Consider the following 40,388-nt stretch of genomic DNA (forward strand, 5'->3'; position numbering starts at 1 on the left):
GCTCTCGCCGACCACGTCGTCCCGCGTCAGCTTGGAGCCGAGCAGCGCGTAGACCTGGTCGAAGTCGTCGAGCGAAACCTCGACCATCCGCCGCCAGATCGCCCGCGTCTCCGGATCGCCCGACTGCAGCAGGACGACCCGGGCCCGGGACAGGTCGGCGAAGGCGCCGTCGGCATCGAAGTGCTTCCGGCTCCGCTCGTACAGCAGCTGCAAACCCTCCAGATCAAGGGCTTCCGCGGCGAGGTCCTCACTCAGGAGTTGCTCGATCATCATGCCGTACTGCGTGCCCCAGTCGCCGACATGGTTCTGCCGGACCAGGTCGTAGCCGACGTACTGCAGGACGTTGCAGAGCGCGTCGCCGATGACCGTCGACCGGAGGTGGCCGACGTGCATCTGCTTCGCGACGTTCGGCTGCGAGTAGTCGACGACCACCCGCTGGTTCCTTGGCGTGAAGGCTTGCGGCTGGTTGACCGCGGCGGCGAGCGTCGACTGGTTCAGCGTCAGGTTGATGAAGCCGGGCCCAGCGATGGAAGGCGTTTCGCACAGGTCCGCGACGTCGAGCGCCTCGACCAGGCGTACGGCGACCGCCCGCGGCGGTTGACCGAGGGCGTTGCCGAGCCGCAGCGCGAGGTTGCTCTGGTAGTGGCCGAACTCGGGCTTGGTCGCCGACCGCAGCTCAGGGTCGAGGTCGCCGTACGACGAGCCGAAGGCAGCCGCGGCGGCGGTGGACAGTCTGGTGGCCAGGACAGGCAGAACAGCGGACATCACAGGTCCTTTGAAGTAGACGCACTGGAACGACGGATGAGGTGTTCACACAGTGCGTCGTCGTCGCAGGCTGAGGCGCAGGCGCAGGGCGCTCGCGGACTCCAGGCTGATCGACATGTCAGCCATTATGCACGAAAGTGCGCCGAGGGTGCCGGGCTGCGCTCCGCGAGCGGCGTGATCGGCGGCACGTCGGTCTCGCCGAGGAACACCCGCCGTACGACGCGCTCGGCCGCGCGGCCGTCGTCGAACTCGCAGAACTTCTCCCGGTAGAGATGCCGGTGCTTGGCGGCCTCCGGCGAGGCGAACGCGCCGGACCGCAGGCCGGCCAGCAGCTCCTCGGGCGACCGCGCGACCAGGCCGGGCGGGAACTCGGTGATGTCGAAGTAGGTGCCGCGGCGGCCGTCGTAGAAGGTCTGGTCCTCGACCAGCAGCACGATCGGCCGGTCCAGGTTCGCGTAGTCGAAGGTGATGGAGGAGTAGTCCGAGATGAGCACGTCGGCCGCCAGCATCAGGTCTTCGACGCGCGGGTGCCGGGACACGTCGATCACCTTGCCCGAGTGCACCTCGGGCGTCGCCGACAGCGAGTAGTGCGTCCGCACCAGCACCCGGCCGTGGTCGCCGACCGAGGAGGCCAGCCGGTCCAGGTCGAGGTGGATGCCGGTCCCGCCCAGATCGACCAGGCCGGTCGGCAGCCGCACCGAGTCGACCCCGTCCCGGAACGTCGGCGCGTACAGCACCACCAGGTGCGAGTCGTCGAAGCCGAACCCGGCCCGGATCGCGCGGACCTCGTCCAGGCTCGCGTTGAGCAGCCGGTCGTTCCGAGGGAAGCCGTACTCGAGCTCCTCGAAGTACGCCGGGTAGGTCCGCTCCCAGATCTCCGAGGAGTACCGGTTCGCCGAGAGGTTGAAGTCCCAGCGGTCGGTCTGCCGCATCAGCTCGTCGAGGTCGAGGTCCCGGCCGGCCTCCGGGAAGTGCCGCAGGTCGGTCCCCATCGTCTTGAGCGGTGTCCCGTGCTGGGTCTGCAGGTGGATCTGCCCCTCCCGCTTCTCCAGCTCCTTCGGCCAATTCATGTTGCTGATGAAGTACGTCGCCTTGTCGAGCAGCTTCTGGTACGCCGGTGAGCCCGCGACGACGTACTCGACTCCCTCCGGGACGACGTGCAGGTGGTCGGCGTCGACCACCCAGACCCCGCGCAGCTGCGGCGCCAGCTCGGCCGCCTTCTCGTAGATCGCCCGCGGGTTGCAGGCGTACTGCTTGAACCAGTAGGAGCAGTACGCGGCCAGGTTCGGGTCGAGCTTGCCGCGGTGCCGGAGCTTGCCGACCGCCTTGCGCGGGTTCTGGACCTGCAGCATCTTGGCGCTCAGCTTGAGCGTGGAGTACGTCGCGTAGTCGTCGTGGATGAGCATCCAGCGCTTGAACCCGCGGCCCGTGCGGTCGGTGTTGTAGCCCTCCGGCTTCCAGCGCTTGGCGAAGGCGTGCGCCGCGTGGAAGAAGTCGGCCCGGTCGTCCGGCGCGACCCGCTCCGGCTTCGCCAGGACGGCGAGGATGTGGTCCAGGGACCGGTCGAACGCGAACCGCCGCCAGCCGGCCAGCTCCGGGTCGGACTGGATGAACGCGTGCACCCGGTCGTACTGGTCGAAGATGTCCCACTGCCGGCGGCCGCCGGTGGCGTGGATGTTGCCGCCGGTGCGGTGCTGCCGGTAGTGAACGACCACCCGGTCCAGGGTGGCGATCCGCTCGGCGGTCAGCATGGTCGAGTAGGTCCAGGGCGCGTCCTCGTAGAACCCGGCCGTGAACGCGAAGCCGTGCCGGGTCAGGAAGTCCCGCCGGCAGGCCTTGTTCCAGACCACCTCGAGGAAGGTCAGGAAGATCGGCCGCTCGGCCGCGGTGAACACCCCGGCGCCGTGGCCGGCGAAGGCGTCGTGCCGCTGGTTGCGGACCACCCGGCCGTCCCAGAAGATCCGCTCGTAGTCGAACAGCAGGATGTCCGGCCGGTCGGTCGCGTCGATCCGGGTCGCGATCGCCTCCAGCGAGCCCGGCAGGTACAGGTCGTCGGCGTCCAGGAACAGCACGTAGTCCCCGCGGCACTCCTTCAGCCCGGCGTTCCGGGCCAGGCCCAGACCGACGTTCTCGTCCAGGTGCAGCACCCGGACCCGCGGATCGGCCGCGGCGTACTCGTCCAGGATCCGGCCGGAGCCGTCCAGATCGGCGTCATCCACCCCGATGATCTCGAAGTCGGTGAACGACTGACCGAGCACCGAGTCCAGGCACGACCGCAACCACGCCCGGGAGGCGTGACAGGGGACCACGATGCTGAACTTGGGGACGGTGCCGAGCGCCATGCCACGTCATCCTAGGGTGCAGCTATGAGTGCTGATGTGTTCGAGCCACTAGGCGGTCTCGAGGGGGTCGGGTCGGCGGCGCGGGCGGCCCGCGACGCGGTCGACGTACTGCTCCGGGACCGTGGTCTGCGCAAGGTCGGCTCGGACGTCACCGCCGAGGCGCTGCTCCGCGGCGCGCACGCCTCGGCCGCCCTGGCCGGCAGCCCGGCGACCCTCGACGAGGTACGGCGAGGAGCCGCGGACGGACTGGCGACCGGCGCGGTCCGGATCACCGGCGAGCTGATGCGGCTCGCGCCCCGGACGGACACCGCCCCGGTGCAGGTCTGGACCAGACTGCACCAGTTGGCCGCGGCCGATCTGGGGCCGGAAGACCAGTTGGGTCATCTCCGGACCAGTCGCGAACCGGTGCCGGACGACATCCCGGGCCTGCCGCCGGCCCCGGGCGCGGACGAGATGTGGGAGCGGCTGAGCGCCCTGGCCCAGAACCTGACCCGCCCGACCAAGGCGCCCGGTCTCGTGGTCGCGGCGGTCGTCCATGCCGAGCTCGCCATCCTGCGCCCCTTCCCGACCGCCAACGGACTGGTTGCCCGGGCGGCCGAACGCTGCATGTTGGTTGCCCGAGGCATCGACCCCGTCGCGGTCACGGTGCCCGAGGCCGGTCACTATGAGTTGGCAGGCACCTATTCGTCGGGCCTCGGCGACTACGCAGCGCGAGGGCTGACCGGAGTTCGTGACTGGTTGCTGCGGTCCTGTGAAGTGGTGTCACTCGGTGCCGAGCGCTCGCCGCTGGCGGGCTGACCCGGGACGTGCGAACGGCGTTCTCTGATGAGAACGCCGTCGCTGGCACGTCATCCTGGTTACCATGCGTGCACCTGTCTGCCGCCACAGGACTTGGCCTGGGTCGCGCTGCCCGGTTGGGATGGGCTGGTCGCCGCGTGGGTGCCTGGGTTCCGTGCAATCTCTACCGGACCCGAAGGTCCTTTGTGCTTCCTTTGTACTCCTGAAAACCCTTTCTGTGAAGGGCTTACGTGACCTTCATGGAGTTGAGAACAATGAAGCATCCTTCAGCTTCCGGTCCCGGCGCCGGCTCAGCTTTCGGGCCGTCGGGTACGCCGCCGCGAGGCTAGGAAGAACGCCCACGCCGCCAGTCCGGCGACCGCCGCGGTGGCCAGGGCAGGTCGCCGTACGTCGCGAAAACGGTTCCGCTCGGCGAGCCCGACCGGCTCGTTGAAGTCGAGCACCGGCCAGCCGCGGGCGACCGCGATCCGGCGCAGGCCCTTGTCCGGGTTGACCGCGAACGGGTGACCGACCGCAGCCAGCATCGGCTCGTCGGTCACGGAGTCGGAGTACGCGTAGCAACTCGCCAGGTCGTAATCCTCGGCCTCGGCGAGCGCCAACATCGCGGTCGCCTTGTGCGGACCGTAGGCGTAGTCCTCGATCTCGCCGGTGTACTTGCCGTCAGCAACTACCATCCGGGTCGCGATCACCTTGTCGGCGCCGAGCATCGCGCCGATCGGCTCGACCACCTCGGCCCCGGACGACGACACGATCACCACGTCCCGGCCGGCCGCGTGGTGCTGGTCGATGAGCTCGACCGCCTCCTCGTGGATCATCGGCGTGACGATGTGGTGCAGGGTGTCGGCGACGATCGCCTTGACCGTCTCCACGTCCCAGCCGGTGCACATCGCGGACAGGTACTCGCGCATCCGCTCCATCTGGTCGTGGTCGGCGCCACCGAGCAGGTACACGAACTGGGCGTAGGCGCTGCGCAGGACGGTCCGGCGGTTGATCAGGCCGCCGGCGTAGAACGGCCGCGAGAAGGCCAGCGTGCTGGATCGGGCGATTATGGTCTTGTCCAGATCGAAGAAGGCGGCCGATCGGCCCGTCCCGGGGTGCGCCATGGGGTCGAGCATAGGCATCGGGGCGAAACGCCGAGGGACCCGGGCTTTTGTGTGGGCCGGTCTCCCGTTAGACTGTTTGACAGTGTGACAGTGACACTGGCCGGAAACGCCTGATCGGGCGGTTTCAGCGCCTGGGTGACGCAGTCTCAGTTGCAACCGAACTGAGATGTGTGGAACTCGGTCTTGGGGGGTACATACCCCCTGACAGTGGCAGACTGTCGCCTCCTGAACGGCCCCCGGCTCCTCCCCCCGAGCCCGTGGCCGAAGACGGCCCCCGGTCACCCCCCCGCCGGGGGCCGTCGCCTTTCCTCCTCCGGTTCGCGGATGTAAAAGCTTCCTCAGTTTTCTGCCTGTGGGAGCGCTTTCACTTTATGCAGGCTCTTGACAATGTAGTTACGCAGTCACAGTTTGTAAGTCATGAAAACGCGTGCACTCCGCCCCCAGGCCGCGATCATCCCCGCCCTGATCACGCTTCTCGCCGCCCTCACGGGCCTGCTTCTGGTCCCCGCGACCGGATCCGCCGCCACCAATCTCGTCACGAACGGCACCTTCGAAACCGGAGATCTGTCCGGCTGGACCTGTGCCGCCGGCGCCGCCACGACCTCGGCCCGCACCGGCAGTTACGCGCTCCAGGGCAGCCCGACGTCGTCCGACAACGCCCGCTGCAGCCAGTCGATTCCGGTCAAGTCCAGTACGACGTACACCTTGTCCGCCTGGGTCAAGGGCTCGAACGTCTACCTGGGCTTCGAGGGAGGTACGTCGACCTGGAGCACGAGCACCACGTGGAACCAACTGACGACCACCTTCACCACTGGTGCCTCCACGACCCGGGTGACGATCTACCTGCACGGTTGGTACGGACTGCCGCCGTACCAGGCTGACGACGTCGTGCTCGACGGTCCGGGCGGTACGCCGGACCCGACCACGCCACCGACCACTCCGCCCACCACGCCGCCGACCACTCCGCCGCCGTCTGATGGGACCTTGCCGAAGCACGTCCTGACCGGCTACTGGCAGAACTTCAACAACGGTGCCACCGTCCAGCGCATCAGTGACGTCCACGCGGCGTACGACCTGATCGCGGTGGCGTTCGCCGACGCCGTACCGTCCCAACCGGGTGCCATCACCTTCAACCTGGACTCGGCCGGGCTGGGTGGCTACACGGTGGCCCAGTTCAAGGCCGACATCGCCGCCAAGCAGGCGGCCGGGAAGCGGGTCATCCTGTCGGTCGGCGGCCAGAACGGCACCATCTCGGTCGGCAGCGCCGAGGCCGCGACCAACTTCGCCAACAGCGCGCTGACGGTGCTGCGCGAGTACGGCTTCGACGGGATCGACATCGACCTGGAGAACGGGGTCAACGCGCAGTACATGGGCCAGGCGCTGCGCAGCCTGCGCAACTCGTTCGGCAGCGGGCTGATCATCGCGATGGCGCCGCAGACGATCGACATGCAGAGCACGTCGTTCGAGTACTTCAAGCTGGCGCTGGCGATCAAGGACATCCTGACCGTGGTCAACGTGCAGTACTACAACTCCGGCTCGATGAACGGCTGCGACGGGCAGGTGTACTCGCAGGGCACGGTCGACTTCATCACCGCACAGGCCTGCATCATGCTGCAGAACGGACTGCGGCCCGACCAGGTCGGTCTCGGCCTGCCGGCCTCGTCCCGTGCGGCCGGCAGCGGCTACGTCTCGCCGCAGATCGTCAACAACGCCCTGGACTGCCTGACCCGGGGCACGAACTGCGGCAACTTCAAGCCGAGCACCACATGGCCGTCGCTGCGCGGTGCGATGACCTGGTCGACCAACTGGGACGCGCTGAACGGCAACGCGTTCGCGAACCAGGTCGGCGCCCACGTGCACGCGCTGCCCTGACATGCACAGTTACCGACCGGCTCCGGTGCTGGAAGCGCTTGGTGTCTGCTCGCAGGACGAGCAGCTCTACCGGGCGCTTCTGGCCCGACCGGAGTCCACGACTGTCGCCCTTGCACGTGACACCGGTTGGCCTGCGACGCGCGTCGGCAGGCACCTGCGGTCACTGCTGTCACTCGGCCTGGCGTCTCGTACTCCGGGGCGGCCTGCTCGCTACGTCCCGGCCGTGCCGGAGGCCGCGGTCGAGCTCTTGGCACTCCGGAAGCAGGCAGCCATCGTCGAGGCCCGGCTGGGTGCCTCGGTGCTCACTGCGGAGTTCCGTGCTCGGCATGGCGCGTTCACGGTGATCCGCGGATCCGAGGCGATCGCTCAACGGTTCTACCAGGCGCAGGCGTGTGCGCAGGACGAGGTGCTCGTCCTCAACCGGCCTGCGTACGTCGTCACGCCCGTTCGCGGCGTCTCGTGCCGGGTGATCTACGACATGGCGTCGGTGTCGGAGCCCACCGATCTGGCGGCTGCCCGGTCGGTGGGTTGCCGGATCCTGCGCGACGTACCGCTCGAGTTGGTTCTGGTGGATCGCCGTACTGGGCTGCTGCCGACCAGTCCGGAGGTGGTCGTCGAAGTGGGGCCGTCCAGCCTGCTTGATGGACTGCTGCGGTTGTTCGAGCTGCTGTGGCAGCAGGCGAGCCCGCTTGCACCTTCGGCCTCGGAGGGGCCGCTGAGGGGTGAGGACCAGCAGCTGCTGGCGCTCGCCGCGGCGGGGTTGACGGACCAGGCGATCGCTCGGCGGCTCGGGGTGGCGCAGCGGACGGTCGAGCGCCGGATGCAGCGGATCCTCAAGGCGCTGGACGCGACCACCCGCTTCCAGGCCGGCCTCCGCGCCGGCCAACGCGGCCTCCTCGCCTAGTCGGTGACGTCTGCTACTACTGCCTTCAATGATTTGACCAGGTCGTCGGCATTGACGGTGATGCCGACGCCGTGGTCGCCGCCGCCGAGGGAGATCGTGCCGGTGATGCGCTCGTCGGCGATCACCGGCCAGGCGTGCGTGCTGCCGAGCGGAGTGATGGTGCCGCGGACGTACCCGGTCACGTCGAACGCAGTGTCCTTGTCCGGCATCGAGATCCGGTTGACCCCGAGCAGCGTGCGCAGCTTCGGCCACGCGATCTCCCGATCGCCGGGGACCAGTACGAAGCGGTAGTCGTCGTCGGACAGCCGGACCACGATCGTCTTGATCAGGCTGGCCGGCTCGATGCCCCGCGCCGCCGCGGCCTCCTCGAGCGAGTTGACCCGCCCGTGCCTGGTCACCTCGTAGCTCAGGCCCAACTGGTCGGCTGCCTCGATCGCTCTGGTCACCTGGCTAGTTTCGCACCTTGCTGGGAACGGCCTTGAGGAGTACGGCCAGCAGGAGAGTGATGAGGAAGAGCACACACGCCTCCAGCGCCACCCCACTCCAGCCCCCGTGCGTCCACGCAGCCCCGGCCAACCCGCCGAACACCGACGAGCCGAGATAGAACGAGAACAGGTAGAGGCTGGCCGCCTGCCCGGTCCCACCGCCACCTGCGTGTGCCCGGGCGGCCACCCAACCGCTGGCCACACCATGTACGGCGAAGAAGCCGGCCGTCATCAGTGCGAGCCCGACCACAATCAGCGGCAGCGGCGCAGCAAGGGTGACGGCCACTCCGGCCAGCGTGACAAGACAGCCCGCCGGGACAACCGCCCGCCGCCCGTACCGGTCAGCAAGCCACCCTGCCGTAGCCGAACCAGCCGACCCGAGCAGATAGACGGTGAACACCAGCCCAGCCGCTCCCGCGCTCAGGTCGTACGGCGCTCCGGACAGCCGGAACACGGCTCCGTTGTACACAGCGACGAACGCGCCGACCGCGGTGGCAGCGATCCCGTAGAGCGCCAGCAAGGCCGGGTCCCGCAGTACGCGGCCGGTCTGGGTCAGCAACTGCCGCGGGCTGGCCGGGGCCGGCTGGAAGTTCTGGGAGGCGGGCAGCAGCAGCCAGACCACGGCGGCGCACAGGACACCGACGACTGCGATGCCGCCGGCCGCGAATCGCCAGCCGCCGAGGTCGGCGAGCCCACCTGCGACGAGGCGGCCGGCCATGCCGCCAACCGCCGTACCCGCGATGTAGAGGCCGCTGGCGCGGGCGTGGCTGTCTTGGTGCACCTCCTCGCGGAGGTATGCCATGGCGACAGCGGGCAGACCGGCCATCGCGATGCCTTGGAGGCCGCGGAGGGCGAGCAGCGCGTGCCAGGTCGGCGCTACTGCACACAGCAGGGCAATGACGGAGGTGGCGGCGACCGACCAGCGCATCAGAGTGGTGCGTCCGATCACCTCGGAGGCGGGACCTGCGATCAGCAGCGCGATGCCGAGTCCGAGCGTGGCCAGCGACACCGTGAACGCGCTCTGGCTCGGCGAGACCTTGAACGCATCGACGAGCTCGGGGAGCAGCGGCTGGGTGCTGTAGAGCAGTGCGAACGTCGCCAGGCCCGCCGCGAACAGGGCGATGGACAGCCGGCGGTAGCCGGCCTCGCCTGGCCGGTAGCCGGGCTGCGCGGCGACGGAAGTGTGCATGCCTTCGACCGTGCCACGCATTGTGCGATACGTAAAATGTCGATCTCAGCAGTAATCGATACGCTTCTCGTATGCATGTCGAAGACCTGCGCTCGTTCATCGTCCTCGCCGAGACCGAGCATCTGACCGAAGCGGCCGCCGTACTGGGGACGAGCCAGCCCAACCTGTCCCGCTCGCTTCGTCGCGTCGAGAGCGCGTTCGGAGTGCAACTCTTCGAGCGCGAGCACCGAGGCTTGCGGCTGAACCCGTACGGGCGCGTCGTCCTGGAGGCTGCCCGCGCCGGTACGGCGGCTGTCGACAGTGCACGTCAGCGCATCGACGCGCTGCTCGACCCGGAGTCGGGGACAGTGCGGCTCGGGTTCCTGCACTCGGTCGCGACCAGCCTGGTGCCGGACCTGCTGAAGGCGTTCCGCTCGCAGGCGCCGAGCGTCCGGTTCGCGCTGCGGCAGGAGCCGGCGCATGACATCGTCCAGGACCTGGAGAGTGGGGAGGCGGAGATCGGCATCATCGCGCCGCGGCCGGATCCGGAGCTGTTCGGGTGGCACCTGCTCGAGCAGCAGCGGCTGTGCCTGCATGTCCCGCCCGGTCATCCGCTGGCGTCGCGGCGGCGGGTGGAGTTGGCTGCGGCCGCTGACGAGCAGTTCGTCGGGCTGCGGCCTGGGTTCGGGTTCCGGCGGATCAGTGAGGAGCTGTGCCGCGCGGCTGGGTTCACGCCGCGGCTGGCGTTCGAGGCGACCGACCTCGCGACCATCGACAGTCTGGTCGGTGCCGGGCTCGGGGTGGCGGTGTTGCCGTCCGGTGCGGTGCGCGGGAACGAGAGTGGGGCGGTGTCGATCCCGCTCGCCGGGGTGCGGGCGCGGCGGGAGATCGGGATGGCGTGGCGGTTGCGGGCGCAGCTCACGCCGGCTGCCGAGCGGTTCCGCGACTTCGTCCGGTCGCAACCGGTGCGGTCGGCCTGAGTCTGACCGTGACTTTCGTAGCGTTGGTCCAATTTTCCCGGTGTCGACTTGCAGTGAGAGGGCTTTCCACCGCACAGTTTCCTCCGTGAGGAAGCGTCTCAGTTCGATCCGCCCGAGCCGGCGCCTGCTGTTCGCAGCCGGCACGGCTGCCGCTGCGTCGACGGTTGCGTCGGCTGCAACGGCCTCGGCCGGCGAGCTCGGCTCCACCGGCGCGTACGGGTCGGGAGTGCTGGGCGCTTGGGAGCGGCAGGCGCGCGCGATCTCGGCCGAGTCGCAGATCCGCAAGGCGCGGGAGACCGACGGCGTCTTCATGTTCGGCGACAGCATCGGCGTCCAGGACGGACCGTCGCTGGCCAAGCAGCTGACCGCGCACGGCATTCACATCGCCGTGCACAACTGGGCCGGCCGCCCGGTCACGCCCGCCGTCGACGCCCTCGACACCTGGGCCCAGGACTACGGCCTGCCGCACCGCATCCTGATGTCGGTCGGCTCCAACGACATCTTCACCCCGCCCGCGGTGGCCGCCCAGGTCGAGCGGACCATGCAGATCGTCGGCGCCGAGCGGACGGTCTTCTGGGTCAACATCCAGGCCGCCCGGACCGGGCACGGTCCCGGCGTCCAAGTCTCCGACCAGCGGAACAGCGCCTGGATCAACCTCCAGCTCGCCGAGGCGCAGCGCCGCCACGAGAACCTCCGCGTGATCCGCTGGGCCGAGCACCTGGCCGCCAAGCCCAACCGCCTCGCCAAGTACCTCCGCGACGGCCTGCACCCGTCGATCCCGCTGGGCCAGAACGCCCGCAACACCCTCATCGTCGAGGCTCTGAAGTCCGGCTGAGTACGGCGACGCGCGGGTTGCTGCCCGCACGTCGCCGTACCGCTGTCAGAACCCGGCCGTGATCCGGGTGAACTCCCACTCGGGCTGCGAGATGCCGGAGCAGTTCGAGACCACGCCGCCACCCGGGCACGGGCGGTCGCGGTTGACCGACCAGAACGCCAGCCGGCCGAGCCCGTTCGACTTGGCCCAGTTGGTGATGTTCTGCCAGGTCGCCGTGGTGGTCATCTCCTGCTGGTCGGACAGACCGTTCATGCCGGAGATGCCCTGGTGCGCGTAGGCCTGCGCGGTGGTCCAGCCGAAGGTCGCCTTCAGCTTGTTGTTCAGGCCGACGGACGCGTTGATGGTGTCCTGCTGGATGTTCGAGCTGCCGAAGTCGAACGGCATCAGCGTGTAGATGTCGATGTTCGCGCCGAGAGCCGCGGACCGCTCGATCAGCCGGTTGCCCCAGTAGTTCGGGCCGCTGGTCGTCGTACCGAAGGTGAGGATCGTCTGGATCCCCGGGTTGTTCTGCTTGACGATCTTGAGCGCGTTCAGGATGCGGTCCTGGACGACCTCGTTCTCGAACTCGTCGCTGTTCTCGATGTCGACGTCGATCGCCTTCAGGTTGTAGGCGTTGATCACCTGCTGGTACGCGCCGGCGAGCGCCTCCGGCGTACTGCAGTTCGGGCCGAGCTTGTTGCCGCTCCAGCCGCCGATCGACGGCACGATGTCGCCGCCGGCGGCGCGGATCTGTGCGATCGCGTTGGCGTCCGCACTGCCCTGCAGCGGCCTGCTGCCGTCCCATGCCGGGTTGCAGCCACCGGACGACAGGATGAACGCCATGGTGAACCACCTGATGCCGGTCGCGTTCATGACGGTCGCCGGGTTCGGCGGGTCACCCCAGCCCATGTAGAGGTACGGCGCCGCCCGCCGGGTGCCGGGGTTGCCGCCACCGGTGGTCGTCGTCACCGAGATGCTGCTGCTCTTCGGCCCTTCACCCGCGCTGTTGGACGCACTGACCTGGTAGCTGTACGTCGTGTTCGCGGTCAGCCCGGAGTCCGTGTACGACGTACCGGTCGGGGAGCCGACCTTCGTGCCGTTGCGGTACACGCTGTAGCTCGTTGCACCGCTTGCCGCGGACCAACTGAGGCTGACCGACGACGAGGTCGCCGTACCGGACAGACCTGTCGGTGCGCCCGGTGGGGTGCCGCCACCGCCGCCAGTGCAGGAGCCGCCGTTCAGCCGGCAGGCTGTGAGCCCTGGGAAGTTGCCTGGGCTGCCGTTGAAGCCGAAGGTGACGCTGGCGCCCGGTGCGAGCGGTCCGGCCCAGCTCGGCGGCGTGAACGTGTGTGTCTGGCCGCTGCTGCTCCTGGTAGCGTCCCACGAGCTACTGATGGTGTAGCCGGACGGGAAGTCGAGCGCGACCGACCAGGTGCTCACCGAGCTCGTGGTGCCGTTGGTGACAGTCACCTTGCCCTCGAACCCGCTGCCCCAGTCGGACACCTTGGTGAAGGCTGCGGTGACACCGGCCGCGTTCGCAGCCGGCGCGATCAGAAGTGCCAGTACTACTGCAATGACAGCCGCTAGAGCCATCGAGATGCGTTTCATGATTGCTCCGATCAGTGGGCGGTACGTGATCAGACTCGGCCCCAGAGTGCGGGGACGTTCAGTGGCTCCCAGCCGGTCAGGGAGGTGTGCCCCTGGATGCACTTGTAGGTGAGGCCGTTGTAGCTCACCAGCGCACCGGTCGCGTACGTCGTGTTCGGCGCCCACGGGGTGGCCGTCGGAGGCGTCGAGGTCGGCGTCGGGGTGGGAGTCGGCGTCGGTGTCGGCGTGGGAGTGGGGGTCGGTGTCGGAGTGGGCGTCGGAGTGGGCGTCGGCGTCGGGTTCGGGCCGCTGCAGCCTGGGGTCTCCGCGTTGACTGCGTTCACCACGTGGTTGAAGAGGGTGACGTTCGGGTCGAGTGCCTCGAGGGAGTACATCATCGCGCCGGCCAGGCCGTTGCAGTGCTGGTAGTCCGCCTTGGCCTTGATCGACTGGGCGTTGTCACCGGTCCAGAAGGTGCCGTTGCGGTAGAACCACGACGCCTTGGTGGTCTCGTCGAAGTACGTCGCCGACGGATCGTCCACGAACCCGACGAGCTCCTTGTAGAAGGAGACACCGGGCACATTGCCGCTCATCGCGTGCCCGTCGGCCGGTCCGGTGGCGGGCTGGTACTTGCCGTTCGCCGTACTCGGAACGCCCTTCCAGCCCCTGTAGTAGAAGGGATATCCGATCGTCAGCTTGTTCGCCGGGAAGCCGCCGGGGATGCCGTACGCCGGGTCGCCGGTGGTCCACGCCTTGATCGCGCCGTCGATCGAGTACTTGGCCGAGCCGGGCGGGATCGGTGTGCTCGGGTCGTCCGGGGCCTGGTAGAGCGGGTCCTGGAAGTTCGTCGGCCCGGTGGCGTCCCAGCCGCCGTGCATGTCGTACGTCATCACGTTGTTGTAGTCGAGGTACTGGCCGATCTTGTCGGTCTCGATCGTGGCGATCTTGTCCTGGCCGGCCGGGGTGGCGGCGGTCAGGTAGTAGCGCTTGCCGGTCTGGCCGCCGTACGCGTTCAGCTGGGACCGGAACTCGGCCAGCAGCAGGGTGAAGTTCTGCTTGTCGGCGGGACTCCAGTGGTTGCCGACGTGGCCGTTCGGCGAGCCCGGGTACTCCCAGTCGAGGTCGATGCCGTCGAAGATGCCGGAGGCCGTGCCGGGACCGCCGAAGCCGTCGATTACCGGGAGGTCGCCCTTGAGGAACATGTTCACGCAGGAGCTGACGAACGTCTTGCGCTTGGCGTCGGTGGAGGCGGCGTCGGAGAAGTACTTCGAGTACGTCCAGCCGCCGATCGAGATCAGGATCTTCAGGTTCGGGAACTGCGCCTTGAGCTTCTTCAGTTGGTTGAAGTTGCCCTGGATCGGCTGGTTCCAGACGTCGCCGACCCCGTCGACGCTGATGTCCGCGCCGTACGACTTGCCGTAGTCGGCGAACGCGTCGCCGGCGCCGTCACCCGCGTTCGGGTTGTTCTCGTCCTGCGAGGCAGCCTTGTTCGCCATGAAGCAGGTGTGGTCGGTCGGGTGGATGTTCGCGAACGCGTAGTTCAGGAAGTCCAGCTTGCCGGCCGCGCCGGTAGTGATCAGGTTCTTCGGGTAGAACGCGTTGGCGTAGATCCCCCACTGGGTGAAGTACGCCGTCTTCACCCCACCGCTCGTGGCGGCCGGGGCCTGGGCCGTCTCGGGGCTGGCGAGGGAGACGCCGGCGGCGGTGATCAGGGCGGTGGCGGCGACGGTTGCGGTGGCGGCGAGCATGCGTAGTCGACTCATGGGCGGTCCTCCGGAGCTGGGACGGAAGCGGTCCGGTGAAATTTAGTTAAAGACGCTTCGAAAGGAACCGTAACCGTTCCCGGCGGGTTGGTCGCGGGCTGGCGATGGCGGATTCCCGCTGCTGACGGAAACCCGACAGGCCTTTGTCCACAGGGATTCAGTGCGTTGGCCGGAGGATGCCGCGACGACGGCATCTTCTAGGCATGGACACTTCTTCGACTTCAGTGCTCTTGGCAACTACTGACGACCTGCTGCTCGACGACCTGCTCCGGCTGGCCGCGGCGGCCTCGATCACCCCACTGGTCGAGCACGACCTGCTCGGCCTCCGCCGCAGCTGGCACGCCGGCTCCCTGGTCGTGGTCGGCCACGACCTGGCCGAGCCACTCGCCCGAACCCAACCGGTACGGCGATCCGGCGTCGTCGTCGCCGGGTTCGCCGGCGGTGACGACGTGTACCGGTGTGCCTTCGACATCGGCGCGGAGTCGGTGTTCCGGTTACCCACGGACGAGTCCGCCTTGGGCGACAAGTTGGCCGATGCCTTGGATGGCGAGGTCCGGACTGCGTTGACGCTCGCGTTCGTGGGCGGCTGCGGGGGAGCGGGAGCGACCACGCTCGCCTCGGCGGTGGCCGTGTTCGGGAACCGGCGTGGGTATCGCACGATGCTGATCGACGGCGATCCACTCGGCGGCGGCATCGAGTTGGCGCTGGGGATCGAGCAGGATGTCGGCGATCGCTGGCCGAAGTTGCTCAACGCGTCCGGCCGGGTAAGTGCTGCTGCGCTGCGGTCCGCCTTGCCGTCGGTGAACGGGCTGGCGGTGTTGTCGTGGGATCGGTCCGATGTGACCGTCCTGCCGCCGGAGACGATGAGTTCGGTGCTGAGCGCGGCCCAACGCAGCAGCGATCTGGTCGTCGTCGACCTGCCTCGGCGGGCGGATCCGGCGGTGGAGGAAGGTTTCGTCCGCGCCGGCGCGACGCTGCTCGTCGTACCGTGCGATGTCAGGTCGGTCGCCGCGGCGCATCGGTTGGTCGGTCCGCTGCGCGACGTCGCCGGTGATCTTCGGGTGGTGGCGCGGGATCCGCGGGTGAACGGGCTGTCTGCTGCTGACGTCGCGGCGCACCTATCATTGCCATTGGCAACGAGAGTTGGTTACGAGCGGGATCTGCCGGCGGCGATGGATCAGGGGCGGTTCGATCCGCGTCCGCGTGGGCCTCTCGGTCGTGCGGCGTCGGAGCTCCTGGATCTGTTCGGCCTCTACTCAGCGGCGGCGGCATGAGTGCCTCCGCCGTACTCATCGATCGTGTCCGGGCGACCTTGGCCGTCACCGGTGCGGAGCCGACACCTGCTCGCGTCGCTGCTGCTCTCCGGGCGGATGGCGGCGTCTACGGCGACGCGATCGTGCTCGCCGTGGTCGCGGCACTCCGCCGGGAGGCGTTGGGTGCGGGCCCGCTCGACAGCCTGCTGTCCGAGCCGGGTATCACCGACATCCTGGTGAACGGTCCCGACGAGGTGTACGTCGACCGTGGTTCCGGCCTCGAACGCGTGCTGGTCCGCACCGGCGACGAGCCTGCTATCCGCCGTCTCGCCACCCGGTTGGCCGCGGCCGCAGGTCGCCGACTCGACGACGCCACGCCGTACGTCGACGTGCGCCTCTCCGACGGCACCCGCTTCCACGCCGTACTTGCGCCGGTCGCCGCGCCAGGCACCTGTCTGTCGTTGCGCGTCCCGTCCAGGAAGGTCTTCACGCTCGACGACTTGGTCGCTGCAGGTGCGCTGCCGCCGGCCGGTGCGACGATCCTGCGTGACTTGGTCGATGCGCGATTGGCCTTCCTGATCAGCGGTGGCACGGGTACTGGGAAGACCACGCTGCTGAATTCCCTGCTGTCCTTGGTGGATCCCTCGGAACGGCTCGTCCTCGTCGAGGACGCCGGAGAGCTGCGCCCGAACCATCCCCACGTCGTCCGCCTCGAGGCACGACCACCGAACGTAGAGGGAAGCGGCGAGATCTCTCTCCGAGACCTGGTCCGCCAGGCCCTCCGCATGCGCCCCGATCGCCTCGTGGTCGGTGAGGTTCGCGGACCCGAGGTCGTCGACCTGCTGACCGCCTTGAACACCGGCCACGAAGGCGGCTGCGGCACCGTCCACGCCAACTCGGCCACCGACGTCCCGGCCCGTCTGGAAGCCTTGGGCGCCCTAGCCGGCCTCACCCGAGAAGCCGTCCACAGCCAGGTCGCCTCCGCCCTCCACGCCGTCATCCACCTGACCCGCCCCGCCGACGGCCCCCGCCGAATCGCCGAGATCCAAGTCTTCGACCGCCTCCCGACCGGCCAAGTAGTCACCCGCCCAGCCGTCACCTTCCACCACCCCAACAACACCCTCACCCTCCACCCGCCCGCCCATCGCTTCACCAACCCCCACCCCGCCGCCGCATGACTCCCGCCCTGCTCTCCAGCCTCCTGGTCCTCCTCACCCTCCACCTACTTCTCCCCGCCCGCCATCGAGCCCTCCACCGCCTGACCCCTCATCCACCCCAAGGCGCCTCCGCGGTCCCTCCGCCTGCCGCAGCCACCCCAACACCCGCGGCCGCCCGGCGACGCTTCCCCCGACTCGCCGTCGCCCGCTCGCAGCAACGTCGCGTGTGGCTCCTCGCGCCACCAGCCGCACTCACCAGCTTGATCTTTGGCATGCAGTTCCTGGTGTCCGTCGCCGCCCTGGCCGCCATCACCTGGCTCGTCCACAACCAACGAACCCAACACCGCCAACGCACAACCACCGCCGCCCGCCGCGCCAACATCATCGAAGCCCTCGACGTACTCGCCGCCGACCTCACCGCCGGCCGCCCACCCATCGAGGCATTGGAAGGCGCCGCAACCATCTGCCCCGACTTCCAAGTCGCCCACGCCGCCGCCAAACTCGGCGGAGACATCCCCGGCGCCCTCGAGCTCGCCGCAGAATCCCCCGGCGCCGAAGGCCTCCGCGCCCTCGCAGCCTCTTGGCGAGTCGCCGACGAATCCGGCGCCGCCTTCGCCACCCTCACCGACCGCCTCGCCCAATCCCTCCGGGCCGACGAGTCCATCCACCGCCAAACCGCCGCCAGCCTCGCCGGTGCTCGTTCCACCGCCCGCATCCTGGCCCTGCTCCCCATCTTCGGCATTGCCCTCGGCTACTCCCTGGGCGCCAACCCCCTCACCTTCCTCACCACAACCCCCACCGGCTGGCTTTGCCTAACCGTCGGCCTAGCCCTGACGACCGCCGGCCTCCACTGGACCACCCACCTAGCCAAACTCCCAGCCACCTAGCGAGCCCTGACCCCATGAGCACTGTCCTGGCAGCCACAGCCGCAGCACTCGCGTCGTACCTCTTGCTGCCCGCCCAACCATCCCTCCGCCGTCTCACCCACCGACCCCGCCGCCCCCGACCCCGCCCGCCCCGCCGACACCAACTAGCAGCCACCCTCGCCGCTCTCGGCCTCCTCTTCCTCTTCGGCATGCCGTGGTCCATCCCGCTCGCCGCCGCGGCCGTCTACCTCATCCCCAAGGCGCTAGCCCGCCTTGAACCAGCCGCCACCAAGCAACGAACCGCACAACTCACCCGAGATCTCCCCCTGGCCGTAGATCTCCTAGCCGCCTGCCTCCGCGCCGGCCGCCCACCCCAACAAGCCCTCACCACAGTCGCCGCCGCCATCCGCGGCCCCCTGGCCGACCTCTTCACCAAGGTCGCCCATCACCTGTCCCTAGGCGCCGACCCAATCGACGCCTGGTCCCACCTGCGCGCCGAACCAGCTTGCGCCCCCTTCGCACGAGCCATCGACCGTTCCCTCCGCTCGGGCGCCCCGCTCTCCAAGACCCTCGAACACCTGGCCGACGACACCCGTCAGGCCCACCACCACGCCGCCGACCAAGCGGCCCGCGCCATCGAGTCCCGAACTGCCCTGCCCCTAGGCCTCTGCTTCCTCCCAGCCTTCATCCTCCTGTCCATCGTCCCTACCATCGCCGACGCCCTGATCCCGTACCTAACCCGCCAATAGGAGCCACAGGCAACAAGTTGTCCCCAACCCAGAATCTCCTTGAAAAAAAGGCCTCCAACAACGGCACCTTGTCAGCAACAGATCCGGACACCCGGACACGAACCCTGGAGGCACCAATGCAAACCGCCGAGCCGACCCCCACCTCCACCCACCCCGCCCACAAAGCCCTCCGCCTTCCCACCAAGCGCCGATCCCTCCGCCGCTCGGAACGCGGAGCAGCCACCGCCGAGTACGCCGTCAGCGTCGTAGCAGTCTGCGGCCTAGGCGGAATCCTCGTAGCCCTCCTCAAGTCCGACGCCATGCTGAACGCCCTCAAAGCCCTCATCAACTACGCCCTCCAACTAGCCGGCGTAGAAGGCGTCCAGCTCTAACCGGACCGGGGTCGGTCGCACCCCCCTCCCCGCGACCGACCCCACCCCAACCACACCAGGGCATAACCCCCGCCGTACCAATCCCCGAACGGCGACCACAACCACAGCGCGCGCCGCAGTACGACGCGACAGCGGCCCGACGGATCCGGGCCACCCGCAAGACTCCGCGACGGATCTCCAACCAGGGCGGAGACAACCTCCCAACCCAAGGGCCGCCGCGCCACCAGCCCAAGCGCTCCCACCCCACCAATCCAAGCGCCGCCACGACACCACTCCAGCGCTCGCCGCGTCGGCCAACGCAAGGGGACCCCAGATGCCACGCCGGAACCCGCAGCACCTGACGACAACCAGCCACCCAGCTCGCACCCCCGCCAAGCAACAGAGCAACCGCACTCACAGGCATGTCGAGCGCCACCAGGCCCGGCGGTGTGGTGAGCGTGGTGCGGTGACCGCGGAGGTGGCCATTACGCTGCCCGTCCTGCTTACGATGCTCGTCCTGGGCATCTGGCTGATCGGCACCGTCGTGCTCAACATCCAGTGCACCGACGCCGCGCGGGACGTAGCCCGCGCAGTAGCCCGCGGCGAATCCCCCGAATCAGCTCAAGAGCTGGGCCGCCGCACAGGCCCCAAGAACGCAACGATCACCATCACTCGAACCCCCACAGATATCCACGTCAAAGTCACCGCCACTCCCAACCGCTCCGGCCCCCTCCTAGCCCCGTTCCCCACAACGCAGATAACAGCCGAAGCCACCCTCCAGGCCGAACCTTCCACCGAGAGCCCACCCCAATGACGACACACCCCAATCCCCAGCGACGCGTGAAGTCAGAGCGTGGCAGCGGCAGTCTCCTAACGCTCTTCGCCTGCCTGATCCTCGCAACGGCCGTCGCCATGGCGATCCTCTGGACATCCATCTCCACAGCCCGTCACCAACTAGCAGCCGCCGCCGACCTAACCGCCCTAAGCGCCGCCCACTCCCTAACCTCCGGCACCGCCGACCCCTGCACCACAGCCCACCGAATAGCCGCCACCCACCATGTAAACCTCACTGCCTGTCACGTAACCGCCGACACCGTCACCATCCGCGTGACCAAGCAACTAACCCTCCCAGCCCTCGGCACCCCCACCCTCACCACCCAAGCCCAAGCCGGCCCCGCCTAACCCAACCCCTGACCTCGCCACCCGTCGACGTACGCCGACCTCGCCACCCGTCGACGTACGCCGACCTCACCACCCGCCGACGTACGCCTACCTCGCGACCCGCCCATATACGTGCGCGTCGCCGCCTGTCGATGTACGCCCGCGTCGCCACCCGCCGGCGTACGCCCGCGTCGCCGCCTGCCGATGTGCGCCCGCCTCGCCGCCTGTCGATGTACGCGCGCCTTGCCACCTCGCCGACGTACGCCCGCCTCGCCCCTAGCGAGACGTGCGACCGCCTCACTGCGGCCCATCGCGCATTGCACCTCGACATCAGCTGGCTCGGCTTGGTGTGCCTGCGGCTTTCGTTGGCGTGCGCTGTGCTCGCCGTGACCGTGTTCGTGCAGGCCTGTCGAGCGTTGATCACGTGGTCCCGACCAGACGTCAGCGTGTGCGGGCGCGTTGTCTCGGGCCGTACGAAACTCGCGGCGGCTGTCGGGTCGTGAGGATGGGGTCTGGGCGGTCGCGATCTGGTCGCAATCTGGTAGAGATGGGGCGTTGATCTGGACGTGGTGTGTCGGCTGACTCCATGATCTGGAACCGAAGTCCTGCCCATCCTCCCGGACGCACTTCCCCGGCGCCCGGACGGTTACCCCGGAGGCTCGTTTGCCCGAACGCATCCGGCTGTTGCTGGTCGACGACCAGATCCTCAGTCGAGGCGTGCTCAGAAGCGGACTGGAGCGCGAGCGCGACCTGGAGATCGTTGCCGAGCTCAACCGTTCGGACGACGTGGTGGGCGCCGCGAAACGGCACCGGGCGAACGTCGCGCTGCTCGACGCGGCGGGGCCGGGGAAGGACAGCATCAAGGTGACCACGACGCTGCGTACGTCGATGCCGGAGTGCCGGGTCGTGATGCTGACGACGTACGGGCGGCCGATTCACTTCCGGCGCGGGCTCGAGGCAGGTGCGAAGGGGATCGCGTTGAAGGGGAGCCCGGCGCCGCAGTTGGCGGATGCGGTACGGCGTGTGCACCTCGGACTCCGCGTGGTCGACGCCAATCTGGCGGCCGAGAACCTCAGGTACTCCGAGACGCCGCTCAATGACGACGAGACGGACACCCTGCGGGCGGCGCGCGACGGTGGGTCGGTCGCGTTGATGGCGCGCAAACTCGAGGTGTCCGAGCGGGTCGTTCGTACCCGGCTCTGGTCCGCGATCGGCAAGACCGGCGCCCGCACCCGCTCCGACGCCATCCACATAGCCGAACGCAACGGCTGGCTCCTCGACTGAGAACATCCCCCCGACGCCTGGATTCCCGCCCCTCGGGTTCCAGGTTCTGCCATGTACGCGAGGCACCCGGCGAGCGAGCCGGTGTCGGACAACCGCAGCCGGGTCAGGTCGTCCGACTCGGACGCGGGTGCTGTCGCGGTGCACGACCCCGCACGCTGTCTGGTTAGGCGTTGCTGGATGAGACGTTGTTGCCGGGAGCGCGACGGGATCAGACGTCAGTGAGAGCCCGGGCCGTTTCTGGTGGCGTGCCCACCGACTCGACGGGCACGGAAGCCGCGCTCTTCGCAGTCAACTGGGCAGCTTGGATGCGATCGAAGCGGAACCACCTGATCGCGTCCCGGGTTTGGCAGTGCGCCACGAGGTACCACTGTGCTTCGGTATGAGCGATCAACACTGGGTCGACCTTGCGGATCGTGTGCTTTCCGTGATGGTCCTGGTACTGCAGCACCAGCACGCGGCGTTCCTGAAGCGCCCGCTCAATCGAGCGCCTGACCCGGGCATTCCCCGGGCTACCGGTGAGGTCGGTCCAGACGCGGTCGGTGAGAGCACTCGCGCGATCCCGCGTGGGGCGATCCACGACGCTCAGGATTTTGGTCAGGACCGCACGGGCGTGCTGCTCGAATGGTTGCCCACGGTGAGAAGCGACTGCGGCTGCAAGTCCGAGGATCTCTGCCTCGGTGAAGTTGACCGGCGGCAGGGTCGCTTGTGGGTCGACCACGTATCCACCGCCGGGTCCGGGGCGCGCCCAGAGGGGGAATCCGCCGTGCTGCAGGGTGGTGATGTCCCGCTTGATCGTGCGGATGCTGACCTCGAAGGTTCGCGCCAGTTGCTCGGCCGTTCGTCCTGCCTTGCCCGCCCTTCGAAGTTCCTCGCGAATGGCGTAGAGCCGGTCGGTGCGGTTCACCACAAAATGGTGACATACCGGTGACATGGCGGGGAGCAACGATTCGGACGTGACCATTCCACGAGACCCGATCTTGTTCATCAGTGGCGCAGGCCTTCCAGCTTGGGTGTGGGACGAAGTGCGCGACTTACTCGACGTCGGGACGACGGTCGCCCCTCGACCCGCGGAGGGCACGTCGGCAACGCTCCTTCGCTATGCCGAAGCGGCTATCGCGGCGGCACCGCGAGGAATCTTCGCAGTGGTCGCCCATTCCGTCGGAGGCGTCGTTGGCGCAGAAGTGGCCCGGCTTGTTCCCGACCGCGTCAGTGGGTTCTTGGCCGTGACAGCGGCCATCCCGGAGGCAGGACAGTCGTTCACCTCGGCGATGCCCCTCCCCAACCGATGGGTGCTTGCGGCAGCCATGCGCCTCGTCGGCACGCGGCCGCCCGACAAGGTGATCCGTCGGGGTCTTGGTGACGAACTGCCGGATGACGTCGTCGAACGCGTGGTGGCTGAGTTCAGGACCGAGTCGCGGGGCCTGTACCTGGACAAGGCAGCGGCGCCTTCATGGCCTGCCCGACGGGGTTACGTCGCGACGACCCGGGATCGCGAACTACCTCTGTCCCTGCAGGAACGGTTCGCACGACGACTTGACGCGAACTGGGAGGACAAGATCGATGCGGGGCACCTCCCGATGGTCCAGAACCCAAAGGCGCTGGCGGACTCCATTCACCGGTTCCTCGCGGCATGAGTACGTCTCTCGAGCCGCTCGTCGGTCCCCGGAACCCGCGGCGCGTCGACGGCTTCGGATGACTCCGACCGGGCGTGCTGGACAGCGGGTTGCTCGATGACCCACGCCAGCGCGCCCTCGGTGTCGAGGGGCGCCGACGAGTGGTTTACAACTATCACCGGCCGCGCAGAACCGCTGGCAGCACCCCTCCTGCATTGCCCTGCCGAGCGGCGCCAGCGACGTGCTGGCCTCATGCGCTAGGTGTCGAGTTGGTCTAGGAGCCAGCGGGGGCCGGTGGGGGTGGCGCCGGTGGTTTCGATGCGGTGGCGGAGGCCGCGGTCGGCGGTTACGACGGTGACCTCGGGATTGGCGTCGTGGGAGGCCGACTCGGTGGTGATCGCGACGATGGTGTCGTCGCCGGAGCCGTCGGCGAGGACTACGCGAAGGGTGCCGACGTCGGGGGCGTCGGGGCCCGAGACGGCTGCGCGGGCGGCGCCTTCGAGGATGACGATGATGTCGGTGGTGTCTTGAAGGCGTGCCTGGAGAGCGGCGAGCTTCACGAGGAGGCGGCGGGCGGCTCCGGCGCGGTCGCGCCACCAGCCGTCCGGGCGGGAGCCGACCACGTTGGCCGCGTCCACCACGATCACCTGGCGCCGTTGATCGGTCATGCCGTCAGTCTGTCAGCAAGTCATTCGGCCTGGTCGTCACCGGCGGCATCATCGCAAGGCACAGCGCTGAGCACGCGAGGCGGGCAGGCGAGGCGGGCAGGCTAGGCGGGCAGGCGAGGCGGGCATGCGGGATGGGGGTCAGGCGCAGAGGGAGATGATGCGGCCTTCGTGGGTGACCAGGTAGTGCGGGCCTGGAACCGCCGGGAGGGATTCGTGGGATGTGCGGACTGGACGGCGGGTGCCGTCGGGGGAGATGAGGACGGTGTTGGGGGCGTCCAGGGCGATGAAGGAGTCTTCGACGCGCAGGAGGATGGGGGCGGTGTAGGAGGCGGAGATCGCGGTGCGGCCGGCGGCGAGGCCGGCTAGGACGGCTTGGGGGAGTTCGTCGGGGCCGGAGGCGGCGGCGTCGACGGCGATCCAGGTGGTGGGGGTGCCGGGCAACGAGATGGAGGTCAGGTCGTGCCAGTCGCTGCCGCCGATCGGCGTCGTACTGGTCAGGCCCCAGGCTTGCCACCAGGCGATCGGGCCGCCCCAGGTGCGGTCGAGCCAGGTCGAGTGCCAGACCTCGGCGAGCGGTGGGTGGTCCGGGAGCGGTTGACGCCAGGAGCAGTCACCGCCGAGCGGATGGTTGATCGACAACAGTCCACCGCGCGCGGCCACCTCGGACACCCAGGTAGAAGCCGGACGGCGGAAGTCGATCACCCCGATGTCGCCGAACGCGTTCGCATGCCCGGACTCGGTCGTCACCTCCTGCCCGGGAATCAACCCGATCCCGAACTGCTTCCCGACCACCGGCAGTTCGAGGTGGTGCGAGACCGTGTTGTGGTCAGTCACCGCCAGCACGTCCAACCCGGCCGCAATCCCGAGCGCCGCGAGATTGGCGACCGGCGTAGACCCGTCGGAGTGCAGCGAGTGCGCGTGGAAGTCACCAGCGACCCACTTCATCCCAGGGGCCGCAGGCAACGTACGGCGAGGAGGCCGAGCCGGTACGGCGACAGCAGCAGAAGCCTCGGCGTACGCCGCCAAACCAGGCACCACGTCGACCGGACCCGTGACCGCCTCGACGATGAGCTCGGCCCCGTCGACCGGCAACCGATGCAGCCCGATGACCACCCACCACGTCCCCGGCTCGAGGTCACCCGCGAGATAACCCGGGGTCGCCGCGGTCGGAGTGATCGCAAACGTACGGCGTGCGCCGCCAGACCACCCGCGCCAGCCGGCAGCACCCTCGCACCCAAGGTCGATCACGGCTCCCTCGACCTCGGGCACCGTCAACGTAACCAGCAGACCAGGGCACCCGGCCGGAACGTCGACCGGCAGCGAGTGCCAGACCGACTCCGCACGATCGTCGAGCGTCCAACGGCGCCGGTACGACGTGACCGCCATCAGCCGACCGCAGCCGGCTGACGCGCCAGCAGGTCGCCCGACTCCCGGTCGTACAGCAGCACCCGTGAAGCGGGGGCCGTAATGACAACTGTGGCGCCAGGCTCGGGCTCCGCCTCTTCCGGCACGGTCACACCGATCAGCGTGCCGTCACAGTCGACGCTGACCAGGGACTGGGTGCCGAGGTTCTCCGCAACGACGACCTGGCCGCGCAAAGACGGACCGGTCACATCGCCATGAGCCAGAGTCAGGTACTCAGGCCGGATGCCGACGGTCACCTCGGCACCCGTCGGTGTCGAATACGTAGTCGCAGGCAACGATCCACCGGCCACCGAGACCACGCCGACCTCGTCCGACGAGAGGTTCGATCCAACCGTTCCCGGGAGGAGGTTCATCGGAGTGGACCCGATGAAGTTGGCCACGAAGGTGTTGGCCGGGCGGGCGAACACCTCGCGCGGAGACCCGAGTTGGCGCAGCTTGCCGGACTCCATGACGGCGATGCGGTCGGCCAGGGCCAGCGCCTCGGCCTGGTCGTGTGTGACGAAGACCGTCGTGATGCCGAGGTCGCGCTGCAGCTTCTTCAGGAACGTGCGCGCCTCCAACCGCAGCCGAGCGTCCAGGTTGGACAACGGCTCGTCCAGCAGCAGCACCTTGCCTTCGGAGGCGATCGCACGGGCCAATGCGACCCGCTGCTGCTGACCACCTGACAACTGGCCCGGCTTGCGTTCCAGGAGGCCGTGCAGCGACAGCTCACCAGCGGTCCGCTCGGCTGTCGCCGTACGAGTCGACAGGGGAACCCGCCGTACCTTCAACGGGTAGGTGATGTTCTCGGACACGTTCATGTGCGGGAACAGGGCGTAGTCCTGGAAGACCATCGCCACGCCGCGCTTGCCCGGCTCGGTGCGGGTCACGTCTGCGGCGTCGATCCGGACCTTGCCCTCGGTCGCCTGTTCCAGGCCCGCGATCGTCCGCAGCAGCGTGGTCTTGCCGCAGCCGGACGGGCCGAGCAGGGCGAAGAACTCGCCGTCCGCCACGTGCAGGTCCAGCCCGTCGACGGCGCGCACGCCGTTCGGGTAGACGGTCGCGAGGCCTTCGATGTCGATGCCCGCCATCAGCTCTTGATCCCTCCATGGAAGCGGAACCCGTACCGCGAGTTCACCAGCAGGTACAGCACGACGACCGGGATCGAGAACAGCAGCGAGAACACCGGCAGCACCTGCAGGTTCACACTGCCGCCCTCGTCGGTGAGGGTCTGCATCAGCACCGCCCCGGGCTGTAGGTCGATCGACCGGATGAGCAGGAAGGGCACCAGGAAGTTGCCCCACGAGTTGACGAACGCCCAGACCATGATGGTGGCCAGGCCCGGCCGCGCCACCGGGAGTACGACGTCGCGCAGGATCTGGCCCGTGGACGCGCCGAACACCCGAGCCGACTCCTCGTAGGACCGCGGCACCGCGTCCACGAAGTCCTTCAGGATGAAGATTGCCGCTGGCAAGAGCCCGCTGGTCATCACCAGCGCGACGCCGAACCGCGAGTCGATCAGCCCGAGCTGGTAGATCATCACGAAGATCGGCACCATCGCAGCCGTCCCGGTGACGACCGACGACAGCAGCAGCAACCCGTACAGCAGCGCGTCCCGGCCGGGAACCCGGACCCGCGACAGCGCGTAGCTGGCCAGCGCGGCGAACGCGGTCACTGCCACCGCGGTGGTCACGCAGATGACGAGCGAGTTCACCATCGAGTGCATCGCGTACGGGTGCTCGAGGGTCTTGCGGAGGTTGTCCAGCGTCCAGTCCGGCCAGCTCACCCCCAGACCGGGCGTAGCGTCGAACGGCGCCGACGCGATCCACAGCATGGGTACGGCGAAGAACAGCATGATCGCGCAGATCAGCACGTAGAAGCCGATCCGCCGTACCACGTAGGCCGGACTCATGAGCGCCTCCGAAGCAGCCGCAGGTAGATCAGCGAGACCAGCAGGTTCGCGATCAGCAGCAGGAACGAGATGGCCGAGGAGTAGCCGAGCTCACCGCCCTGCAGCGCCACGTTGTAGATGTAGACCGGCACCGTCTCGGACTCGTGGTTCGGCCCGCCCTTGGTGAGCAGGAACGGCGAGAAGTCGTTCGCCGTCCACAGCGAGATCAGCAGCGTGTTGGTGAGCACGTGACCCCGGATGTGCGGGAACACCACGTCGCGCAGCGTCTGCCATCCCGAGGCCCCGACCATCCGGGCCGACTCGAGCTGTGACGGCGGCACGGCCTGCAGCGCGGACGAGTAGAGCATCATCGAGAACGCCGTACCGCGCCAGGTGTTGAAGACCACCAGGCACGCCATCGGGTAGTCGATCAGCCAGGCCGTCCCCGGTGTGCCGAGCAGGCTGTTCAGCGTGCCGCCGTCGCGGTCGAAGAACGCGACCCACAGGTACGCGACCACCGTCGAGGGCAGGATCCAGGCCAATAGCACCAGCGCTTCGACAGTACGGCGTACGACGGGACGCGTACGGCGCATCACCCAGGCCAGCGTGAAGCCCAGGATGTTCTGGCCGATGATCGCGGAGCCGAGCACGAACAGCATCGTCAGCCACAACGCATTGTGGAAGAGCGCGTCGTTCAGCGCCTTGGTGTAGTTGGACAGGCCGACGATCGACGGCGACACCGCCTCGACGCCGGTCAGCCGGTAGTTGGTGATGCCGATGTAGATCGTCCAGAACGCCGGGAAGACCAGGAACGCGCCGATCAGCAGCAGTGCCGGTGCGACGAAGCCGAACGCCCGCCCGACACCGAGTCCGGCGACGTCCGCCGCCGGACTCCGTAGCCGTGTGCTCATCAGTTGCCGGCGACCTTGTCCTTGCTGCCGGCCGCCGCCTCGACCGCTTTCTGGTAGCCCCGCGCGGCGGCGTCGGTGGTCTTGCCGCCGACCACGTCCGCGGTGGCCTGCTGCAAGGCGGCCGAGATCTTCGGGTACTCCGCCAGGCCAGGCCGGTACTGCGTGATCGGCAGCACCTTGGTGGACACGAAGTTCAGCATCGGGTCGCCGGCGAGCACCTCGTTGTTGACGTCGGTGCGCTGGGTGATCTTCGCCGCGCCGTTCAGGGACTCCTTCACCATCTCCGCGGAGTTCATGAACTGGAGCAGCTCCCACGCCTGCTGCGGGAACTTGGTGTTCGGGTTGATCACGGTCGCGCCGCCACCGGACATCGAGACGAAGTCCTGGCCGTCGACGCCGCCGCCCGGGCGGGCGGCCGGGATCAGCGCGTAGCCGACGGCGGTGTCGCGGTCGGCCATCTTGGCCACGCCCTCCTTGGGCTCGACCACGCTGCGCCAGAAGTAGTCGCCCTCCAGCAGGATGCCGATCTTGTTCGCGGCGAACTGGGCGAACGACTTGTCCCGGCCCTTGGCCTCGCGCTGCAGCACCGGGTCGCCGAGACCGGTCGAGTAGATCTGGTGGTAGAAGTCGAGCACCTGGCGCAGCTTCGGGGTGTCGCCCAGCCACTTGCCGTCGGGGTAGATGGTCGTGCCGGTGCCGACCAGCAGCGGCAGCACGCCCTGCATGGTGGTCGCCTCGCCCATCGCCGTACCGGCGTTGATCTGGATCGGGGTGACGCCGGACAGCTTCTTCAGCGCCTGGCCGGCCGAGATGATGTCGTCCCACGACTTCGGCTGCCAGTCGGCGGGCAGGCCGGCCTGCTGGAACAGCTTCTTGTTGAAGTACAGCACCCGGCCGTCGGTCCCGCCGGGGACGCCGTACCGCTTGCCGTCGAAGCTGCCGAGCTGCTGGACCGCCTCCGGGATCTGCTTCCAGCCGTCCCAGTCGTCCACCTTGGCGGTGTCGCCGACGGTGTCGGTGAGCGGCTTGATGTAGCCGGCCTGGGCGAACTCACCGACCCAGATGCCGTCGATCTGAATCAGGTCCGGGCCGGACTTGTTCGACAGGTCCAGCGACAGCTTCTGCTTGTAGACCTCGTCGTCGGAGCCGTCGCCCTGGAACTTGACCGTGACATCGACACCCTTGCCCTTCTGCTCGGCGACGAACTTCGGGATCAGGACGTCCTCGATGAAGGTCGCGCCGGCACTGCTCTTGCCGCCCTTGACCGCGTTCGAGCCGATGGTCAGCTCGACCTTCTTGGCGTCGGCGTTGCGGCTGGTGTCCTGGTCGCCGCCGGTGTCGGACGAGCCGAGACAGCCGGTCAGCAGCGCGAGCGCGGCAGCGCCGAGGACTGCGGTGCTGGTCAACCGCGTGAGTGATCGCATCAGGGGTCTCCTTGCGAGGGTCGGTGCAGCGAGTGCCGGTCAAACATTGGCACTCGCGAGCGACTATGTGAAGACTTTTTCCGAACCCGGGGTAAACGTTGTCAGATGCTGCGAGCAACCATGTCAAGTCCGGATCCCGCCCGGCGCATTGCGGACCAGTTAAAGCATCCTCAAGGTTCTGTGGCAGCTGGTAGTTGATTAGATACATACTGTGACAGCAGGAGGTACGGTCTTGCCGATCGGTTCAGTGGATCGGAGGTGAAAGACATGCTGTTGCACGGACTGGCTTGCCTTCTCGACGACCTGCTCTGGCACTGCCACCACCACTGCTGGTGGTGACCGGCCCGGCCGCCTGGTGACGGCCGCGGACGACAGGGGAGGACGGTGATCCCGACGCGAGGCTCCCGCTGACGCGCAAGCAGCGGGGATCCGCAGCGCCGGACCCCGAGCACCGGTTCCGAACCGACGAGATCACCAGACCCACAACTGAAGGAGTGTCGATCACACCGAAGGAGTGAGAAAACAGCCGGCCCCGACATCGTCGGGGCCGGCTGTCCTCTGTGTGGCTGAGGATCCTCCTCGGATCAGCGCTGAGCCAGCTGCATCATCTGCTTCGGCAGCTCGGTCATCTGCGCCGGGATCGCCGTCTTCGGGCGAACCAGCTCGAGCAGGCTGGATGCGGCGTTCGCGATCGGCAACGGCAGGGCCAGGCCCAGAGCCGCGAGCAGCGCGTTCACGAGTGCCAGGACCGCACCCAGGATGTCCAGGCCCGGGAGCGGCAGCGCGCTCCAGCCCTGGACCGGTGTGCCGGACGCGGCCATGCTGCCGGTCGGCTGTGCCTGCTTGGCCTTCCCCTTGCCCAGCAGAGAGGTGAGGGCGAGACCGCTGGCGGCGTTCACGAACGTGCCCGCGCTCTCGTCGTAGCTCCACTTCTGCCCGTCGCCGTCACGGCACGGCAGGACCAGCAGTGGCGCCGAGGCCGGAACCTTGGCCAGGTCCGCACCGGTGTCCAGGCAGGCGCCGGTCTTGGCAAGGGCGCCACCGACGCTCCTGCTCATCGCGACCTGCAGCTGGCCGGACTCGGTGTAGATCCACTCCTGGGTCTTGCCCTCCTTGCCCGGCGCGCAGGCCATCATGACCGCCATCGGGACCTTGGCGGCCGCGACGAAGGTCAGGCAGTAGCGCGTGTCGGAACGAGTGGCGATCTGCTTGGAGACGCCTACCTCGACGCCCGGAGGCGCCGACTCGCGCGGCGAGACGTTCGCGGCCTCCGCCGGGAGGGCGGTCGCCAGAGCGACGCTGACGGCAAGCACCGTCACGCCGGTACGGCTCAACAGCTTACGGATGATCAAGACAACCTCCAGAGGTCGTGCCATCGCAGCTCGCGTCAGGTCGTCGGGACCCCGACCGCGGTGAGCCGGACCCGGCCCCGGGAACCGCGACGACACCCCTTGCGCGAAGGGCGAGGTGCGGGTCGATCCCCCGTGAGGAGGCGGTGCGGCCCGGAAGGCGACAGTGACTCAACGCGACGTTGACGCCACAACCAGTAAGGCACAGGAGGCTGACGCGTGGTTACGGCCAGACCCGGGAACTTGATGCCATTGGCAACTAACTGCCAAGTCGAAGTCGTTGCGCAGGGCATCGAAACCTGGCTGGAGGTTCGTCGTGCGGCAGCCGTGCTTCGATCGAGATCTTACGGCAATCTGTGGATATCCGGGGGACTCAGGGCATCGTTTGAGGCCGTTGGCAACAGAGTTGTCAGTGCGGTTGTTTGGACTGATCCGGATCCACGGTGGTGGGCTCTTCGGCAGTCGGCGCCTCGTCGCGGTCGGTGGTGAGTTCCGGCCGGGTGTCCGCGCTGCTGTCACTCTCGGTGACCTGGGCGCGGAGGTCACGCATCTCCTTGCGCCGGCGGTAGCCGCGACCGAGTCCCTTCTTCGTCAGCCACAGCCCGAAGATCAGGGTCGCGCCGGCCAAACCGCCGAGCACGAACACGGTGGCCACCGAGACACCGAAGTCGACGCCGAAGACCTCCATCGTGGTGGAGGCGCCGGACGTCACCAGGACGCCCAGGGCGAACAGGACGGCGAGGACGATCAGGACGATTCCGAGGACGGCCATGGCGAGCTGCCTCTCCGCCAGCCGGGCTGGCTGTTCAGGCCTCACTGCTGAGTAGTGCGGTGAGCAGCGCTACCGCGCCGCTCTTGTCGAGTGGGTTGTTCTGGTTCCCACACTTCGGCGACTGTACGCAGGACGGACACCCATCCGTGCATTCACAGTGTGCAATCGCCTCACGTGTCGCGGTCAACCACTCGCGCGCCGCGGCGTAGCCGTGTTCCGCGAATCCGGCTCCGCCCGGGTGGCCGTCGTACACGAAGACGGTGAGGCGGCCGGTGTCCGCGTGCCGGGCGGTGGAGACGCCGCCGATGTCCCAGCGGTCGCAGGTGGCGAACAGCGGCAGCAGGCCGATCGACGCGTGCTCGACCGCGTGCGCCGCGCCCGGTACGTCGTCCAGCCCGAGAGCGGCCACCGTGGTGTCGGGCATGGTCCACCAGACCGCCTTGGTCCGCAGGGTCCGCTCGGGGAGGTCGAGGGGCTGCTCGTCGAGTACGTCGCCGGTCGCGATCAGCTTGCGTTGGAACGACACGACCTGGCTGGTCACCTGGACCCAGCCGCGCGACAGCTCCGCCGTACCCCAGGAGCAGGTCTCCTCGGTCGCCAGGATGCTGATCTCCGTCACGTCCCGGGCGAAGGTGGTGTAGTCGGGGGCGGCCGGCTCCACGACGGCGGCGTACCCCTCCAGGTCGAGCGTCTTGACCAGGTAAGACTCCCCGGCGTGCACGTAGACCGCGCCCTCGTGGACCGACGCGTGCGCCGAGCCGCCGTCGACAGTGCCGAGCAGGCGGCCGGTCTGGTCTTCCACGATCTGCACTGTCTTGCCGCCCGCCGAGCGGATGTCGATCGCGTCCACCGCCCGCTCCCGCCGGGTCCAGAACCAGCCGTGCGGCCGCTCCCGGAGCAGGCCTTGCCGGACGAGCTGCTGGATGACCGATGGTGTCGTACTGCCGAAGATCTCGTAGTCGGCGGCGGTCAGCGGGAGCTCTTGGGCGGCGGCGCAGAGCTGAGGGCCGAGCACGTACGGGTTCTCCGGGTTGAAGACCGTTGCCTCGACGGGCCGCCCGAAGATCGCGGCCGGGTGCCGCACGAGGTAGGTGTCGAGCGGGTCGTCGCGTGCGATCAGCAAAGCCAGCGCGTCCCCACCGGCACGTCCAGCGCGTCCGGCCTGCTGCCAGAGGGACGCCCGAGTGCCCGGCCAGCCGGACAGCAGCACGGCGTCCAGGCCGGCGATGTCGATGCCGAGCTCGAGCGCGTTCGTCGCCGCGACTCCGGTGAGCTCACCGCTCTGCAGCATGCCCTCGAGCCGGCGGCGCTCCTCCGGCAGATAGCCGGCCCGGTACGCCGACACCTGGTCGGTCAGCCCGGGATCGACGTCGGCGAGGTTCTCCCGGGCGGTCATCGCGACCTGCTCGGCGCCGCGCCTTGACCTGACAAAGGCCACTGTCCGGACGCCGGTGACAACGAGATCAGTCAGCAGGTCGGCCACCTCGGCTGTGGCGGAGCGGCGTACCGGTGCGCCGTTCTCGCCGCGCAAGGTGGTCATTGGCGGCTCCCACAGCCCGAAGGCGACGCCGCCGCGGGGTGAGCCGTCGTCCACGACCTCCACCATCGGCAGGCCGGTCAGCCGCTCACCGGACACCGCAGGCTCGGCCACGGTCGCTGATGCGCAGACGAAGATCGGGTGAGCGCCGTACTGCGCGCAGACTCGGCGCAACCGCCGCAGGACACCGGCCACGTGCGCACCGAAGACACCGCGGTAGTGGTGACACTCGTCGACCACGACGTACTGCAGGCAGCCCAGGAAGCGGGCCCAGCGTTGGTGGTTCGGCAGGACCGAGCGATGCAGCATGTCCGGGTTGCTCAGTACATAGGTCGCGTGGTCACGGGCCCAGTCGCGCTCGGTGCGCTCGGAGTCGCCGTCCAGCGTCGTCGCCCGCAGGCCGGGCACCGTGTACGACGAGACCGCCCGGAGCTGGTCATGCGCGAGCGCCTTGGTGGGGGACAGATACAGCACGGAGGCCGTACGGCGATTTGGTGAGGCGGCCTGCGCGATGCTCAACGTGGCGAAGGCGGGCAGCAGGTAGCCGAGCGACTTGCCCGACGCCGTCCCCGTCGCGACCACCACATGCTTGCCTGCGTACGCCGCTTCCGCCGTCGCGACCTGGTGAGTCCAAGGCGCCGTGATGCCGGCGTCCGCGAGCTGGCTGAGCACCTCCGGCGGCGCCCAGCGCGGCCAGTCGCAGGTCTGCCCGAGGCGAGGCGGCACGGACTCGACATGGGTCAGCCGGTCGTCGCGGCCCAGGGCGAGGCGCTTCAGCACAGTCGTCGCCTCACCACCCACACGCATGACTCTGAGCTTAGTTACGCCCTCGGACAGTGCTGATCCGGTCCGGCCCATCTTGTGCAGATGCGGATGCACGCGGCATTTTGGGCACTGAGATCGACTTCAGGTGTAACGAGATGAAAGAGTTTTCGGGAACGGTCCTACTCACGGTCCGTACATGGTTGAATGCAGCAGTTCACGGGATCGGAGGCCGAAGTGGATCTGTCGCTCAACACCCGCGCCGAGGGCGGGCGTACCGTCATCGAGGTGGCGGGGGAGATCGACGTCTACACCGCACCGAAGCTCCGCGAGAAGATCGCCGCCCTCGTCGACGAAGGTGTCCACCACCTGGTGATCGACCTGGAACGTGTGGAGTTCCTGGACTCCACGGGTCTCGGCGTCCTCGTCGGCGGACTGAAACGGGTGCGCACCCACGACGGATCCCTGTCCCTGGTCTGCACCCAGGAACGGCTGCTCAAGATCTTCCGGATCACCGGCCTGACGAAGGTCTTCGACATCCACCCGGACGTCGCCTCGGCGATCTGAAGCATGCGAAAAGGTATCCACAGAACTACGAAGAGTGACTGGGGCGGTGGGGAGGGGTAGCAACGGTATGGCGGTTCTTGCCTGACATCGCGGGTATGGCGTAGACCACCCTGTCGTCAGGTCTGGTCGGATACCCGTTAGAGTGACCCACCGCGCCAGTCATTGGCGCTGTGTCGTATTTTCCCAACCCTTCGGTTGCGGCAAACGGGGGCCGTCAAGCCCGGAAGGGTTGCCTACAAGGAGGACGGATGTCCGCGCTGCTTGCACAAGCGGTGGATCTTTCGTCGAGCAACACCACACTGGTGATCGTCGTCGGAGTGATCGCGATCCTCGCGGTCGCCATTGCGATGGTCTTCCGGGGCCAGGTGCTTGCCGCGAACGATGGCACCGAGAACATGAAGACGATCGCTGCTGCGGTCCAGGAAGGCGCCTCTGCCTACCTGAACCGGCAGTTCCGGACGTTGTCGATCTTCGCCGTGGTGGCGTTCCTGCTGCTGTTCCTGCTGCCCGCGCACAGTGACGGCGACAACGAGACCACGCTGAAGATCTTCCGGTCCGTCTTCTTCCTGGTCGGTGCGGGCTTCTCCGCCCTGATCGGCTACCTGGGCATGTGGCTCGCGACGCGCGCCAACGTCCGGGTCGCCGCGGCGGCCCGGGACGAGGGCCGCGACCCCGCCATGCGGGTCGCGTTCCGCACCGGTGGAACGGTCGGGATGGCGACGGTGGGCTTCGGCCTGTTCGGCGCCGCACTCGTCGTCCTGCTGTTCAAGGGTGACGCCCCGACCGTGCTCGAGGGCTTCGGCTTCGGCGCCGCCATGCTCGCCATGTTCATGCGTGTCGGCGGCGGTATCTTCACCAAGGCCGCCGACGTCGGCGCCGACCTGGTCGGCAAGGTCGAGCAGAACATCCCCGAGGACGACCCGCGCAACGCGGCCACCATCGCCGACAACGTCGGTGACAACGTGGGTGACTGCGCCGGTATGGCGGCAGACCTGTTCGAGTCGTACGCCGTGATGCTGGTGGCATCGCTGATCCTGGGCAAGGCCGCCTTCGGCGAGCAGGGCCTGATCTTCCCGCTGATCGTGCCGGCCATCGGTGCGATCACCGCGGTCATCGGCGTCTTCCTGACCCGCCCGCGCACCGGCGAGAACGGCCTGCGGACGATCAACCGGGCGTTCTACCTGTCCGCGATCATCTCCGCGGTGCTCTGCACCGTGGCGGCATTCGTCTACCTGCCGAGCAACTTCGGGGACCTGACCGGCGCGACCGAGGCGATCGCCGCCCACGACGGCGACCCGCGCCTGATCGCCACCGTCTCGGTGCTCATCGGCATCGTGCTGGCCGCGATCATCCTGGCCCTGACCGGCTACTTCACCGGCACCGAGGACAAGCCGGTCAAGGACGTCGGCAAGACCTCGCTGACCGGCGCCGCGACCGTCATCCTGTCCGGTATCTCGGTCGGCTTCGAGTCGGCCGTCTACACCGCGCTGGTGATCGCGGCCGCCGTGTACGGCGCCTTCCTGGTCGGCGGCTCCGGCGTCGTCGCGCTGTTCGCGATCGCGCTGGCCGGTTGTGGTCTGCTGACCACCGTCGGCGTCATCGTCGCGATGGACACCTTCGGCCCGGTCTCCGACAACGCCCAGGGCATCGCCGAGATGTCCGGTGACGTGGACGGCGAGGCGGCCCAGATCCTGACCGAGCTGGACGCCGTCGGCAACACCACCAAGGCGATCACCAAGGGCATCGCGATCGCGACCGCCGTGCTGGCCGCGACCGCGCTGTTCGGCTCCTACACGGACTCGATCTACGCGGTGCTGGACGACGCGGGTGACCGGGCCTTCAACGCGGACGCGCTGGTCTTCGACCCGTCCACCCTGGTCGGCCTGATCATCGGCGCGGCTGTGGTGTTCATGTTCTCCGGTCTCGCGATCAACGCCGTCGGCCGGGCCGCCGGCGCGGTCGTCTACGAGGTCCGTCGCCAGTTCCGCGACATCCCCGGGATCATGGAGGGCACCGGCAAGCCGGAGTACGGCAAGGTCGTCGACATCTGCACCCGCGACTCGCTGCGTGAGCTGGCCACCCCGGGTCTGCTCGCGATCACCGCGCCGATCGCCGTCGGCTTCGGCCTCGGCGCCTCGGCGCTGGCCGGCTACCTGGCCGGCGCGATCGCGTCCGGCACCCTGATGGCGGTCTTCCTGGCCAACTCCGGTGGCGCCTGGGACAACGCGAAGAAGCTCGTCGAGGACGGCAACCACGGTGGCAAGGGTTCGCCCGCGCACGAGGCCACCGTCATCGGTGACACCGTCGGTGACCCGTTCAAGGACACCGCCGGCCCGGCCATCAACCCGCTGATCAAGGTGATGAACCTGGTCTCGGTGCTGATCGCCCCGGCCGTCGTGGGCATGTCCGCGATCGGCGAGGACACCAACACCCCGCTGCGGATCGGCATCGCCGTCGCCGCGGTGGTGATCCTGGCTGCGGCCGTGATCGTCTCCAAGCGCCGGGAGTCGGTCATCGCCGACACCCCCGCCGAGGTGAACGCCGCCGCCTGATCCAGGCAAGCAGCAGAACGGCCCGCCGGTCATCCGGCGGGCCGTTTCGCATGGACCCAGACAGTCGACCGCTTTAGTGTCGTCGGTAGGTGCTGACGTCTGAGGGCAGGGAGGTAAGGGGGGTGCCTCGGCGACAGAGCAACGGTTCTGCCTCTCCCCGACTGACGGCGATCGCCCGGCTGTCGGCGCTTCTGCTGCTGGTCGCGGCGGGCGTGCTGGGTGCGGCACAGCCCGCCAGCGCCGCGACGACGCAGGAGGACGTCACCTACCTCAACGCCGCCCACCAGACCCATCTGACGATCATTCAGGCCGCCCAGGCGGCCAAGACCCAGGGCCGGACCAGGTGCGTGCAACAGGTCGGCGCCCTGATGGAACGCGACCATCGCAGGCTGGCCGCGCAGGACCTCGAGGCCGCCAGCCAACTCGGCGTCGGGCTGGTAACCATCCCTTCGCAGGCCCAGCGCCAGCAGCTCGACGCCCTCGAGGCGAAAGCGGGGGCGGCTGGGTACGACGCCGCCTGGCTGGCCTTGCAACGGCAACAGCACCAGCAGCTCCTGACGCTCATTGCCACCGAGCTGAAGAACGGCACAGAGCCAGCCGTCGTGTCCGTGGCCAAGGGCGCCCAGCCCGTGGTCCAGATGCATCTGCGGATGGTGTCACCCAGCTGTCGCATCATCAGCGGCTCTCCCGTGGTGCCCACCGGCGACGGTGGCCAGGTCGCAGACGCCCAGCGGACTCGCTCGCTGACCGCGCTGGCCCTGCTCGGCCTCGGCGTACTCCTCCTCCGAGGTAAGTCGGTCCCGGCGCGTCGGCGCCTCGTCGGCGTAGTAGCGCTGGGAACAGGGTTGTTCATGGTGTTCGGCGGGCTGCCGGGTGACACCGGTGAGGTTCCGAAGGCCGGCACCACCGCGGCGGAGCGGGAAGCCGCCATTCCACCGGTCCGGCTCTCGGTGCCTGGCTTCCTGGACGCATCGGTGGCCCCGGTCGCGACCGGCGTCGACGGCCTGCTGCAGATGCCCAAGTCGCCCGTCGACGTGGGCTGGTGGGCTGCTGGCGCCGCGCCGGGCGCGTCCGGCGGCACCGTGCTGCTCGCCGGCCATGTGGACTCCGCCCGCCACGGGCGCGCGGTGTTCGCTGCGCTGTCGCAGGTGCCGGTCGGAGCCAAGGTCGCGGTCACGTCCGGGGATGGCGACGTACACCAGTACCGGATCGTGGCTCGCCGCACCTACCGGCAGCAGGACCTGCCCACCGACCTGTTCCACGGCGCCGCGAAGCCTCGGCTGGCGCTGGTCACCTGCATCGGCACGTACAACCAGACAACTCGGCGCTACAGCCACAATCTCGTGCTGTACGGCGTTCCCGTGGACTGACGCCGTTTCGCGTTAAACCACGCGTTGCCGTCATTCGGTGGTGACTTCCATCTTTTCCACGGTTATCCGGAAGTACCGCCGTACGTCGACTTTCGGCTGATGCGGCCGGTGGGGTCGATGGGGGATCGTCGGGGTCGTGGTCAGGGCTTTAACCGATGGCAGCGTGCTCCGGCCGGACGGCAGAATCAACCCAGGGGTGGACACAGCGGATCCGCCCCGGGTCCGATGATCCGGCCCGGTCGGACCTCGATACTGATCTGGACAGCACCGCCCGACGAAGTGCAGCACTGGCGCGTCACCGAACGAGGAGTACGGCGATGATCGAGGCAATGGGCCTCACCAAGCGATACGGCGCAACCGTTGCCGTAGACAACCTGTCTTTCGAGGTGAAACCGGGCAAGGTGACCGGCTTCCTCGGCCCGAACGGGGCCGGCAAGTCCACCACCATGCGGATGATCCTCGGCCTGGACACCCCGACCTCCGGCGACGTCCGGATCGACGGCCAGCGCTACCGCGACCTGCACCAGCCGCTGACCAAGATCGGCGCGCTGCTGGACGCCAAGTGGGTGCACCCGAACCGGTCCGCCCGGTCCCACCTGGCCTGGATGGCCGCCTCCAACAAGCTGCCGAAGGAGAGTGTCGACAAGGCGCTGGAGATGGTCGGCCTGACCTCGGTCGCGAACAAGCGGGCCGGCGCCTACTCGCTGGGCATGTCGCAGCGGCTCGGGATCGCCGGCGCGCTGCTCGGCGACCCGGAGGTGCTGCTGTTCGACGAGCCGGTCAACGGCCTCGATCCCGAGGGCATCCTCTGGATCCGGAACTTCATGCACCGGCTGGCCGCCGAGGGCCGGACCGTGCTGGTCTCCAGCCACCTGCTGTCCGAGATGGCGCAGACCGCCGAGGAACTGATCGTCATCGGCCGCGGCAAGCTGATCGCGCAGAGCTCCACCCAGGAGTTCGTCGACCGCGCCAGCGGCACCACCGTCAAGGTGCGGACCCCGCAGCTGGACCAGCTGGCCGGCGTCCTGCACCAGCAGCAGCTGGTCACCCGGATCGAGGACGTCGAGAAGGAAGGCAAGGTGTTGTTCGTCGAGGGCGACCTGACCACCGACCAGGTCGGTGAGGCGGCCGCCGCGCACGGCATCGTGCTGCACGAGCTGACCCTGCAGCGCGGCTCGCTGGAGCAGGCGTTCATGCAGATGACCGGGGACTCGGTCCAGTACCACGCACACGACGAGCTCGCCCACGTCGGCGACGTGAACCTGGACGCACCGTCGAACGTCGAGGTCGTCTCGGGTCCGAAGGAGGACAACTGACATGTCGCTGATCACCGTCGAGCGGATCAAGCTCTTCTCCACCCGCTCACCGTGGTGGTGCATGATCGTCGCGGCCGTGCTGTCGATCGGCCTGGCCGCGCTCGCCACCGGCTTCGCGACCGGTCCGGACGAGGCCCGGGTGACCCCGGCGATGACGCAGTTCGGCGTCGGGCTCGGCCAGATGGTCATCATGGTGATGGCTGCGCTGGCGGTCACCACCGAGTACCGGTTCGGCACCATCCGGACCAGCTTCCAGGCGGTCCCGCAGCGCGCCGCGCTGCTGCTCAACAAGACCGTGGTGGTCGCGACCCTGGCCGCTGTCGTCGGCCTGGCCGCCTCCTGGGGCTCGTGGGCGATCGGCAACCTGCTGGCGCCGAGCGCGGACATGGCCATCAACACCTCCGCCGAGTGGCGGCTGATGTTCGGTCAGGGCTTCGTCTACGCGCTGTCCGCGATCTTCGCGATCGCGGTCGGCATCCTGATCCGGCAGAGCGCCGGCGCGATCGCGATCCTGATCCTCTGGCCGCTGCTGGTCGAGAGCCTGCTGCCGCTGATCCCGAAGATCGGCGACGACCTGCAGAAGTGGACGCCGTTCACCAACGCGAACCAGTTCCTCAACGGCGAGCAGGACATGGGCCTGGCCGGCGCGGACGCGGCGGGCGCCTCCACCGCGCTCTCGCCCTGGTGGGCGCTGGCCTACTTCGCCGCCTGGGCCATCGGCATCCTGGTCATCGCGCTGTTCACGGCGAGCAAGCGCGACGCCTGAGCACCTGACGTCGTCCCCGGCCCTGGTTGAGGGGCCCTGGCCGGGGACGCGAGGGCCCGGCCGGGCTGAGGGGTCAGAAAGGAAC

General features: G+C 68.5%; 36 protein-coding genes (1 of these 36 only partly in view). 19 read left to right on the forward strand and 17 right to left on the reverse strand.

Translation table 11 applies throughout. The features are described 5' to 3' along the window. Both argS and AB0H36_RS23655 read right to left on the reverse strand, forming a co-directional pair. A protein-coding gene (gene argS / locus AB0H36_RS23650; protein WP_360527160.1) for an arginine--tRNA ligase crosses the window boundary here: on the reverse strand, positions 1-765 show its beginning. The gene continues 930 nt to the left of window position 1, outside the view; 765 of the gene's 1,695 nt are visible here — the first part of the coding sequence; its start codon is at positions 763-765; the stop codon falls past the left edge of the window. Between the two features lie 125 nt (positions 766-890). Further along, a complete protein-coding gene (locus AB0H36_RS23655; RefSeq protein WP_360527163.1) occupies positions 891-3,107 on the reverse strand; it encodes a CDP-glycerol glycerophosphotransferase family protein in 2,217 nt (738 codons plus the stop codon). A 24-nt stretch (positions 3,108-3,131) separates the two neighbouring features. Here AB0H36_RS23655 and AB0H36_RS23660 point away from each other — a divergent pair, with 24 nt between their 5' ends. After that, positions 3,132-3,905 (forward strand): cell filamentation protein Fic, encoded by a 774-nt coding sequence (locus AB0H36_RS23660; protein ID WP_360527166.1) that lies wholly within the window; start codon positions 3,132-3,134, stop codon positions 3,903-3,905. Positions 3,906-4,195: 290 nt separating this feature from the next. Here the strand turns inward: AB0H36_RS23660 and AB0H36_RS23665 are convergent, their stop codons facing one another. Next, positions 4,196-5,020 carry an HAD-IB family hydrolase gene (locus tag AB0H36_RS23665; protein WP_360527267.1) on the reverse strand — a complete coding sequence of 275 codons (825 nt, stop codon included), beginning with the start codon at positions 5,018-5,020 and terminating at the stop codon, positions 4,196-4,198. 405 nt (positions 5,021-5,425) lie between these two features. Here AB0H36_RS23665 and AB0H36_RS23670 point away from each other — a divergent pair, with 405 nt between their 5' ends. Continuing rightward, on the forward strand, positions 5,426-6,880 hold the full coding sequence (locus AB0H36_RS23670; protein ID WP_360527169.1) for a glycosyl hydrolase family 18 protein: 1,455 nt from the start codon (positions 5,426-5,428) through the stop codon (positions 6,878-6,880). 1 nt (position 6,881) lies between these two features. After that, positions 6,882-7,784 carry a helix-turn-helix domain-containing protein gene (locus AB0H36_RS23675; protein WP_360527172.1) on the forward strand — a complete coding sequence of 301 codons (903 nt, stop codon included), beginning with the start codon at positions 6,882-6,884 and terminating at the stop codon, positions 7,782-7,784. Here the strand turns inward: AB0H36_RS23675 and AB0H36_RS23680 are convergent. Beyond that, a complete protein-coding gene (locus AB0H36_RS23680; RefSeq protein WP_360527175.1) occupies positions 7,781-8,230 on the reverse strand; it encodes a YbaK/EbsC family protein in 450 nt (149 codons plus the stop codon). The two genes, AB0H36_RS23675 and AB0H36_RS23680, sit on opposite strands and share 4 nt — an antisense overlap. A 4-nt stretch (positions 8,231-8,234) precedes the next feature. Next, positions 8,235-9,458 carry an MFS transporter gene (locus AB0H36_RS23685; RefSeq protein ID WP_360527179.1) on the reverse strand — a complete coding sequence of 408 codons (1,224 nt, stop codon included), beginning with the start codon at positions 9,456-9,458 and terminating at the stop codon, positions 8,235-8,237. 71 nt (positions 9,459-9,529) lie between these two features. On the opposite strand from AB0H36_RS23685, the gene AB0H36_RS23690 reads away from it, so the two are divergent. Both AB0H36_RS23690 and AB0H36_RS23695 read left to right on the forward strand, forming a co-directional pair. Beyond that, the gene (locus AB0H36_RS23690; protein ID WP_360527182.1) at positions 9,530-10,417 is read left to right on the forward strand and encodes a LysR family transcriptional regulator; all 888 of its coding nucleotides are present in this window, start codon (positions 9,530-9,532) and stop codon (positions 10,415-10,417) included. An 85-nt stretch (positions 10,418-10,502) separates the two neighbouring features. Beyond that, a complete protein-coding gene (locus tag AB0H36_RS23695) occupies positions 10,503-11,252 on the forward strand; it encodes a hypothetical protein (protein WP_360527185.1) in 750 nt (249 codons plus the stop codon). A gap of 45 nt (positions 11,253-11,297) precedes the next feature. Here AB0H36_RS23695 and AB0H36_RS23700 read toward each other — a convergent pair whose 3' ends face one another. Together AB0H36_RS23700 and AB0H36_RS23705 are read right to left on the reverse strand one after the other, a co-directional pair. Then, positions 11,298-12,839 carry a cellulose binding domain-containing protein gene (locus AB0H36_RS23700; protein ID WP_360527188.1) on the reverse strand — a complete coding sequence of 514 codons (1,542 nt, stop codon included), beginning with the start codon at positions 12,837-12,839 and terminating at the stop codon, positions 11,298-11,300. A 29-nt stretch (positions 12,840-12,868) separates the two neighbouring features. Then, the gene (locus tag AB0H36_RS23705; RefSeq protein ID WP_360527191.1) at positions 12,869-14,581 is read right to left on the reverse strand and encodes a glycosyl hydrolase family 18 protein; all 1,713 of its coding nucleotides are present in this window, start codon (positions 14,579-14,581) and stop codon (positions 12,869-12,871) included. Between the two features lie 203 nt (positions 14,582-14,784). Between AB0H36_RS23705 and ssd the strand changes: the two genes are divergently transcribed. From ssd to AB0H36_RS23745, 8 genes are all read left to right on the forward strand, one after another. Next, positions 14,785-15,855 (forward strand): septum site-determining protein Ssd, encoded by a 1,071-nt coding sequence (ssd, locus tag AB0H36_RS23710; RefSeq protein WP_360527195.1) that lies wholly within the window; start codon positions 14,785-14,787, stop codon positions 15,853-15,855. Beyond that, complete coding sequence (locus tag AB0H36_RS23715) at positions 15,852-17,012, forward strand: TadA family conjugal transfer-associated ATPase (RefSeq protein ID WP_360527197.1); 1,161 nt, start codon at positions 15,852-15,854, stop codon at positions 17,010-17,012. The genes ssd and AB0H36_RS23715 overlap by 4 nt, the downstream gene beginning before the upstream one ends. A gap of 251 nt (positions 17,013-17,263) precedes the next feature. Next, positions 17,264-17,878 (forward strand): type II secretion system F family protein, encoded by a 615-nt coding sequence (locus AB0H36_RS23720; RefSeq protein ID WP_360527200.1) that lies wholly within the window; start codon positions 17,264-17,266, stop codon positions 17,876-17,878. Positions 17,879-17,892: 14 nt separating this feature from the next. Beyond that, complete coding sequence (locus tag AB0H36_RS23725) at positions 17,893-18,606, forward strand: type II secretion system F family protein (protein ID WP_360527204.1); 714 nt, start codon at positions 17,893-17,895, stop codon at positions 18,604-18,606. 116 nt (positions 18,607-18,722) lie between these two features. Then, positions 18,723-18,977 (forward strand): DUF4244 domain-containing protein, encoded by a 255-nt coding sequence (locus AB0H36_RS23730; RefSeq protein ID WP_360527207.1) that lies wholly within the window; start codon positions 18,723-18,725, stop codon positions 18,975-18,977. Positions 18,978-19,422: 445 nt separating this feature from the next. Then, complete coding sequence (locus tag AB0H36_RS23735; RefSeq protein WP_360527210.1) at positions 19,423-19,770, forward strand: TadE family type IV pilus minor pilin; 348 nt, start codon at positions 19,423-19,425, stop codon at positions 19,768-19,770. Further along, positions 19,767-20,138, forward strand: coding sequence for an Rv3654c family TadE-like protein (locus tag AB0H36_RS23740; RefSeq protein ID WP_360527213.1), 372 nt, complete (start codon positions 19,767-19,769; stop codon positions 20,136-20,138). Before AB0H36_RS23735 ends, AB0H36_RS23740 begins: the two co-directional genes overlap by 4 nt. 642 nt (positions 20,139-20,780) lie before the next feature. Next, the gene (locus AB0H36_RS23745) at positions 20,781-21,401 is read left to right on the forward strand and encodes a response regulator transcription factor (RefSeq protein WP_360527216.1); all 621 of its coding nucleotides are present in this window, start codon (positions 20,781-20,783) and stop codon (positions 21,399-21,401) included. A gap of 208 nt (positions 21,402-21,609) precedes the next feature. Here AB0H36_RS23745 and AB0H36_RS23750 read toward each other — a convergent pair whose 3' ends face one another. Next, on the reverse strand, positions 21,610-22,305 hold the full coding sequence (locus tag AB0H36_RS23750) for a WYL domain-containing protein (protein WP_360527219.1): 696 nt from the start codon (positions 22,303-22,305) through the stop codon (positions 21,610-21,612). Between the two features lie 49 nt (positions 22,306-22,354). On the opposite strand from AB0H36_RS23750, the gene AB0H36_RS23755 reads away from it, so the two are divergent. Further along, positions 22,355-23,035 carry an alpha/beta hydrolase gene (locus tag AB0H36_RS23755; protein ID WP_360527222.1) on the forward strand — a complete coding sequence of 227 codons (681 nt, stop codon included), beginning with the start codon at positions 22,355-22,357 and terminating at the stop codon, positions 23,033-23,035. 236 nt (positions 23,036-23,271) lie between these two features. On the opposite strand, the gene AB0H36_RS23760 is transcribed toward AB0H36_RS23755, so the two are convergent. The 9 genes from AB0H36_RS23760 to AB0H36_RS23800 all read right to left on the reverse strand — a co-directional run bounded on the left by AB0H36_RS23760 (position 23,272) and on the right by AB0H36_RS23800 (position 33,777). After that, positions 23,272-23,682 carry a hypothetical protein gene (locus AB0H36_RS23760; RefSeq protein WP_360527225.1) on the reverse strand — a complete coding sequence of 137 codons (411 nt, stop codon included), beginning with the start codon at positions 23,680-23,682 and terminating at the stop codon, positions 23,272-23,274. 138 nt (positions 23,683-23,820) lie between these two features. Continuing rightward, positions 23,821-25,068, reverse strand: coding sequence for a CehA/McbA family metallohydrolase (locus AB0H36_RS23765; protein WP_360527228.1), 1,248 nt, complete (start codon positions 25,066-25,068; stop codon positions 23,821-23,823). Further along, entirely contained in the window at positions 25,068-26,177 is a 1,110-nt protein-coding gene (locus tag AB0H36_RS23770) for an ABC transporter ATP-binding protein (RefSeq protein ID WP_360527231.1), read from the reverse strand. The genes AB0H36_RS23765 and AB0H36_RS23770 overlap by 1 nt, the downstream gene beginning before the upstream one ends. Continuing rightward, positions 26,177-26,998, reverse strand: coding sequence for a carbohydrate ABC transporter permease (locus AB0H36_RS23775; RefSeq protein ID WP_360527234.1), 822 nt, complete (start codon positions 26,996-26,998; stop codon positions 26,177-26,179). The genes AB0H36_RS23770 and AB0H36_RS23775 overlap by 1 nt, the downstream gene beginning before the upstream one ends. After that, positions 26,995-27,888, reverse strand: a complete 894-nt coding sequence (locus tag AB0H36_RS23780) for a sugar ABC transporter permease (protein ID WP_360527237.1) — start codon at positions 27,886-27,888, stop codon at positions 26,995-26,997. The genes AB0H36_RS23775 and AB0H36_RS23780 overlap by 4 nt, the downstream gene beginning before the upstream one ends. Then, positions 27,888-29,312, reverse strand: a complete 1,425-nt coding sequence (locus AB0H36_RS23785) for an extracellular solute-binding protein (RefSeq protein ID WP_360527240.1) — start codon at positions 29,310-29,312, stop codon at positions 27,888-27,890. The genes AB0H36_RS23780 and AB0H36_RS23785 overlap by 1 nt, the downstream gene beginning before the upstream one ends. Before the next feature lie 584 nt (positions 29,313-29,896). Then, on the reverse strand, positions 29,897-30,664 hold the full coding sequence (locus tag AB0H36_RS23790; protein WP_360527243.1) for a hypothetical protein: 768 nt from the start codon (positions 30,662-30,664) through the stop codon (positions 29,897-29,899). A gap of 406 nt (positions 30,665-31,070) precedes the next feature. Beyond that, entirely contained in the window at positions 31,071-31,433 is a 363-nt protein-coding gene (locus AB0H36_RS23795; protein ID WP_360527245.1) for a hypothetical protein, read from the reverse strand. Between the two features lie 34 nt (positions 31,434-31,467). Further along, positions 31,468-33,777: a DEAD/DEAH box helicase gene (locus AB0H36_RS23800; RefSeq protein WP_360527248.1), complete on the reverse strand. Its 2,310-nt coding sequence runs from the start codon at positions 33,775-33,777 to the stop codon at positions 31,468-31,470. Between the two features lie 192 nt (positions 33,778-33,969). Between AB0H36_RS23800 and AB0H36_RS23805 the strand changes: the two genes are divergently transcribed. From AB0H36_RS23805 to AB0H36_RS23825, 5 genes are all read left to right on the forward strand, one after another. After that, positions 33,970-34,299 (forward strand): STAS domain-containing protein, encoded by a 330-nt coding sequence (locus tag AB0H36_RS23805; RefSeq protein WP_360527270.1) that lies wholly within the window; start codon positions 33,970-33,972, stop codon positions 34,297-34,299. A gap of 248 nt (positions 34,300-34,547) precedes the next feature. After that, positions 34,548-36,851: a sodium-translocating pyrophosphatase gene (locus AB0H36_RS23810; RefSeq protein WP_360527251.1), complete on the forward strand. Its 2,304-nt coding sequence runs from the start codon at positions 34,548-34,550 to the stop codon at positions 36,849-36,851. Positions 36,852-36,973: 122 nt separating this feature from the next. Further along, complete coding sequence (locus AB0H36_RS23815; RefSeq protein WP_360527254.1) at positions 36,974-38,221, forward strand: DUF4142 domain-containing protein; 1,248 nt, start codon at positions 36,974-36,976, stop codon at positions 38,219-38,221. A 317-nt stretch (positions 38,222-38,538) separates the two neighbouring features. Further along, complete coding sequence (locus AB0H36_RS23820) at positions 38,539-39,537, forward strand: ABC transporter ATP-binding protein (RefSeq protein ID WP_360527258.1); 999 nt, start codon at positions 38,539-38,541, stop codon at positions 39,535-39,537. Between the two features lies 1 nt (position 39,538). Further along, a complete protein-coding gene (locus AB0H36_RS23825) occupies positions 39,539-40,303 on the forward strand; it encodes a hypothetical protein (protein ID WP_360527261.1) in 765 nt (254 codons plus the stop codon). The last annotated feature ends 85 nt before the right edge of the window (positions 40,304-40,388 follow it).

Origin of the sequence: Kribbella sp. NPDC050820 (assembly GCF_040653975.1) — a bacterium.
In the GTDB taxonomy this organism is placed as follows: Bacteria; Actinomycetota; Actinomycetes; order Propionibacteriales; family Kribbellaceae; genus Kribbella.

Excerpts from the sequence above, each read along its gene's own strand:
- AB0H36_RS23705 (WP_360527191.1), bottom strand. The coding sequence starts at position 14,581 with ATGAGTCGACTACGCATGCTCGCCGCCACCGCAACCGTCGCCGCCACC.
- AB0H36_RS23715 (WP_360527197.1), top strand. The coding sequence starts at position 15,852 with ATGAGTGCCTCCGCCGTACTCATCGATCGTGTCCGGGCGACCTTGGCC.
- AB0H36_RS23760 (WP_360527225.1), bottom strand. The coding sequence starts at position 23,682 with ATGACCGATCAACGGCGCCAGGTGATCGTGGTGGACGCGGCCAACGTG.
- AB0H36_RS23785 (WP_360527240.1), bottom strand. The coding sequence starts at position 29,312 with ATGCGATCACTCACGCGGTTGACCAGCACCGCAGTCCTCGGCGCTGCC.
- AB0H36_RS23820 (WP_360527258.1), top strand. The coding sequence starts at position 38,539 with ATGATCGAGGCAATGGGCCTCACCAAGCGATACGGCGCAACCGTTGCC.
- AB0H36_RS23675 (WP_360527172.1), top strand. The coding sequence starts at position 6,882 with ATGCACAGTTACCGACCGGCTCCGGTGCTGGAAGCGCTTGGTGTCTGC.
- AB0H36_RS23825 (WP_360527261.1), top strand. The coding sequence starts at position 39,539 with ATGTCGCTGATCACCGTCGAGCGGATCAAGCTCTTCTCCACCCGCTCA.
- AB0H36_RS23730 (WP_360527207.1), top strand. The coding sequence starts at position 18,723 with ATGCAAACCGCCGAGCCGACCCCCACCTCCACCCACCCCGCCCACAAA.
- AB0H36_RS23795 (WP_360527245.1), bottom strand. The coding sequence starts at position 31,433 with ATGGCCGTCCTCGGAATCGTCCTGATCGTCCTCGCCGTCCTGTTCGCC.
- AB0H36_RS23670 (WP_360527169.1), top strand. The coding sequence starts at position 5,426 with ATGAAAACGCGTGCACTCCGCCCCCAGGCCGCGATCATCCCCGCCCTG.
- AB0H36_RS23765 (WP_360527228.1), bottom strand. The coding sequence starts at position 25,068 with ATGGCGGTCACGTCGTACCGGCGCCGTTGGACGCTCGACGATCGTGCG.
- AB0H36_RS23720 (WP_360527200.1), top strand. The coding sequence starts at position 17,264 with ATGCAGTTCCTGGTGTCCGTCGCCGCCCTGGCCGCCATCACCTGGCTC.
- AB0H36_RS23800 (WP_360527248.1), bottom strand. The coding sequence starts at position 33,777 with ATGCGTGTGGGTGGTGAGGCGACGACTGTGCTGAAGCGCCTCGCCCTG.
- AB0H36_RS23740 (WP_360527213.1), top strand. The coding sequence starts at position 19,767 with ATGACGACACACCCCAATCCCCAGCGACGCGTGAAGTCAGAGCGTGGC.
- AB0H36_RS23655 (WP_360527163.1), bottom strand. The coding sequence starts at position 3,107 with ATGGCGCTCGGCACCGTCCCCAAGTTCAGCATCGTGGTCCCCTGTCAC.
- AB0H36_RS23780 (WP_360527237.1), bottom strand. The coding sequence starts at position 27,888 with ATGAGCACACGGCTACGGAGTCCGGCGGCGGACGTCGCCGGACTCGGT.
- AB0H36_RS23690 (WP_360527182.1), top strand. The coding sequence starts at position 9,530 with ATGCATGTCGAAGACCTGCGCTCGTTCATCGTCCTCGCCGAGACCGAG.
- AB0H36_RS23665 (WP_360527267.1), bottom strand. The coding sequence starts at position 5,020 with ATGCTCGACCCCATGGCGCACCCCGGGACGGGCCGATCGGCCGCCTTC.
- AB0H36_RS23775 (WP_360527234.1), bottom strand. The coding sequence starts at position 26,998 with ATGAGTCCGGCCTACGTGGTACGGCGGATCGGCTTCTACGTGCTGATC.
- AB0H36_RS23700 (WP_360527188.1), bottom strand. The coding sequence starts at position 12,839 with ATGAAACGCATCTCGATGGCTCTAGCGGCTGTCATTGCAGTAGTACTG.
- AB0H36_RS23770 (WP_360527231.1), bottom strand. The coding sequence starts at position 26,177 with ATGGCGGGCATCGACATCGAAGGCCTCGCGACCGTCTACCCGAACGGC.
- ssd (WP_360527195.1), top strand. The coding sequence starts at position 14,785 with ATGGACACTTCTTCGACTTCAGTGCTCTTGGCAACTACTGACGACCTG.
- AB0H36_RS23660 (WP_360527166.1), top strand. The coding sequence starts at position 3,132 with ATGAGTGCTGATGTGTTCGAGCCACTAGGCGGTCTCGAGGGGGTCGGG.
- AB0H36_RS23810 (WP_360527251.1), top strand. The coding sequence starts at position 34,548 with ATGTCCGCGCTGCTTGCACAAGCGGTGGATCTTTCGTCGAGCAACACC.
- AB0H36_RS23685 (WP_360527179.1), bottom strand. The coding sequence starts at position 9,458 with ATGCACACTTCCGTCGCCGCGCAGCCCGGCTACCGGCCAGGCGAGGCC.
- AB0H36_RS23725 (WP_360527204.1), top strand. The coding sequence starts at position 17,893 with ATGAGCACTGTCCTGGCAGCCACAGCCGCAGCACTCGCGTCGTACCTC.